This is a genomic window from Streptomyces sp. NPDC004542, assembly GCF_040610035.1.
Classification (GTDB): Bacteria; Actinomycetota; Actinomycetes; order Streptomycetales; family Streptomycetaceae; genus Streptomyces.
The window spans coordinates 1-52,835 of record NZ_JBEXLP010000049.1; the positions used below are offsets into that span (position 1 = coordinate 1).

Below are 52,835 nucleotides of genomic sequence, written 5' to 3' on the forward strand. Positions count from 1 at the left end.
TCTCCTTCTTCAACGCCGCGTTCTCCGCCGTCAGCCGGGCGATCAGCGCGTCCTGGTCCTCAGGCGTGGCCTTCTCCGCCCGCTTCGCCCGCGAGCCCCAGCTCGCCAGGGTCGTCTCGTTGATCCCCAGGTCCTCCGCGTCCTCGGGGACCGGCTTCCCGGTCTCCGGCACGATGCGTACCGCCCCCTCACGAAACTCCGCCGTGAACTTCCGACGCTTCTCCGCCATGACAACCAACATCCCCTGCTGTCACGGACTCCACGCTACGAGGGGAACCTCAGACCGACGCAAGAACTTGCCGACGGAGTCCCTCAAGCACGCGCGTTAGAAGCGCTATCTCCGGTTCCCTGGACTCGACCGCGACCCGGCCATCCTCAAACCAGTGGTCGAGCCGCCGCTGATACTCGATCTCCGACCGCGTGGCCTCGGTTCGGATGTCCCCGAGCACAAGGGCCGCCTCCATGTGCAGCCGGACGAGATCCGCAGGCGTGATGCGCAAGGGCTCGGCGAACGCCGCGGTCTCGGAGCCACCCGTCGAGCACATGGGGCCGAGGATGTTGATTTCCACGCAGGCTTCCGGGCTGGGATCGTCCAGCAACTCGTCAGCGGGCATCAGCCGTAAGAGCACGCAAGGTCTCAGCACTTGGCCGGCGCTTCCAGCTCGGCCCACACGACCTTGCCCCAGCGCTTACGGTCGTATCCCCATCTCCAGCTGAGGGCCTCGACAAGGATCAGGCCGCGCCCCTCCTCGGCAGCGTCGTCGGGGCTGCGCAGCTCGGGTCCTTCCCTGCAAGTGTCGGCGACGCCGATACGCACCACACCGTCAGTCGGGCGCGTGACCAGGACACGGACCTTCCGGCACCGGGTGTGGTCGATGGCGTTGTTGACCAGCTCGGCCACGATCTGCACCCCAACCTCAGCCAGCTCGCCTATGCCCCACGTGCTCAGCGCGGCGGAGACGAGCATGCGAGCCCGGCGAGCGGATTCCGGCTCGCACGGCAGCGTCTCGGTGTAGCCGGGAGCACCGGTCGCAGTAGGTCGGGCTGCGGTCATGGTCACAGGAACATCCCTCCGGGGTGGACGCCCGCCCCCGCGACGGGGTGGCGCCGAGGCGGGCTCTCCTCCAAGCCGTCGAGGAAGGGGGAATCAGGACCTCGACGGGCTGATACCGAGTCAACGGCTCGTGGCCCGTGAGGAACAGGAAATGTCATGCCTGCGCTGGTCATCCCGACCCGGAAGACTTTGCGTTCCCGTGACCTGGGGTCTGGTTCGGTCGGTAACCGCCGGTCTACGGTCGGTGGCATGGCAGCGAACGCCGTCCTCAAGAGCCGGATGAAGGAACTCGGGCTCACCCAGGACGAATTGGCTGGTCGGATGAACACTGCGTTGGCAGAGATCACCGGCAGACCCGGCGACGTCTCCGCCCGCACCGTCCGCAACCTGCTCAACGGAACGTCCCGCCGCCCCATCGGCCGTACATGCGCGGCGCTGGAGCGGGTGTTCGGCTGCCCCGTTGAGGACTTAGGGTTCAGCGCACCACGCATCATGCACCACCCGCAGGAGGACCCTGTGCGGCGTCGCACCTTCATCACCTCGGCCACCGGGACCGCAGCCGCCGCGGCTCCCCTGATCGCCCAGCGCCGCGCGGTCGGCATGTCAGATGTGGCTCGGGCCGCCGCCGGGATGAACGCCCTCGTCGAAACCGACGACCGCCAAGGTGGTCACGCCGAGTTGGAGAGGGCGGCGGTTAAGGGCCGCGAAGACGTACTGGAGTTGCAGCAGCGCAACGCCGGCGAACGCGTCCGCCGAGCCCTGTATGCGCTGGCCGCCGAGTACTCCACCATCGCGGCCTGGTCCTGCATCGACGCCCGCAACCTCGACCAAGCGCAACGGCACCTGAACGAATCCGCGACGTACGCCGGCCTCTCCCAGGACGGCCCCACCGAAATGCGGGTGTGGGTCAACCTGTCCATGCTCGCCTACCAGCGCCAGAACTGGCCGGAAGCGCTCGCGGCAGCTCAGGCCGCACAAGCCTCCCCGGCAGCTCGACGTGACCCGTTCTTCGACTCCCTGGGTCGTGTCCGCGCCGCCCTCGCCTACGCGGCACTTGGTGATGGCCGCATCGCTGTGCGTTCCCTCGCATCAGCCCAGGACGCCTTCACTAAGACTCCGGACCGCGAGCGCCCGCGCTGGACGGCCTTCTACGGGCAGGCCGAACTCGATCACCTCGCCGCCATCGTCCACTACAACAGCGGACACTACGCCCACGCCGAAGCCATGGCTTACCGGGCCCTTGCCAAGATCCCGACGGTCTTCCGGCGCAACAGGGCGCTCGCGACGGCCCAACTCGCCCTCGCGCAAATGCAACAGTGCGAAGCCGAACAGGCCGCGGTGACAGCCGCCGACGTCTTCACGATCATGGGCGGCGATCCCCTGCCCGGCCGTATGCGCACACTCATCGGCGACTTCCACCGTGGCCTGTTCGCCCTGTCCCCCTCCACCTCCTACGCACGAGACTGGGCAGACCGAATGCGAACTGAATGGAGTCGAGCGTGACCGACCTACGTCACTTCCAGCGCGGAAGCCTCCCCGACAGCTTCCGGCAGATGCTCATCGACGTACACGCCGACGCCTACGCCGATCAGATGGACGACCCTTTCCACCAGCGCTTCGCTTGGTTCGTCGACCACTGGACCGGCATGGAGGGCTTCTCCTGTGTCGTGGCCTACGACGACGAGGAACCCACCGGCTTCGCCTACGGCGCCCCGCTTGCCCCCGGCCGGGAGTGGTGGCGCTCCACGGGCTACGAACCGAACAACGGCTACACCTCAACCTACGCCGTGTCCGAGGTGATGGTGCGCCCCAGCTGGCGCAAGCAGGGCCTCTCCGAGCGGTTGCACGAGGCGCTACTCAAGGAACGTACGGAGGACCTCGCCGTGCTCCTGGTCGACGTCACCCACCCCAAGGTGCAGGAACTCTATGAGTCGTGGGGGTACGCCAAAGTCGGCGAGCAGCAACCGTTCGCCGACTCACCCGTGTACGCGGTGATGGTCCAAGACCTTCGGGACTGAATCGCCATCAGAGAGCGGCGATTCGGCTGTCGAAACGAGCATGCACAAGTCGCTCGTATGCGTCATACACATCTGTCGGTACGTTCTGCTCGACGGCGAAGCCGAGCTTCGGGTACTCGATGACCCGCTGCAAGTCACCGACGAGCATGTCGACGACGAGCTTCTCGTCGCCGATGGACTTGATGTAGTCCTCCAGCTCCAGCGGCTCGGAGGCACACACGATCTCCGCCTCAGGCCAGAGCTTGCGGCACGTCGCGTACGAGCGGCGCTCCATATACGGCTTGGAGATCAACAGCAACGACTCGACCTCCACACCGGCCTCGGCCAACAACTCGCGGGAGAAGGTGATGTTATCTGTATCAGCAGGTCTCCGCCGCGGGCCCGTGGGGCGATCCGCTCGCGGGAGAACCGGGGGAGGTCGGCCGCGCCGGGAAGCGAGGCACCGGCCGTGCGCACCAGCTGCGGGCCCACGCCGACGGTCACGGTGAGGTCGCCCGGCGGCAGGCCCAGCAGTCGCGGGTCGGTCCCCGCGGCGAGGGTGCGGATGGCCTGGCCGAGTTCGGCCAGTAACGGGCCTGGAGCCACGTCGGCGTCGAGGTCGGCCACCACGGCCAGCAGGTTGCCCTGGGCCGGCTGGGGGATCGTGATGCCCGCCTGGTGCCGGCCCGTCGCCGCGACCGGCGTCGGCGTGGCCGCCGCGGCAGGGGCGGGCCGGCCGGGCGGAGTCCGGTGTGCACCCGGCGGTCAGACCGACGGCCACCATGGCGCCGGTGGCATCGAGGAAGGCGCGGCGTGACGGACGGTGAACGGCTCGGCGCATGGGGTGCAGAGTGCCATACGCGCATGGCGCGTGCCGGGCAACCTGCGGTTTCTGGCGCGGAATTGGGCGTGCTGGGCTGTAGACCCCGGCGTCGATGGTGTGATCGACGACGCCCGGCCTGTCCGGTGCCGTGACGGGCGCGAAGCCGTTGCACAACTGCCCGGTGGTCGGCGGGGTCACGTGGGAGTCGTGCGCACGGTCGGCACCGGCCCGCGGGAGCGTGAATCTCAGCTCGCTCGCCGGGGGCTGCTCGGGCACCTGGCTGGTGTCCGCGGTGCACACGTCGAACTGCACCGTGTACGTCGCGCCGGGCGTGAGCTGGTACGCGGCGCCGACACCACCGAAGTAGTACTCGCCGGCGGCGTTGGTCCTGGTCGTGGCGACCTGTTTGCCGTCCGCGTCCAGCAGGTTGACCGTCGCCCCCGGCAGCAGCACGTGCCCCGGGTCCTGGATCCCGTTGTGGTCGCCGTCGAACACACGACGTTGCCGATCTGGATCGGCGCGTTCGCCGCCGCGTAGGCGATGTCACCGAGCCCGCCGGCCTTGCCGAACCCGCCTTGTTCCCGGCTGACGAACTGGAACCCGTTGGCGGCCGGGTTGTTGCCCGAGCCCTCACCGGTCGCGACGTCGTGGTAACCGGTTCCCGAGGTCGCGACGTTGACGACCGGGTCGAACTCCGTGCTGACGACCCACTGCTGCTGCGGGATGTAGGCCACCGATCCCAGCGCGGTCTCCCGGTGCGCGTTGGCGTAGAAGTCGCCCGGGAAGTATTCGACGACATCGGCGGGCTGGCCGCCGATGTCGGCGGGGGTGGCGTGGTTGGGGCAGCTTCCCGTGCCTTCCCACTGTGCCGAAGAAGTCGCGCAGTACCTAAAGATTCGGCAGGGCGCCCGACACCGTCCTCCAGCGAGCCGTCCGCGCGGCGGCCCGCAGGCCGTGACGCCGTGGATCAGCCGCGCGTGGTGTCCGGTGGGCCGGTGACGGCGGTGAGGCGGAGCTTGGTCTCGTCTTCGCTGCCGGGCACGGCGGTCATGATGACGATCTTGAGTTCGGAGTCGCCGTCGGTCAGGACGTCGCAGTCCACCGTGACCGGGCCCACCGTCGGGTGGTGGATCGTCTTGTGATCCTCGCGGTGCGCGGCCACCCCTCCGGTCGCCCACAGGTCGGCGAACCTCCTGTTGCCCGCATGCAGTTCGCGGATCAGCGCGGCCAGGCGACTGTCCTGGGGGAAGCGGCCGGCGGCGCGGCGCAGGTCGGAGACGACGGCGGCGTCGGTGGCGGCGCGGTCCGCCTCGGTCACCGGCCACTGCACGAGGCGGGCGGGGCCGGCGTCCACCGGGAACCTGTCGCGGGCGAAGTTGCGCAGCCGCGGCGGTGCAGCGGAGGGGTCGCCCAGCAGGGCGGCCCACCCGCGGTTCCACCACACCAGCCGCCAGTCCGCCGCGAAGACGGCAACCGCCACGTCCCCGAGCCGGGCGAGCACCCGCTGCATGCCGGGCGGGATGTGGTCGGATATCGCGCCGTCCGCCGGCGGCACGAGCCGGGCCAGCCGGTACAGGTGGTCCCGCTCGGCGGTGGACAGTTGCAGGGCGCGTGCCAGGGACGCCACCACCGACGCCGAGGGTGTCGTGGCCCGACCCTGCTCCAGGCGCACGATGTAGTCGACCGACACCCCGGCCAGGTCGGCCAGTTCCTCGCGCCGCAGTCCGGCCGCGCGGCGCCCCCGGGACACCGGCAGCCCGGCGGCCGACGGGGGCAGCCGGTCCCGCCAGGTGCGGATCATCGCGTCCAGTCCGGTTCCGGGTGTCGTCGGCACGGGCTCCATACTCCTGCACCCGGGGTCGTGGGTGCGGCCGCGAAGGTGGTACGGGTCTTCCTACCGTTGAAGCGTCCCTGGTCCGTCTCCTGCGTGCGGACCAGCATCGAAGGCATGACGATCACCTTGATCACCGGAGCCAACAAGGGTCTCGGCCGCGAGACCGCCCGCCGCCTGATCGCGTGCGGCCACACCGTGCTCCTCGGAGCCCGCGACCCCGAGCGGGGCGAGGAGGCCGCCGCCGCGCTCGGCGCACGCCACGTGACCATCGACGTGACCGACGACGCGTCCGTGGCCGCCGCGGCCGCGGACGTCGCCGGGCACGAGGGCAGGATCGACGTCCTGATCAACAACGCCGGTGTTCACGGCCCCGTCGGCGATCCCTGCGCCCTCACCGCCGCCGACGCCCTGGCCGTCCTCGACGTCAACGTCGTCGGCGTCGTCCGCACCACCACCGCGTTCCTGCCGTTGCTGCGCCGCTCGGAGGACCCTGTGATCATCAACGTCAGCAGCGGCATGGGCTCCCTCGCCCTCACCCACGACCCCGCCCGGCCCGAGTCGCACGTCGTTGCGCCGCTGTACACCTCCTCGAAGGCGGCGCTGACGATGTTGACCACGCAGTACGCCAAGGGGCTCGAGGGCATCCGCGTCAACGCCGCCGACCCCGGCTACACCGCGACCGACCTCAACGGCCACAGCGGCCCGCAGACCGTCACCGAGGGCACGGACGCGATCGTCGCCCTCGCCACCGAGGAGCCCGGCGCCGGCACCGGGCGCTTCGTCTCCCGCCACGGCGAGATCGGCTGGTCGTGAAACCGGCCGGCCGGACCGGACGCCGGCGGCCTGCGGGGATCACGCGTCCAGCAGGTCCATCAGCGTCTCCCGGGCGCGGGCCACACGGGAGCGGACCGTGCCGATCGGGCAGTGGCTGATCTCGGCCGCCTCGGCGTAGGGCAGGCCGAGCAGCTGGGTGAGGACGAACGCCTCCCGGCGCTCGTCGGGCAGGGCGGCCAGCAGGTCCCGCAGGGCGATGCCGTCGTCGAAGCCGGGCAGGCCGTGCGGCTGGGCCCGTTCGACGGCCAGCTGCCAGTCCGGTGCGGGGGACAGGCGGGGCCGGGCGGCGGCGTACCGGTAGCTGTCGATGACCGCGCGGCGGGCGATGGACAGCAGCCACGCGCGCGCCGAGGAACGGCCCTCGAAGTGGTGGAGGCTGCCGAGCGCGCGCAGGAAGGTGTCCTGCGCGAGGTCGTCCACGGCTTGGGGGTCGCCGCACAGGTGGGCGACGTAACGCCGCACGTCGCGGTGGAGGGCGCGGACGAAGTGCTCGACCGCGTCCGGGTCACCGCCCCGGGCGGCGAGCGCCCAGGCGGTTGTCGAGTCGTCGGTCGAGTCGTCGGTCGAGTCGTCGTTCGAGTCGTCGTTCGACACCTGCGCGTCGAGCAGGGCAGAGGTGATCACCTGGTGTCCTTCGCGGAAGCCGTGATCCGGGCCGGGGCGCGCGAGCGCAAGGGCGGGCGCGGGCGGTCCGGGGAATGGGGGTCGGCCCTACGACGCGGAGGCACGGAGGTGCTGTGACGCTGTGATGCTGTGACGCTGTGGCACGGAGACGTCACGGCGCTTGCGCGGGCGTACGGCCGAGGCCCGGGGCGCGCACGGGCAGCCCCGGGGAACCAGCTGTCGTCAGAGGACAGCCGTCCCCACCGGTGGCCCCCGGGAGGTGATCGCGTGGACGAGGAGGAGGAGACCCGGCGCCCGGTCCGAGCGGGGGCGCCGAGGGCGGGCGGGAGGGCGGCACGGCGTGACGGGCACGGCGAGCAGCAGCCGCAGCGGCGCCGCCAGCCGTCCGGCGACGGCCCGCAGGATGCGGAACGCGGCCTTCTCCCCGTACGCCAGCCACAAGCCGGCCAGGAGCGCGGCGAGCAGGTGGGCGGCGAGCATTCCGGACGACGGACCGACACCGCCGCCATCGGACATCGACTGCCCCAGGCCCCCCACTCGGCTCGTGGCCATGTACCCCATGTGCTCCATGCCCATGGAGTCCATCCGCATCGAGCCCATGTCCATGGCGGCCGGTCCGGTCGGCGTGGCGTACGTGGCGTGCGCGAGGGAGAACGCCGCGTGCAGCACCGTCTGGACGGCGACCACGGCCGCCACGATCAGGGGCAGACCCCGTTCCCGGCCCGCCAGGCACCAGCCGACGACACCGGTCCCGGCCACCCCGGCGGCCAGTGCCCACGCGGGCACGTGGTCGCCGGACATCAGTACGTGCCCCAGGGCGGCGAGCAGCACACAGACGGCCGCGAACACCGCGGCCCGTACCGTGCGGGCACCCCACCCTGCCGTCATGGCGCCTCATCCTCGCATCAGGACATGGATCGTCACGCTCAGGTACGTACATCCACAGGTGATCCCACTCAATCCACAGCGTGTGAATTCCGGCAGGAATCGAGAAGCGCCGGTCCCGCGGCCGCCTCTAGGGTGCTTGTCGTGGCCGTCGCCCCTGCACACACGGCACACGGCACACGGCCGCCACGGAAGTGGAACCCGACGTACTGCTGGACTGCTGGACGGAGACACGAAGAGCATGGCCACGAGGACGGACCCGCAAACGCCCGCGCAGCACGCCGCCGACAGCCACGATCTGATCCGCGTGCACGGTGCGCGCGAGAACAACCTCAAGGACGTCAGCATCGAGATCCCGAAGCGCAGGCTGACGGTGTTCACCGGGGTCTCCGGCTCGGGCAAGAGCTCGCTGGTGTTCGACACCATCGCCGCCGAGTCGCAGCGGCTGATCAACGAGACGTACAGCGCCTTCGTCCAGGGCTTCATGCCGAACCTGTCGCGGCCCGAGGTCGACGTCCTCGACGGTCTGACCACCGCCATCACCGTCGACCAGCAGCGGATGGGCGCCGACCCCCGATCCACGGTAGGCACCGCCACCGACGCCAACGCGATGCTGCGGATCCTGTTCAGCCGGCTCGGCAAGCCCTACGTCGGTCCGCCCGGAGCGTTCGCCTTCAACGTGCCCTCGGTCTCGGCGTCCGGGGCGATCACGGTGGAGCGCGGCGCCAAGAAGGCGGAGAAGGTCACCTTCAACAAGGTCGGCGGCATGTGCCCGCGCTGCGAGGGCCGCGGCGCGGTCTCCGATCTCGACCTGACCCAGCTCTACGACGACGGCAAGTCGATCAACGAGGGCGCCTTCACCATCCCCGGCTACACCGGCGGCGGCTGGAACTCCCGGCTGTACGCGGAGTCGGGCTTCTTCGACCCGGACAAGCCGATCCGCGCGTTCACGAAGAAGGAACTGCACGACCTCCTGCACCGCGAGCCGACCCGGATGAAGATCGCGGGCATCAACATGACCTACGAGGGTCTGATCCCGCGCATCCAGAAGTCGATGCTGTCCAAGGACAGGGAGGCGATGCAGCCGCACATCCGGGCGTTCGTGGAACGTGCGGTCACCTTCGCCACCTGCCCCGACTGCGACGGCACCCGGCTCGCCGAGCACGCCCGCTCCTCGAAGATCGAGGGGATCTCCATCGCGGACGCCTGCCGGATGGAGATCAGGGACCTGGCCGGCTGGGTGCGCACCCTCGACGAGCCGTCGGTGGCGCCGCTGCTCACCGCGCTGCAGCAGAGCCTCGACTCGTTCGTGGAGATCGGCCTCGGCTACCTCTCGCTGGACCGGCCCGCGGGGACGCTGTCGGGCGGTGAGGCGCAGCGCGTCAAGATGATCCGCCACCTCGGCTCGTCGCTCACCGACGTCACGTACGTCTTCGACGAGCCGACCGCGGGCCTGCACCCGCACGACATCCAGCGGATGAACGGCCTGCTGCTGCGGCTGCGGGACAAGGGCAACACGGTGCTCGTCGTGGAGCACAAGCCGGAGGTCATCGAGATCGCCGACCATGTCGTGGACCTCGGCCCCGGTGCCGGTACGGCGGGCGGCACCGTCTGCTTCGAGGGCACCGTCGAGAAGCTGCGCGACAGCGACACCGTCACCGGACGCCACCTCGACGACCGTGCCTCGCTCAAGGACGAGGTGCGCGGGCCCACCGGAGTCCTGGAGATCCGCGGTGCCTCGGCGAACAACCTCCGGGACGTGGACGTGGACGTCCCGCTCGGCGTGCTCACCGTGATCACCGGTGTCGCGGGGTCCGGCAAGAGCTCGCTCGTGCACCGGTCGGTCCCCGGGGAGCTCGGGGTGGTCTCGGTCGACCAGAGCCCGATCCGGGGTTCGCGGCGCAGCAACCCGGCGACGTACACCGGTCTGCTCGAGCCGATCCGCAAGGCGTTCGCCAAGGCCAACGGCGTCAAGCCCGCGCTGTTCAGCGCCAACTCCGAAGGCGCGTGCCCCACCTGCAACGGCGCCGGCGTCATCTACACCGACCTGGCGATGATGGCCGGGGTCGCCAGCACCTGCGAGGACTGCGAGGGCAAGCGGTTCGACGCGTCGGTCCTCGACTACCGCCTCGGCGGCCGGGACATCTCCGAGGTGCTCGCGATGCCGGTGTCGGAAGCCCTGGAGTTCTTCGCCGGGGGCGAGGCGCGTACCCCGGCCGCGCACAAGGTCCTCGAGCGCCTCGCGGACGTCGGGCTCGGCTATCTCACCCTCGGCCAGCCGCTCACCACGCTCTCCGGCGGTGAGCGGCAGCGCCTGAAGCTGGCCACGCACATGGCGGAGAAGGGCGGCGTCTACGTCCTCGACGAGCCGACCACCGGTCTCCACCTCGCCGATGTCGAGCAACTCCTCGGCCTGCTCGACCGGTTGGTCGACTCCGGCAAGTCCGTGATCGTCATCGAGCACCACCAGGCGGTCATGGCGCACGCCGACTGGATCATCGACCTCGGCCCCGGCGCCGGCCACGACGGCGGCCGGATCGTCTTCGAGGGCACCCCCGCCGACCTCGTCGCCGCCCGCTCCACCCTCACCGGCGAACACCTGGCGGCCTACGTCGGCGCCTGACCCGACGCCGGCCGTCAGGCGCACGAGGGGGACGCAGCAGTCCGCCCGGTCTCGCGGGCCCGCGCACAAAGGCCCCGGGACGACGCGGCGGCGGTGCGGCAGGAGGGCCGCGCCGCCGCCCGGTGGGTGCTGGTCCCTACGCGGAGGGGACCGCGTCGCGGGTCCGGCCGAGCCGTTCGCGGACCAGGGCGACGGCGACCACGCCGATGGCCACGAGGGTGGACAGGACCACCTGGTCGCGGCCGCCGCCCTCGGCGGTGTCGGTGAGCATGTAGCCGAGCACGAAGGTGATCAGGGCGATGGTGGCCCAGGTCAGGTAGGGGTACAGCCACATCCTGACGACCAGCTTCTCGGGCGCCTCCCGCTGGATGATCTTGCGCATGCGCAGCTGCGAGAAGCAGATGACCAGCCAGACGAAGAGGGCGATGGCGCCGGAGGAGTTCAGCAGGAACTGGAAGACGGTGTCCGGCCACAGGTAGTTGAAGGCGACGGCGACGAAGCCGAAGACCACCGAGGCGAGGATGGCGGTACGGGGGACGCCCCGGTTCGTGGTGCGGCCGAAGGAGGCCGGCGCGTCGCTGCGGCCGCCGAGGGAGAACGCCATGCGGGAGGCGGTGTACAGGCCCGAGTTGAGGCAGGACAGCACGGAGGTCAGCACGATGGCGTTCATGATCTGGGCGGCGTGCGGGATGCCGATGGAGCTGAGGGCGGCGACGTACGAGCCGTCCTTGAGGATCGCCGGGTCGTCCCAGCGCAGCAGCGACACCACGATGAGGATCGAGCCCAGGTAGAAGACCGCGATCCGCCAGATCACGCTGTTGGTGGCCTTGGTGACCGCGCCGCGCGGGTCCGCGGACTCGCCGGCGGCCAGGGTGACGATCTCGCTGCCCATGAAGGAGAAGACCACCATCAGGACGCCGGTGAGGATGGCCCCCGGCCCGTGCGGCAGGAACCCGCCGTCCGCGGTGAGGTGGGAGAAGCCGGACGCCGGGTGGTCCGAGCCGGGCAGCAGGCCGAAGATCGCGAGGGCGCCGAGCACGATGAACGCGGCGATGGCGACGACCTTGATGCCGGCGAACCAGAACTCGAACTCGCCGTAGGAGCTGACCGAGGCCAGGTTGCTGGCGGTGAGGACGAGCATGACGATCAGGGCCCAGCCCCACTGCGGGACGGCCGGGACCCAGCCGGCCAGGATCTTCGCGCCGGCGGTCGCCTCGACGGCGAGCACGACGACCCAGAAGAACCAGTAGAGCCAGCCGATGGTGAACCCGGCCCAGCGGCCGAGCGCGCGGTCGGCGTAGGCGGAGAACGAGCCGGAGGTGGGGTTGGCCGCGGCCATCTCGCCCAGCATGCGCATGACGAGGACGACGAGGGCGCCGACGAGGGCGTAGGAGACGAGGATGCCGGGGCCCGCGGCGGCGATGCCGGATCCGGAGCCGACGAACAGGCCGGCGCCGATGACACCGCCGATCGCGATCATCGACAGGTGGCGGTTCTTCAGTCCGGCCTGAAGGCCTGAGCCGGGGCCGGAGCCGGGGCCTGAGCCGGGGCCGGAGCCGGGGTCCGCCGGGGTGCTCTCGGCGGTGGCGGGCGAGTCTGTGGCGGGGAGCGGGGGACGCGCGGTCATCTCGACATCCAAGGAGGGAGGGGGGACGAGGACATGCGTCCGGAAATTAGTTCAGTACGATCTAAAAAAACAAGAGCTGTCCGCCTTGTTTAAGTGTTCAGTGTGCTCTATTTTTCACGCATCCCCGCTCGGCAGGACGGTTAGGGTGACGCCGTGGCGAATGCAGCGGGCAAGTTCGGACCCTACGGCGGCGCGGACACCCGCCTCCTGCCCGGCAGGGGGCCCACGGGAACGGAGCTGGTCCGGTCCCGGATCGCCCTGCGGGTGCGCCTGAAGGCCGTCTCCCCGGGAGACCGGCTGCCGGACGTCGGCGTCCTCGCCGAGGAACTGGGGATCAGTGAGATCACCGTGCGTCGCGCACTGGAGGCGATGTGCCAGGACGGCCTGCTCGACCGCCGGCGGGGCCGCGCGGGCGGAACCTTCGTCGCGCCGGACTGGGACGCCGTGGTCGCCCTGCTGCACGACCCCGCCGAGGCGGCCGCGCTGGACGGCTTCCACCAGCTGCTCGAGTGCGGCCTGGTCGCCCACGGGGCCGGCGAGGTCCCGGCCGCCGACCTCGACGGGCTGCGCTCGCTGGTCGACGCCATGGACCGGGACTCCGACCCGGCACGGCTGGTCGAACTGGAGACCCGCTTCCACCTCGACCTCGCCGAGGCGCTCGGCGGCACCGGGATCCGCGAGTTCGCCGCCGACCTGCTCGGCCGGCAGTGCTTGCTGCTGCCCGCCCCGCCCCCCGAGGTGGTACGGGCCCGCAACCGCTGCCACGCCGATCTGCTCGCCGAACTCGGCCGCGGCGCCCTCGGCCCGGCCGTGCGCGCCGTCAAGGCCCACCGGCACGCCCGCCCGGACTGACGCCGCAGTGACCGCACCGCCCCACCGCAGAAGGAGCCGCCGCCATGCCTGACCTCGGAGCCCTGGGCCCGTCGTCGACGCCGGGCCCCGCCGGCGGCACGCCCCAGCGCCTGCGCGGCGGCGTCCTCGGCATGGCGGACATCGCCGCCGCCACCATGGCCAACGTCGGCCCGGCCATGAGCTTCTTCTTCGGCTTCGCCTTCCTCGCCGCCACCGCGGGGATCGCGTCGCCGCTGACCATCGTGACCGCGGGCATCGCCGTCGCACTCCTGGGCAACACACTCGCCGAGTTCTCCCGGGCGCACCCCTCCGCGGGCAGCTTCACCACGTTCGTCGGCAAGACCTTCGGGCCGGTCAGCGCGGTGACCACGGCCCTGCTGGCCGGGCTCGGCTACATCATCGCGATGGCCTCGGTCATCGCGATCTCGGGCGGGTTCGTGCAGATCACCCTGCACTACTACACCGGCGTCGACCTGCCGTGGATCATCTGGACGCTGCTGCTGACCGGGCTGTCGGTGGTGCTGATGCTGCGCGGCGTGGTGGTCTCCACCAAGTGGGCCGGCTACTTCTTCGGCGTGGAGATGCTGGTGCTGGTCGTGGTCTCGGTCGCGGCGCTCGTCGAACACCGCGGCCACCTGTCCGCCGCCCCGTTCCTGCCCGGCCACATCAGTCACGGACTGAAGGGACTGGCCGCGGGCTTCCCGCTGGCGGTGTACCTGTTCATCGGCTGGGAGAACTCCGCGGCGCTGGCCGAGGAGACGGAGAACCCACGGCGCAACGTCGGCCGCGCCGTGTTCTCCTCCGTCGCGATCATGACGGTGAGCTACGTCCTGTTCTCCTACGCCACGGTGACCGGCTTCGGCTACGACATGGCCAGGCTCGGCGAGGCCCGAATCCCCTTCATCGACGTCGCCCACGACACGCTCGGCGGGCTGGCGTTCGTCGCCTACCTCGGCGGCCTGACCTCCACCCTCGGCGTGCTGATCGCCGGCATCAACTCGCAGGCCCGCCTGGTGTTCAACGCCGGACGCGAGGGGCTGCTGCCGTCCTTCTTCGGCTATGTGCACCCCACCCGCCGCACGCCGAACAACGCGATCGTCACCTTCACCGCCATCTCGCTGCTGATCATCGGCGGCTGGGGCCTGGGCCATGTGCTCGGGGCGGACGGCGGGCCGATGAACCCCGTGGTCTTCTTCGCCGAGTCCTCGAGCCTGGGCGCGATCCTGATCCTGCTGGTCTACCTGGCGTCCAACATCGCCCTGCCGCTGTACTACCGCCGCTACCGCCCGCAGGAGTTCCGGACGGTACGGCACCTGGTGCTGCCCGCGATCGGCACCCTGGCCATCCTGGTCCCGCTCTACTACCTCGCCAAGCCCGGCCAGCCCGCGCCGTACAACTGGTTCCCGGTCGCGGCGCTCGCCGCCCTGCTGGCCGCCGTCGGGTACGCCACGCTCCTGGTCCGCCGCGACCCGAGCCTGGCCGAAAGGGTCGGTTCGGTCGTCGCCGACGCGGAGTGAGGGACCCTACGTATTGTAGGTTCCCAACCGTCTCCGGGTGGAGCCGGAGACCGGCAGGCGCTGATCAACGGCACCGGCTCGCACGTGTCAGTGCCAGGCATCTGTTCGACAGTCCGACGGGGGGAGAGACCATGCGGGAGACAGGGGAAGCGGGCCCACCACGGCTGGGCGCGCCGCCGGCCGCGCGGGCGCTGGCGCCGACGGTCGTCGTGCTCGTGGTGAGCCTGACGATCGCCGCCGCCGGGGTGTACGAGCTGTGCGGGTTCGGGCTGCACAGCCTGGACCGGCGGCCGCACCTGTTCGGCGACGGGCTGGCCACGGCCGGGGTGATCGCCGCCGTGGTGGCGGCCGGGGCCGCGGTGGGCAATCTGGCCTGGACGCTGACGACGGACCGACGCCGTACGGAGAACGGGACCGACTAGGGTCTGCCCGGCACCCTGTCCGGACCGGCGCACCGCACGCCGTGCACACCCCCGCGTGCCCACGCGCCCCGATCGGCGTGCCGCGATCGCGGGACGGTGCGCACCCCACCGCGCTACCCTACAAACTGTAGGGTCTGTGGTGGCGCGGCCGCGTGACGAACCCGCGCGGCCGGCCGCCCACCCGTTCCCCGTCCCCCGTCTCTAGGTGACCGGTCACCATGCCCCCACTGCCCGCACAGCAGTCGGCCACACCCTCCTCGCGGCTCCCCGCCCGGCGCCCACCGCGCCCCCTGCCCGGGCTCCCCGGCCCGCGGCTGCGGGCACGGGCGGCCGCTGCCACCGTCTGGTACCTGCGGCTGCTCACCGCGCTGAACATCGCCGCGGTCGTCTCCCTCCCCTTCCGCGAGGAGGTGCACGAGCACAACGCGGGCGAGTACTTCACGCCGTACCTCGCCACCGCCGGCCTGGTCTCGGCCGCGCTGGCCGCCTTCCTCGCGCTGGTGATGCGGCGCCGCAAGCGGGCCGCCTGGGCCTTCAACCTGCTGCTCTCCGGCGCCCTCCTCGGCCTGTACGCCCTCGCGCTCACCCGCGCCCCCTACCGCCAGCACCCGTTCAACTGGCTCTCCACCGTGCTCACCGCCCTGTTCGTGGCCGCGCTGCTGATCGGCCGCCGGGAGTTCGACGCCATCGGCGACCGCTCCAACCCGAAGCTCGCCCTGGCCGTCGGCATCGGCGGCACGCTGGTCAGCGCCGGCCTCGGCACACTGCTCGTGGGCGCGACGAACAAGATGCCCGGCGCCACGCTCCAGGACCGGATCGCGTACACCCTGCTGCGCGGCATCAGCGTCGGCCCGCTCGCCGACCGGGTCGACTCCGTGAGCGCCCCCCGCTGGGTCGACGTGATCATCAACATCCTGGTCGCCGCGACCTTCCTCCTCGTCCTGTACGCCTGCTTCCGCGCCCCGCGCGGCCAGGCCCTCCTCGGCCCGGACGACGAACGGCGGCTACGGGACCTGCTCGACCGGAACGGCGAACGCGACTCCCTCGGCTACTTCGCGCTGCGCCGCGACAAGGCCGTCCTCTTCTCCCCCAGCGGCAAGGCCGCCGTCGCCTACCGCGTCGTCGGCGGCGTCAGCCTCGCCTCCGGCGATCCCATCGGCGACCCCGAGGCCTGGCCCGGCGCCATCGACGCCTGGCTCGCCGAAGCCCGCCGGCACGCCTGGACGCCCGCCGTCATGGGGGCGAGCGAGGAGGCCGGCACGGTCTACGCCCGGCACGGTCTGGACGCCCTCGAACTCGGCGACGAGGCGATCGTCGACCTCGCCGACTTCACCCTCGAGGGCCGCGCGATGCGCGTGGTGCGCCAGGCCCACAACCGGGTGCGCCGGGCCGGTTACACCGTCCGCATCCGCCGTCACGAGGACATCCCCGACGACGAGATGGCCCTGCTCGTCGACCGCGCCGACCACTGGCGCGACGGCGCCACCGAACGCGGCTTCTCCATGGCCCTCGGCCGTCTCGGTGACCCCGCCGACGGCCGCTGCGTGATGCTCGAGTGCCGCGACGCCCAGGGCGAACCGCGCGCCCTGCTGAGCTTCGTGCCGTGGGGCGGACACGGCCTCTCCCTCGACCTGATGCGCCGCGACCGCGACTGCGAGAACGGCCTGATGGAGTACATGGTGGTGGAGCTGCTGCTGCACGCCGAGGAGCTGGGCGTACGCCGGGTGTCGCTGAACTTCGCCATGTTCCGGTCGGTCTTCGAACGTGGCTCCCGGCTCGGCGCCGGGCCGGTGCTCCGCCTGTGGCGGTCGGTCCTCACCTTCTTCTCCCGCTGGTGGCAGATCGAGTCCCTCTACCGCGCCAACGCCAAGTACCGGCCGGTGTGGGAGCCGCGGTTCCTGCTCTTCGCCAAGAGCAGCGACATCCCGCGCATCGGCCTGGCCAGCGCGCGGGCCGAGGGATTCCTCACGGCACCGGCCCTGCCGGGCCTGCCGGGCCGCCGCAGGCACCCGTCCTGAAGCCGCCGCCAGGAACGCCCGGACACGGCCGTCCCCCGTCCCCCGTCCCGCGCCCCCGGTCGCGCGCCGGGGACGGACGGCCGCCCCGGCCCGGCCAGGAAGCCCACGCGTGCACGCCCCCAAACGGTGAGGGCGCATCCGGTGAGGCCAGGCCCCCGCACGCCCCGCCCCCGGCCGACGAACCCAGGGCCCGCGCTCCCACCGGGCCCCGTCCGGCCGGCCCACCGCGGGTGCCGGTCAGGTGCCGTCGCGCGTCCCGCCCGTGACGCCCCCGCCCACAGTGAACCCGATCACCGAGCCGCCGCCCTCGCGCCGGAACGCGAACGGGGAGCCGCCGTGTGCCATGGCCACCTCCCGCACGATGGACAGACCGAGACCGGAGCCGGGCAGGGAACGGGCGTCGGCGGCGCGGTAGAAACGGTCGAAGATGCGGATGAGGTCGCCGTCGACGACGCCCGGACCGCGGTCGAGGACCTCGACGCGGACCGGCCCGGGCCGGGCGGGACCGGCGATGCTGACCTCGATGGGGGCCTTGCCGTCGCGGTCGAACTTGGCGGCGTTCTCGACCAGGTTCGACATGGCGCGCTGGAGCATGCCGGGACGGCCGTCGGTGGTCGTGTCGCCGCTCGCCCGCAGCACGATGTCCCGGCCGGTACGGCGCCGGGCGAGGCCCACCACGTCCTCGGCGATGTCGGCGACGTCCACCCGCTGCGGCGGCTCGGTGTCGGACTGTCCGGCGGCGAGATCGACGAGCTCGTTGACCAGGTCGGTCAGCTCGCGGGCCTCCTGGGTGAGGTCGGCGACGAGGTCCTCACGGGTGGCCGGCGGGAGTTCGTCGATGCGGCGCAGGAGCGAGATGTTCGTACGGAGCGAGGTCAACGGGGTGCGCAGTTCGTGGCCCGCGTCCTGCACCAGGCGGCGCTGGTCCTCCTCGGACTGGGCGAGGCGGCCCAGCATGCGGTCGAAGGCACGGCCGAGGCGGCCCACCTCGTCGTATCCGGCGACGGGCACCTCGATGCCCAGCTGCCGGGTGCGGGCGACGTCCTCGGCGGCCGAGGTGAGGATCACCAGGCGGCGGGTGATACGGCGGGCCAGCCACCAGCCGAACAAGCCGGCGGCGACCACGACCGCGGACATCAGCGCGAGCGTCCGCTGCTGCAACGCCCGCAGCAGGTCCTCGGTATCGCTGAACTCCTGCGCCACCTGCACCGCCCCCCGCCCGTCGCCGAGCGCGACGGTCGCGACGCGGAAGAGGTCCTCGCCGACCCGGACGTCCTTGTGCTCGACCAGCTTCCCGGCCGCCGCCGCACCGGCGGTGGTCCGGTCGCGGGCGGTCACGGGCAGCACCGGGCTGCCGTGGTCGATGATCTGGCCCTCGGCGCCGAGCACCTGGACGTCGGTGCGGGCCGGCCGGACGACGTCGTGGCCGGGGCGCGAGGAGGAGAAGTCGTCCGGCGCCATGTCCTGCTGCCGCACCTCGTCCTGCACGTCCTGCACGACCTCGGTGAACACCGACTGCTGGTCGACGCGGACCAGCCGGGCGGCGGCGCTGTAGGAGAGGATGCCGACGAGGATCGTGACGGCGGCGGTCACGGCCGCGAAGGACACGGCGAAGGTGGTGCGCAGCGACACCAGCTTGGGCCGGCGCCGGGCCGGCAGCCGCCCGAGGCGGCCCACTCAGTCCTCCCGCAGCACGTAACCCACGCCCCGGACGGTGTGGATCAGCTGCGGGGCGCCGGGCTCGTCCAGCTTGCGGCGCAGATAGCCGACGTAGACGGCGAGGTTCTTGGAGCCGGGGCCGAAGTCGTAGCCCCAGATGCGGTCGTAGATGGTGGAGTGGTCGAGGACGATGCCCGCGTTGCGGACGAGCAGCTCCAGCAGCTCGAACTCGGTGCGGGTCAGCTCCAGCTCCCGCCTGCCCCGCCAGGCGCGGCGGGCCTGGAGGTCCATGCGCAGGCCGGCGGCCTCGGTCTGCCGGTCGGAGACCTGCGGGTCGGCCTTGCTCACCTCGGGGGTGCCGCCGTTGCCGCCGCTGCCTCCCGCGGTGCCCGCGGTGACCGGGCTGGTACGGCGGAGCAGGGCGCGCAGGCGGGCGAAGACCTCCTCGACGTCGAACGGCTTGACCACGTAGTCGTCGGCGCCGGCGTCCAGGCCCGCGATGCGGTCGGCGGTCTCCACCAGCGCGGTGAGCATCAGGATCGGCGTCCGGTCGCCCTCGGCGCGCAGCACCCGGCACACCTGGAGGCCGTCGATGCCCGGCATCATCACGTCCAGGACGAGGACGTCCGGCGGGGTCCGGTGCGCCTGCGCGAGCGCCTCGACGCCGTCGGCGACCGCCGTGACCTCGTAGCCCTCCAGGCTCAGGGCACGCTCCAGGGCATGGCGGATGGCACGGTCGTCTTCGGCGAGCAGCACAGTCTGGGGCACCTTCCCAGTCTGCCAAGGCCTCCGGCGGTTCGGCCGGGGCGAGTGGGCCTACGATCACCCTTTTTACCTGGCTCTCACCGTGCGCGGGGCAACCGCGCCCCGGCCCGGGGGCTGCCGCCCCCGGGCTCCCGCTCCGGCGGACTCCGGGTCACCCTCTCAGCGCCGCCAGCTGCTGCTCGAACGGCACCACCGCGAGACCGCCGTCGTCCTCGGCGCCGTCCTGGGGCCCGTCCTCGGCCTCGGCCGGCCGGGTCCCCGACAGCCCCGCCATCAGCGCGGCCAGCTCCCCGGCGGCCCGCTCGATCCGTTCCGCCAGGCCCTGCGCGCCCCAGTCCTCCGAGGCCGCGTAGACGGCGGTCGGCACGACCACGGCCCGCAGGTAGGCGAACAGCGGACGCAGCGCGTGCTCCAGGACGAGCGAGTGCCGGGCCGTCCCGCCCGTCGCCGCGATCAGCACCGGCTTGCCGGCCAGCGCGTCCTGGTCGAGCACGTCGAAGAAGGACTTGAACAGCCCGCTGTAGGAGGCGGTGAACACCGGGCTGACGACGATCACGCCGTCGGCCGCGGCCACCGCGTCCAGCGCGTCCGCCAGCGCCCGGCCGGGGAACCCGTTGGTGAAGTTGTGCGCGATCTCCACCGCGAGGTCCCGCAGTTCGATCACCCGTACCTCCGCCGCGGTCCGCTCGGCGGTGGTCTTCGCCAGCCGGTCGGCCAGCAGCCGGGTGGAGGACGGGACGCTCAGCCCCGCCGAGACGACGACGAGCTTCATGCGACGGTCACCTCCTGGGAAGCGGCGGCGAGCAGGGACTGGTGGGTGGGGGCCTCCGGCACGCCGGCCGGGCGGCCGGCGGCGAATTCCTTGCGCAGCACCGGCACGACCTCTTCGCCGAGCATGTCGAGCTGTTCCAGCACGGTCTTCAGGGGCAGGCCGGCGTGGTCCATCAGGAACAGCTGACGCTGGTAGTCACCGGCGTACTCGCGGAAGGACAGCGTCTTCTCGATCACCTGCTGCGGGGAGCCGACCGTCAGGGGCGTCTGCTCGGTGAAGTCCTCCAGCGAAGGGCCGTGCCCGTACACGGGGGCGTTGTCGAAGTACGGGCGGAACTCGCGCACCGCGTCCTGCGAGTTCTTCCGCATGAACACCTGGCCGCCGAGGCCGACGATCGCCTGCTCGGGCGTGCCGTGGCCGTAGTGCGCGAACCGCTTCCGGTAGAACTCGACCATCCGCTTGGTGTGGTCGGCCGGCCAGAAGATGTTGTTGTGGAAGAAGCCGTCGCCGTAGTACGCGGCCTGCTCGGCGATCTCCGGGGAGCGGATGGAGCCGTGCCAGACGAACGGCGGCACGTCGTCCATCGGCCGCGGTGTGGACGTGAAGCCCTGCAGCGGCGTGCGGAACTTGCCCTCCCAGTCGACGACGTCCTCGCGCCACAGCCGGCGCAGCAGGGCGTAGTTCTCGACGGCGAGGTTGATGCCCTCCCGGATGTCCTTGCCGAACCAGGGGTAGACCGGGCCGGTGTTGCCGCGGCCCATCATCAGGTCCATCCGGCCGTCGGCCAGGTGCTGGAGCATCGCGAAGTCCTCGGCGATCTTCACCGGGTCGTTGGTGGTGATGAGGGTCGTGGAGGTGGAGAGGATCAGCTTCTCCGTACGCGCCGCTATGTAGCCGAGCATCGTGGTCGGGGACGAGGGCACGAACGGCGGGTTGTGGTGCTCACCGGTCGCGAAGACGTCCAGGCCGACCTCCTCGGCCTTCAGCGCGATGGCGACCATGGCCTTGATGCGCTCGCGCTCGGTCGGCGTACGGCCCGTGGTCGGGTCCGGTGTGACATCACCGACGCTGAAGATCCCGAACTGCATGGTCGCTCAACCTCCAAGTTGTTGACCGTTAAACTATATCCCTCCGAACGAGTCCCCTCGGCCGTATATTCCGCCCACCCCGTCAGCCGTCGCCCGCACCCCGTGCCCGCCCACCGACGTGGGCCGGGCCCGCGGCACGGCATCGACGCACCCACCCCGCCCCCCGACCGCCCCCGTGGGGCCTCGCCCGGCCCCGAGCAGTCCCCCGGGTCAGACCCGGCCCTCCCGGAGCCGGGCGATCCGCTCCCCGCTCAGCTCCACCGTCCGCCTCATGTGCCGGACGACGAGCGCCGGTTCGGCGTCGTCCAGGTCGTCGAAGAGCGTCCCCCGGGTGCCGCCGAGGCGGTCCCACATCCGCCCCAACTCGGCGGCCTTCTCCGGCACGGTCGCCACCAGCACCCGCCGCCGGTCCACCGCGTCCCGCTCCCGGACGACGTACCCCGCCCTCTGCCGGTCCACCAGCCGTGTCGCCGGCCCCGTGGTCAGCCCGGTCGGCTCCGCGACACGGCCGGCGGTGACCGGCGCCTCCTGAAGCGTGAGCGGATTCAGGCACTGCAGGTCGGTGGGGTGCAGGCCGAGACGGTCGGCGACGGCCTGGTGGAACAGGGCGTACGACGCCAGGTACCGGCGGGAGACCGTGGACAGCTCCGCCAGCAGACCCGACCGGCCGTCCCCCGCAGCGTCCCCGGACCTGACCGCCCCTTCCGTCCGCGTCGCGCGGAGAGCGTCCGGCACAGCGGACTCGCCGGCCCGCCCCCGCTCAGAACGCGTACGGGTCCCCCGTGGCCAGCACCAGCACCCGCTCCGCCTCGTGCGTCTTGCCGGGCTCGGCGGCGCCACCGGTCCACGCCGTCTCCACCTCCATCGTCACCTCCGGCGGCCGCCCCTCCAGCCGCACCGAGAGGGCGATCTGCTCACCCAGCCCGTGCGCGGCCAGCGCCCCGGTACGGCACACCACCGCCCGCTCCTCCGTGCGCGCGCACCCCGCCGGGAGCTGCTGCACGTCCGCGAGCGCCGCCGACCAGCGCAGCCGTACGCTCGCGTCCGGGACGGCGGCCGGTCCGTCGTTGCGCGGGGTCAGCCACACGTCCACCTGGCCGCCGGCCAGCATCGCGGAACCGTGATACGCCAGGCCGGCCGAGGGATCACCGGCCCAGGCGGCCCCGGCGCCCGCGAGCGCGGACAGCCCGGCCAGCCCGGACACGGCCAGGCTCCGCAGGCCCTGACGACCTCGTGACCCTCGCAGACCCCGCAGCCCTCGCATGACACCACTCCTCACCTGCACGTACCGGACATGTACGCATCTACAGGATGTATGCCACGGGGAGCGGACCGCAGGCGCCCTCCATCAGGTGACGCGCCCGTGCGAAGCTGCCGCCATGCTCGTCCTCCGCTCCGCCGCCCTCTTCGTCGTCGCCGCCCTCTTCGAGATCGGCGGCGCCTGGCTCGTCTGGCAGGGCGTGCGCGAGCACCGGGGATGGCTCTGGGCGGCCGGCGGCGTGATCGCACTCGGCGCCTACGGATTCGTCGCCACCTTCCAGCCCGACGCCCACTTCGGCCGCGTCCTCGCCGCCTACGGCGGGATCTTCATCGCCGGTTCCCTGCTGTGGGGCGTGATCGCCGACGGCTACCGCCCCGACCGCTGGGACGTCACCGGCGCGGTCGTCTGCCTGGCCGGAATGGCCGTCCTCATGTGGGCGCCCCGCAGCGGGGGCTAGGCCCCTGACCGTTCGCGGGCCGAACGGCCCTGCCACCGGCCCGCCGCGGTCGCCTACCCTTGGCCCCGACCGACCACCGCACGCCCGAGGAGCCGCCCCCATGGCCACCGCAGCCCCGTCCGCCGCCTCCCGCATCGCCGTCGTCACCGGTGCGAGCAGCGGAATCGGCGCCGCCACGGCCCGGCAGCTCGCCGCGGCCGGATACCGCGTCGTCCTCACCGCCCGCCGCGAGGACCGCATCGAGGCACTCGCGGCGGAACTGACGGCGGCCGGTCACTCGGCGACCGCGTACCAGCTCGACGTCACCGACCGCGCGGCCGTCGACGAGTTCGCCACCGCCTTCGGGACCATCGGCGTCCTCGTCAACAACGCCGGCGGCGCACTCGGCGCCGACCCCGTCGCCACCGGCGACCCCGCGGACTGGCGCACGATGTACGAGACGAACGTCATCGGCACGCTCAACCTCACCCAGGCCCTCCTCCCCAAGCTCGTCGCGAGCGGCGACGGCACGGTCGTGGTGGTCTCCTCCACCGCCGGCCACGGCACCTACGAGGGAGGCGCGGGCTACGTCGCCGCCAAGCACGGCGAACACGTCCTCGCCGAGACCCTGCGCCTGGAGATCGTCGGGCAGCCGGTCCGCGTCATCGAGATCGCGCCCGGCATGGTCCGCACCGACGAGTTCGCCCTCACCCGCTTCGGCGGCGACCAGGAGAAGGCGGCCAAGGTGTACGAGGGCGTCGCCGAACCCCTCACCGCCGAGGACGTCGCCGACACCATCACCTGGGCGGTGACCCGCCCCAGCCACGTCAACGTCGACCTCTTGGTCCTGCGCCCCCGCGCCCAGGCCTCCAACACCAAGGTCCACCGGGAGCTGTGATGCCCGACCACGACAGGACGCTGGAGAAGCGCCGCCTGGAGCAGGAGACCAAGGACGAGCGCAAGGTCTGGTACTTCCTCGCCTACTTCCTCTTCGGCATCCACATCGTGGCCTTCGTCATGATCTACGCGGTACGCCACGGCCACTGAACGCAGCGCACCGGCCCGTCCGCCGAGGCGTCCGGGCCCGCGGTCGTCTCAGCCCTTCACACACACGACCTGCTTCAGCTTCGCGACGACTTCCACCAGGTCCCGCTGCTGGTCGATGACCTGCTCGATCGGCTTGTAGGCGCCGGGGATCTCGTCGACGACGCCGGAGTCCTTGCGGCACTCCACGCCCTGCGTCTGCTCCTCGAGGTCCCTGGTCGAGAAACGGCGCTTGGCCGCGTTGCGGCTCATGCGCCGGCCGGCGCCGTGCGAGGCGGAGTTGAAGGACTTCTCGTTGCCGAGGCCCTTCACGATGTACGAACCCGTGCCCATCGAGCCGGGGATGATTCCGTACTCGCCGGACCCGGCCCGGATCGCGCCCTTGCGGGTGACGAGCAGGTCCATGCCCTCGTAGCGCTCCTCGCTCACGTAGTTGTGGTGGCAGGAGATCTCCGGCTCGAAGGCCGGCTTCGCCTTCTTGAACTCCTTGCGGATCACGTCCTTCAGGAGCGCCATCATGATCGTGCGGTTGTGCCTGGCGTACTCCTGCGCCCAGAACAGGTCGTTGCGGTACGCCGCCATCTGCGGGGTGTCCGCGACGAAGACGGCGAGGTCGCGGTCGATCAGGCCCTGGTTGTGCGGGAGCTTCTGGGCCACGCCGATGTGGTGCTCGGCGAGTTCCTTGCCGATGTTCCGGGAACCGGAGTGGAGCATCAGCCAGACGGAACCGGTCGAATCCGTGCAGACTTCGATGAAGTGATTCCCGGATCCAAGCGTCCCCATCTGCTTTTCCGCCCGCTCGTGACGGAACTTGACCGCTTCCGCGATCCCGTCGAACCGCCCCCAGAAGTCGTCCCACCCGGAAGTGGCGAGCCCGTGGAACCGCCCCGGCTCGACAGGGCTGTCATGCATCCCGCGCCCCACCGGAATCGCCTGCTCGATCCGCGACCGCAGTCGTGACAGATCCCCCGGCAGGTCGTTCGCCGTCAGCGACGTCCTCACCGCCGACATCCCACAGCCGATGTCCACCCCGACCGCCGCGGGGCACACGGCCCCCCGCATGGCGATGACCGAGCCGACCGTCGCGCCCTTGCCGTAGTGGACGTCCGGCATGACCGCCAGGCCCTTGATCCACGGGAGGGTGGCGACGTTGCGGAGCTGCTGCAGGGCCACGTCCTCGACCGTCGCGGGGTCGGTCCACATGCGGATCGCGACCTTCGCGCCGGGCATTTCCACGTACGACATGTCTTCCTCGTCCCCCTGGGGTGCAACAAAAATGTATGAAAAGCGGCAAAACGCAAAAGCAGCGCGAAGGTTGGCGGAAAGGGACAGCGAACCGGCGTCCACAGCAGTGCGTGCGATACACATTGTCCTCAGGGGACGCCCCGCTGCGGCAAGCGAATTACCAGCGGGGACACTGGATGACCGATCGCCCGGGACACTGTCGAGAGGAGCCTGACCGTGCAGCGGAAGGCGTACGTAACCGGCACCGCCGCCCTCCTCGCGGCGCTGCTGGCCGGCTGCACGAGCGGCTCGGGCGACACGGGTTCGACGGACGACGCGAACCCGGGCGACGCCGGCACGGCGACGGCCGTGGCGCAGCCCGGCAAGTACCGCACGCTCCCCGAAGCCTGCGGCGCGGTCGGTCACGACACCCTCGACTCGCTCCTGCCGGGCATCCGGCAGATCGCCGACCAGGACCAGCGGGACAAGGCGTACCAGGGCGAGGCGACGCTCACGTACGACACGGACCGCACGGTCGGTTGCCGCTGGAAGGCCGATTCCGCGGAGGCGACCGACCACCTCGTGGTCGACTTCGAGCGGGTGGTGTCGTACGACAACTCGGTGAGCGACGACAGTCAGGCGGAGAAGCTGTTCGCGGACCGGCAGACCGCGGCCGACCTTCCCGAGCCGCAGGTCTCGGCGTCGGGGCCCGCGTCGGGTTCCGCCTCCGGGTCTCCTTCCGCGTCCTCGTCCGCCTCGGCCGCGGGCGGGGAGCCGACGTCCACGGTGGCACCCTCGGCCGGTGCCTCCTCGAGCGCCTCGCCGTCAGGTTCCTCCGGCGGTTCCCCGGGTACCGACGCGGCCGATCTCCAGCCTCGTACGCTGGACGACCTGGGCGACGAGGCGTTCCTCGACGACCAGCTGACGGACTCCGGTTCGACGGCGGAACAGCGGACGGTGACTGTGGTGTTCCGCACGTCCAACGTGATCGTGACCATCGAGTACGCGGAACAGCCGATGACGGTCGGGGTCGTCCCGGACAGCAAGGAAATGCAGGACAGGGCGCGTGATCTGGCGGCCAAGCTGGACGACGCGCTGGGCGGTTAGAGGTGCCGCGGGGCCCTCAGGGGGCCGTGCGCGAACGCCGCGAAGACAAGCCGCACAGCTCGCTCACCGCGTACCGTGACCCATCGGACCCGATCCGACCGCAGGAAACACGAGCGTCATGAGTGAAGGAACCATGCAGCGAGCAGCCCAGCGAGACGACCAGCGTGCCCAGCGAGTCCAGCTCCTCCCCCGCCTTCTTGTCTGTGCGGCGGCGGTCCCCGTGATGCTGGTGGCGGCCGGCTGTTCGTCGGACTCCGGATCCGACGAGGGTGCGACGGGCTCGCAGCAGACCGCCGCGACCGGCGAGGGCGGGGGCAGCGCCTCCGCGAGTGCCTCTGCGACGGTGCAGGCGGCCGCGTACGCGAAGTTGCCGGAGCCGTGTGCGGTGCTGTCGAAGAAGACCCTGGGTGACATGGTGCCCAAGGGTGCGAAGTCGGGCAAGGAGGGTACGTCGAGCGACACTTCGTCCCGGGCCAGCTGCTCCTGGAGCAGCCTCGACAACAACGGGGTGAAGGGCTCGCAGTTCCGCTGGCTCAACGTCTCGCTCATCCGCTTCGACTCGGACGCCAACCGCGGTTCGGGGGACAAGCAGGCGCAGGTGTACTACGCCGACCAGGTCAAGGCGGCGCAGTCGGTGTCGGGCGCGAAGAACGCCCAGACGGAGCCGGTCGCCGGTACGGGTGACGAGGCGTCGGCGGTGCACTACGACCTGAAGAAGAAGGAAGGCAGCTTCAAACAGCAGACCGTGGTCGCGCGGGTGGAGAACGTCGTCGTCACCCTCGATTACAACGGTGCCGGTCTGGCGGGTGAGAAGACACCGGCCGCGGACGGTCTGACGAAGGCGGCCAAGGAAGCGGCCAAGGAAGCGGTGGCCGCGGTGGCCAAGGCCAACGGCCAGGATGCGGGCGGCAGTTCGGACACGGGCTCCGGTGCGGGTTCGGGCGGGGCGAGTTCCTCGCCGTCGAAGCCGGCCTCCGGGTCGGCGTCCGCGTCGCCGTCGGCGCCGGCTTCCGGGAAGCCGTCCGCGAGCGCGTCCCCGTCGAAGTCGGCGGCTTCGAAGGGCTGACCGGCACCACGTTCGCCGTACAGGTGTGCCACCCTGTTCCGCGCAAGAACACGCAAGGGGAGGGGAGTGTCGAGTGGCCGCGCCACTGCAGCTGACTCGGATGCACCGCGTTCTCATCGGCGTGGTCGTGACCGGCGCCCTGATCATCGCCGGCATCGGCTTCGCCGGTTCGTACGCGGCCGTCCGTGAGCTGGCCATCAAGAAGGGCTTCGGGAACTTCGCCTACGTGTTCCCGATCGGCATCGACGCCGGCATCTGTGTCCTGTTGGCCCTGGATCTGCTGCTGACCTGGATCCGCATCCCCTTCCCGTTGCTGCGTCAGACGGCCTGGCTGCTGACGATCGCGACGATCGCCTTCAACGGTGCGGCGGCCTGGCCGGACCCGCTGGGTGTGGGCATGCACGCGGTGATCCCGGTGCTGTTCGTGGTCTCGGTCGAGGCGGCCCGGCACGCGATCGGGCGGATCGCCGACATCACGGCGGACAAGCACATGGAGGGCGTCCGGCTCACCCGCTGGCTGCTCTCCCCGGTGCCGACCTTCCTGTTGTGGCGCCGCATGAAGCTGTGGGAGCTGCGCTCCTACGACCAGGTGATCAAGCTGGAGCAGGAACGTCTCGTCTACCAGGCCCGGTTGCGTTCCCGGTTCGGCCGGGCCTGGCGGCGCAAGGCTCCGGTGGAGTCGTTGATGCCGCTGCGTCTCGCGCGGTACGGGGTGCCGCTGGCGGAGACGGCTCCGGAGGGTCTGGCCGCGGCGGGCATCGAGCCGCCGGTGCTGCCCGCCGCGCGCCAGGTGGAGGCCTACGCCGCTCCGCGGGCCGTCGAGGCCGCGCCGGCCGTGCCGCGGCAGGCGCCGCCGGTCGAGGAGCAGCGGCGGTACGAGCCCGAGCCGCCGGAGGAGCAGAGTCCCTGGTTCAACGTGCCCCAGCAGGTCGAGTACCAGGGCGACTACGACCCCACGTACGACCCGGAGCAGTACGCCCAGTGGTACGCGGAGCAGCGGCAGGCCAAGCAGTACCAGGAGCAGCAGTCGCAGTACGACGAGCCCTCCCCGGAGGAGACCGGCAGCTTTCCCATCCCGGTGAGCCCCGGCCGTACCCGTGAGCTGGGCGGGGGCGGCGGCGCGCCGGAGCCGGACGAGGACGCGTACTACCAGGTGTTCAAGCAGTCGATCAACGGCAGCTACCCGACGCCGCGTGAGTTCGGCGAGAACGTCGAGGCCGAGTTCAGCATCGGTCTGCCCCCGGAAGAGGCCAAGCGCATGGTCAACCGCTTCACGAACCGCTACAACGCGGAGCTGGAAGAGGACCACATCGCCTAGCGCGGGCAAGCGGAAGGCGCCCGGTGCGGGAGAGCACCGGGCGCCTTCTGCTTGGTCTCGGCCTTACTCGCGTCTCACTCCCCGAGCAGGGCCCGCACCCGCTCCTGGCCCACCGCGAGCAGCAGCGTAGGCAGCCGCGGGCCGGTGTCACGGCCGACGAGCAGGTGGTAGAGCAGGGCGAAGAACGACCGCTGGGCGGTCTTGATCTCCGGCGGCAGCTCCTTGGGCGTGGCGTCGGCGGAGAACCCGGCCTGGACCTTGGGCACGCCGTAGACGAGGTGGGTGAGTCCGTCGAGCGACCAGTGGTCGGCGAGCCCGTCGAGCAGCAGCCGCAGGGACTGCTGGGAGGGCTCGTCGAGGGACTTGAGCAGCTCGGCGTCGGGTTCGTCGCGAACGATGGTGCGCTGGTCGGCCGGGACGTGGGTGTTGATCCAGGCCTCGGCCCTGTCGTAGCGCGGCCGGACCTCGTCCAGGGAGCCGAGCGGGTCGGCCGGGTCGAGCTCGGACAGGATGCGCAGGGCCTGGTCCTGGTGGCCGGCGGTGATGTCGGCGACGGAGGCGAGGGTGCGGTAGGGCAGCGGGCGCGGTGTCCTCGGCAGCTCACCGGCGGCGGTGCCCACGGCCCGGGTGTACGCGGCGACGTCGCCGGGCAGCGCGGAGCTGTCGGCGACCTTGGCCGCCAGCTTGTCCCACTCGTCGTACAGCCGCTGGATCTCCTGGTCGAAGGCGATCTTGAACGATTGGTTGGGCCGGCGGCGGGCGTACAGCCACCGCAGCAGCTGCGGTTCCATGATCTGCAGCGCGTCGGCGGGCGTGGGCACGCCACCGCGCGAGGACGACATCTTCGCCATGCCGCTGATGCCGACGAAGGCGTACATCGGGCCGATGGGCTGCTTCCCGCCGAAGATCCCGACGATCTGCCCGCCGACCTGGAAGGAGGAGCCCGGCGACGAGTGGTCGACACCGCTCGGCTCGAAGACGACCCCCTCGTACGCCCAGCGCATCGGCCAGTCGACCTTCCACACGAGCTTGCCGCGGTGGAACTCGCTCAGCCGGACGGTCTCGGAGAAGCCGCAGGCGTCGCAGGTGTAGGCCAGTTCGGTGGTGTCGTCGTCGTAGGAGGTGACCGTGGTGAGGTCCTTCTCGCAGTCGCCGCAGTACGGCTTGTACGGGAAGTACCCGGCGGCGCCGGAGCTGCCGTCGTCCTCGGCGGCCGCGCCGGAACCCTCCTCGGCCTCCAGTTCGGCCTCGTCGACGGGCTTCTGCTGCTTCTTGGCGGCGGGCTTGGGCTTGGTGCGGTACTGGGCGAGGATCGCGTCGATGTCGCCGCGGTGCTGCATGGCGTGCAGGATCTGGTCGCGGTACACGCCGGAGGTGTACTGCGCGGTCTGGCTGATCCCGTCGAACTCGACGCCCAGCTCGGCCAGCGACTCGGTCATCGCGGCCTTGAAGTGCTCGGCCCAGTTCGGGTACGCCGACCCGGGCGGGGCGGGCACGGAGGTCAGGGGCTTGCCGATGTGCTCCTGGTAGGTGTCCTCCTCGACCCCGGGGATGCCCTTGGGCACCTTCCGGTAGCGGTCGTAGTCGTCCCAGGAGATCAGGTGCCGGACCTGGCGGCCGCGGCGGCGGATCTCGTCGGCGACGAGGTGCGGGGTCATCACCTCGCGGAGGTTGCCCAGGTGGATGGGGCCCGAAGGGGAGAGCCCGGACGCGACGACGACCGGTTTGCCAGGGGCCCGGCGCTCCGACTCCTCGATGACCTCATCCGCGAAACGGGAGACCCAGTCGGTGGTCTCGGTGCTCTGAGCCACGATCGGCACGTCCTTCTTTCTGAACGGGGTGACACCCCATTCTCACAGACCGGCTCGCGCCCGGGAAAACGGCTTTACCCACCATGGGATACTGACTGGGTCTATCCATCCCCACGAGGAGAACGGCACCCCTTCCTATGGCCTCGGTCACGTCCCTCAGCGACTCCGTCCAGCAGCACCTCGCGTCCGCCCTCTCGGCCACCCTGCCGGAGGCCGCCGGCGCGGACCCGCTGCTGCGACGAAGCGACCGGGCCGACTTCCAGGCCAACGGGATCCTGGCGCTCGCCAAGAAGGCGAAGGCGAACCCGCGGGAGCTGGCGGCCCAGGTGGTCGCGCGGGTGGAGTCCGGTGACGTGATCAAGGACATCGGGGTCTCCGGTCCCGGCTTCCTGAACATCACCATCGCCGACCGGGCGATCACGGAGAACCTGGCCGCGCGCTACGCGGACGAGTCGGGCCGGCTCGGCGTGCCCCAGGCCGCGAACCCGGGCACCACGGTGATCGACTACGCCCAGCCGAACGTGGCGAAGGAGATGCACGTCGGCCACCTGCGCTCGGCGGTGATCGGCGACGCGGTGGTCCAGCTCCTGGAGTTCACCGGCGAGAACGTGGTCCGTCGCCACCACATCGGCGACTGGGGCACCCAGTTCGGCATGCTCATCCAGTACCTGGACGAGCACCCGCACGAGCTGGACCACAAGCAGGACCAGGTCAGCGGTGAGGAGGCGATGTCGAACCTCGACCGCCTCTACAAGGCGGCGCGGAAGCTGTTCGACTCGGACGAGGAGTTCAAGACGCGGGCCCGGCGCCGGGTCGTGGACCTCCAGGCCGGGGAGCCGCACACCCTCGCCATGTGGCAGAGGTTCGTGGACGAGTCGAAGATCTACTTCTTCTCCGTCTTCGAGAAGCTGGACATGGAGATCCGGGACCCCGACATCGTCGGCGAGTCGGGTTACAACGACATGCTCGCCGAGACCTGCCGCCTGCTGGAGGAGTCCGGCGTCGCCGTCCGCTCCGAGGGCGCCCTCTGCGTCTTCTTCGAGGACATCAAGGGCCCGGACGGCAACCCGGTCCCGCTGATCGTGCAGAAGTCCGACGGCGGCTACGGCTACGCGGCGACGGACCTCTCCGCGATCCGTGACCGCGTCTTCCACCTGAAGGCGGACACCCTGCTGTACGTGGTGGACGCGCGGCAGTCCCTGCACTTCCGGATGGTCTTCGAGACCGCGCGCCGGGCGGGCTGGCTGGGCGAGGACGTCAAGGCGCACCAACTGGCCTTCGGCACGGTCCTCGGCAAGGACGGCAAGCCGTTCAAGACACGTGAGGGCGAGACGGTCCGGCTGGTGGACCTGCTCGACGAGGCGATCGAGCGGGCCTCGGCCGTCGTGCGCGAGAAGGCGCAGGACCTGTCCGAGGCGGAGATCGCCGAGCGGGGTGCCCAGGTGGGCATCGGCGCGGTGAAGTACGCGGACCTGTCGACGTCGGCGAACCGGGACTACAAGTTCGACCTGGACCAGATGGTCTCGCTGAACGGCGACACCAGCGTGTACCTGCAGTACGCGTACGCGCGTATCCAGTCGATCCTGCGGAAGGCCGGGGACGTACGCCCCTGCGCGCACCCGGAGTCGGAGCTGCACCCGGCGGAGCGGGCACTCGGCCTGCACGTCGACGCCTTCGCGGAGACCGTCGCCGAGGCGGCCACGGAGTACGCCCCGCACAAGCTGGCGGGGTACCTCTACCAGCTGGCGTCGCTGTACACGTCGTTCTACGACAAGTGCCCGGTCCTCAAGGCGGAGACGCCGGCGCAGGTGGAGAACCGCCTGTTCCTGTGCGACGTGACGGCCCGCACGCTGCACCGGGGCATGGACCTGCTGGGCATCAGGACGCCTGGGCGTCTGTGAACCGGACCTGACGGGGCGGGCGCTGTCAGTGCCCGCCCCTAGAGTCGGCGGCATGGCGACTCTTCCCAACCCCCTGCCCAGACTGGCGTCCGACCCGAGCGGGCGTTCCCTGGGGCTCCAGCTCCCGCCCGGGAGGCTGGTCGACGCGACGATCGACGGGCCGTGGCCGGAGCCGCTGCTGTGGCACGCCGACAAGCAGGCGTCGCCCGGCAGCTGGGCGGCGCTCGGCCTGCCCGCCGCCCGGGCGGGTCTGCTGCCCGTGCTGGTCGAGACGGCCGGCTCCCAGGGCGGCCCGGACCGGTGGGAGCTGAGCCCCGAGTACGCCTCCTACCCCGGGGACCACGACGCCGAGGAGGTGCTCGCGGGGTACTGGGAGGACGACGAGGAGTACCCGCCCGACGAGGAACTCGGCGAGCTGCGGGCGCCGTTCGGACCCCGCTGGCCCGGTCTCGCGCCCGCGGGTGCGCTGACCGTCGACCCCGGCACCCGCGCGGCCCGGCTCGCCGACACGCTGACCGACGGCTCCCACTCCTGGTTCAAGGATCCGCGGCTCGCCCTCGTCCCGGCCCGGCGGTCCGCCGACATTCCGGCCGCGATCGGCTGGTGCGGCCCGGTGAACCACGACAACGACGTGGCGCGGCTCTGCGCGGTCCTGCGTTCCTGGGAGGACCGCTTCGGCGTACGGGTCGTCGGCCTCGGCTTCGACACCCTGGTCGTCTCCGTGGCCGCCCCGCCCACCACCCTCGCCGACACGGAGGCGCTGGCCGCGGAGCACTACGCGTTCTGCCCGGACAACGTCACGCAGAGCGGAATGGGCACGGTGGGCGCCTACGCCGAGGAACTGGCCGGCGAGTCCGTCTGGCACTTCTGGTGGGACTGAGCCGTACCGGCGGCCCTCACCCGAGGAGGGTAGATCCCCACCCCCTTCGCCAGCCTGCGCAGGCCCTCCGTGATCTCCTGTGGTGTCTGGGTCACGAAGCAGAGGCGGAGGGTCGCGCGGTCGGCTTCGCCGGTGTGGAAGGGGGCGCCGGGGACGTAGGCCACGTCGTGCCGTACGACGTCGGGGAGCAGGGGGGGGAGACGTGATGATTCCCGCGACGGCTTCGGGTGATAACGGTGATCACCAGTCGCCCCGGCCCAGCTTCTGGGCCGCCTCGACCGCCCAGTAGGTGAGGATGTTCCGCGCACCGGCCCGCTTGATCCCGGTCAGCGTCTCCGGGATCGCCCGGTCGCGCTCGATCCAGCCCTTCTCGGCGGCGGCCTCGATCATCGCGTACTCGCCGGAGATCTGGTACGCGGAGACGGGCACGTCCACGGCGTCCGCGACGCGGGCGAGGACGTCGAGGTAGGGACCGGCCGGCTTGACCATCACCATGTCGGCGCCCTCCTGGAGGTCCAGCTCCAGCTCACGCAGGGACTCGCGCCAGTTGGCGGGGTCCTGCTGGTAGGTCTTGCGGTCGCCCTTGAGGGAGGAGGCGACGGCCTCGCGGAAGGGGCCGTAGAAGGCGGAGGAGTACTTGGCGGTGTAGGCGAGGATCGCGACGTCCTCGCGGCCGATCTGGTCCAGCGCGTCGCGGATGACGCCGATCTGCCCGTCCATCATCCCGCTCGGCCCGACCACGTGGGCGCCCGCGTCGGCCTGCACCTGGGCCATCTCCGCGTAGCGCTCCAGGGTGGCGTCGTTGTCGACCCTGCCCTCGGCGTCCAGTACCCCGCAGTGGCCGTGGTCGGTCGTCTCGTCGAGGCACAGGTCGGACATCACCAGCAGGTCGTCACCGACCTCGGCGCGGACGTCACGGAGGGCGACCTGGAGGATGCCGTCCGGGTCGGTCCCCGCCGTCCCCAGGGCGTCCTTCTTGCTGTCCTCGGGCACGCCGAACAGCATGATCCCGGAGATCCCGGCCTCCACCGCCTCCAACGCGGCCTTCTTCAGGCTGTCGCGGGTGTGCTGCACGACACCGGGCATGGCGGCGATCGGCACGGGCTCGCCCACGCCTTCCCGGATGAACGCCGGGAGGATGAAGTCGGCGGGGTGCAGCCGCGTCTCGGCGACCATCCGCCGCATGACGGGCGAGGTCCGCAGCCGCCGGGGACGCGTACCGGGGAAAGATCCGTACTTCGTCATACCTTCTACGCTACGCCCGCCCGTCCCCCACCTTTGCCGACGCCCTGTCGGCCCTGAGGGGACGCGGCGGAACCGCTGTACGAGGCCTGCCCGCTCAGTCTCCTCGGAGGTCCGCGAGGAGATCACGACGAAGGCGATTCGGTCGCAGGGCGGGGCGGCGGTGGATGGACCAGGAAGTCGGCGTAGCGGGCGGACATCCCGACGACGGTTGCCACGCTGGGCCGCCGGTCAGGTCCAGGTGAGCTCGCCCGTGGTGGGGACGAGTGAGCCGAGGTGGCGGAGGACGTCCTGCGGACCGTCGATGACGGTCGTGTGGGGCCTGCCCGCGTACTCCCGCGCCCATGCGTGGGTCATCACAGAGCGCATGAGGAACACCCGACGACCGTGCTCCCACGCGAGTCGGGCCTGCGTCCGGGCGCCGCTGCGGTAGGCGGCCTTCCTGCCGTACGCCTCCGCCCGCTGACGGACCCGCCGCACGGCCGTCCGTCTCCTTCGGACGGCAAGTGGCAGACATGGGCCGGCCTTCGAGTCCGTCACCTGTGGTTTCAGGGCATCCACCTGGCCCATTTCTTCCACTTGCGCGCCGCGCCCCGAGCGGAAGTGCACGAGGGCGGGACGTGCCCCCCGGCACATCCCGCCACCCGTTCACGCTCGCGGCGTCACCGTGTCACCGCGTCACGTCGTCGACCGACGCCTCCGCGCCCCCGGCCTCCGCTCGCTCGGGCGCGTCACCGGATCCCCGGCCTCCAGTGCGGCCAGGCGGCGCTTCCTGCCGAAGTCGGCCAGGGCCTCCGCGAGCCTGAGGGCGGAGGGTTCGGGGGCCATGACGTCGACGCGGAGGCCGTGTTCCTCGGCCGTCTTGGCGGTGGCCGGGCCGATGCAGGCGATCACCGTCACGTTGTGCGGCTTGCCGGCGATGCCGACCAGGTTCCGGACGGTCGAGGACGAGGTGAAGAGCACCGCGTCGAAGCCGCCGCCCTTGATCGCCTCGCGGGTCTCCGCCGGGGGCGGCGAGGCGCGGACCGTGCGGTAGGCGGTGACGTCGTCGACCTCCCAGCCGAGTTCGATCAGACCGGCCACCAGGGTCTCGGTGGCGATGTCGGCGCGCGGCAGGAAGACACGGTCGATCGGGTCGAAGACCGGGTCGTAGGGGGGCCAGTCCTCCAGGAGGCCTGCGGCCGACTGTTCACCGCTCGGGACCAGGTCGGGCTTCACGCCGAAGGCGACCAGGGCCTTCGCCGTCTGCTCGCCCACCGCGGCGACCTTGATGCCCGCGAAGGCGCGCGCGTCGAGGCCGTACTCCTCGAACTTCTCCCGGACCGCCTTGACGGCGTTGACCGAGGTGAAGGCGATCCACTCGTAGCGGCCCGTCACCAGGCCCTTGACCGCCCGCTCCATCTGCTGGGGCGTGCGCGGCGGCTCCACGGCGATCGTCGGCACCTCGTGCGGGACGGCACCGTAGGACCGCAGCTGGTCGGAGAGAGACGCCGCCTGCTCCTTGGTGCGCGGCACGAGGACCCGCCAGCCGAACAGCGGCTTGGACTCGAACCACGACAGCTGGTCGCGCTGGGCGGCGGCGGAACGCTCACCGACCACGGCTATCACCGGCCGGCCGCCCTCGGGGGACGGCAGCACCTTGCCCTGCTTCAGCGTCTGCGCGATCGTGCCGAGGGTCGCGGTCCAGGTGCGCTGGCGCGTCGTCGTACCGGCGACGGTGACCGTCAGCGGGGTGTCCGGCTTGCGGCCGGCCGCGACGAGCTCGCCCGCGGCGGCGGCGACGGAGTCCAGCGTCGTCGAGACGACGACCGTGCCGTCGGAGGCGCCGACCTCGGTCCAGCAGCGGTCGGAGGCGGTACGGGCGTCCACGAACCGGACGTCCGCGCCCTGCGCGTCCCGCAGCGGCACACCGGCGTACGCGGGCACGCCGACGGCGCTCGCGATGCCGGGGACGACTTCGAAGGGCACCCCGGCGGCGGCGCAGGCGAGCATTTCCTCGGCCGCGTACGTATCGAGTCCCGGGTCCCCGGTCACCGCACGGACGACCCGCCTGCCGCCCCGCGCGGCCTCCATGACAAGATGAGCGGCATCCCGCGCGGGCGGGACGGCTGCGGTGGTTGACGTGCCGTCAACGACCGTCAGCTGAGGCGTGCCTGTGCCCGGATACGCGTCCGAGGAAGGATCCGTGTCCGTACGCACGACGGAGACGCCTTGCCTGGCGTGTCCGCGGATCACGTCGAGCACGTCGTGCTCGGCGACGAGGACGTCCGCGTTCGCCAGCGCCTCTACGGCGCGCAGAGTCAGCAGTCCCGGATCCCCGGGTCCGGCTCCCAGGAAGGTGACGTGCCCGTGTTCGAGGCCGGTGGGAAGGGTGGTGGGGCTCAATGTGCTCGCTCCCCCATCAGACCGGCCGCGCCCTGGGCGAGCATCTCGGTGGCGAGTTCGCGACCGAGTGCCATCGCCTGTTCGTGTGACTGGGGCACGGGACCGGTGGTGGACAGCTGCACCATGCGTGTGCCGTCGGTCGTGCCGACGACGCCGCGCAGGTGCATTTCGTTGACATTCTGTTCGTCGGCGTGGGGGTCCCCCCGCTCGAGCGGAGCCGAGAGTGGGGAAAGGTCGGCCAGCGCGCCCACAGGGGCGCTGCAACCGGCCTCCAGGGCGGCGAGCAGTGACCGTTCGGCGGTCACGGCGGCCCGGGTGAACGGGTCGTCGAGTTCGCCGAGAGCGGCGATCAGCTCCGCGTTGTCCGCGGCACATTCGATCGCCAGTGCCCCCTGGCCGGGGGCCGGCAGAACCGTGTCGACCGACAGGAAGTCGGTCACCTCGTCGATCCGGCCTATTCGGCTCAGGCCGGCGGCGGCGAGGACGACGGCGTCGAGTTCGCCGTCGTGGACGTACCGGATCCTCGTGTCCACGTTGCCGCGGATCGGGACGGTCTCGATGTCCAGCCCGTGGGTGCGCGCGTACGCGTTCAGCTGCGCCATGCGGCGCGGCGAACCCGTGCCGATCCGGGCGCCCCGGGGCAAGTCGGTGAACTTCAGCGCGTCCCGGGCGACGATCACGTCGCGGGGGTCCTCGCGGACGGGGACGGCGGCCAGCGCCAGTTCCCCGGGCTGCGTGGTCGGCAGGTCCTTCAGCGAGTGCACCGCGAAGTCGACCTCGCCCCGCAGCAGCGCGTCACGCAGCGCGGTGACGAAGACGCCGGTGCCGCCGATCTGCGCGAGGTGCTCGCGGGAGACGTCGCCGTACGTGGTGATCTCGACGAGTTCGACCGGCCGTCCGGTCAGTCGGCGCACGGCGTCCGCCACCTGCCCGGACTGGGCCATGGCGAGCTTGCTCCGCCTGGTCCCCAGCCTCAGCGCTCTCGTCTCCTTGTGTGGCGTACTCATGCCGGCCCTCGGTTCCTGGCCTCGTTCTCGGTGCTGTCCCCGGCCCGGGAGACGGCGGCCACCGTCTCGGGGTCGAGGTCGAAAAGGGTGCGCAGCGCGTCCGCGTACCCGGCGCCGCCGGGCTCGGCCGCGAGCTGCTTGACCCGGACGGTCGGCGCGTGCAGCAACTTGTCGACGACACGGTGCACGGCCTGGCGGATCTCGCCGCGCTGGCGGTCGTCCAGGCCGGGCAGCCGCCCGTCGAGCCGGGCGATCTCGCTCGCGACGACGTCGGCGGCCATGGTGCGCAGGGCGACCACGGTCGGCGTGATGTGGGCGGCCCGCTGGGCGGCGCCGAAGGCGGCGACCTCGTCGCCGACGATCCGGCGGACCTGGTCGACGTCGGCGGCCATCGGCGCGTCCGCGGAGGCCTCGGCCAGCGACTCGATGTCGACCAGCCGCACCCCGGCCAGGCGGTGCACGGCCGCGTCGATGTCGCGGGGCATGGCGAGGTCGAGGAGGAAGAGGACGGGGGCCGGGCGCGATGTGCCGGTCACCGGCTCGGGTCTGCGGCGCTCGGGGATGCGGCCGGCGGTGGCGGCGGTCGCGGCGAGCGCGGTGATCAGCTCGGCGTCGGCCTCGGGGGTGCGGCGCGCGGCGTCACGGCGGTCGACGGTGCCGTTGTCCACCCAGGCGCCGTGCTGTTCGAGGGTCGCCGCGTCGATGCCGGCCACGGCGGCCTCCCCCATCACGGAGAAGCCGGTGGCGCCCTGGACCGCGGACACCTCGAGCGGACAGCCGTCGTCGGTGCCGATGCTGGTGGGCGGCAGCGGGGCGGGGCGTACGCCGGTGCCGGCGGTACGGCCGTCGCCGTCGGCGGCCGTGGGCTCGCCGGTGCGGCCCTCGACCGCGCCCGCGATCGCGGCGGCCGTCAGGACCAGGCCCGTCGCGCCGGTACAGGAGACGGCGATGTCGGCACGTGTCAGCTCCAGCGCGACGGCGTCCATCGGCACCGCGCGGGCCCGCACGTCGGTGTCGGCCGCCTCGCTGAGTATCTGTGCCAGGCGCTCGGCGCGGTCCTGGGTGCGGTTGGCGACGACGACCTCGGCGACACCGGCACGCGCGAGCGTCGCCGCGGCCAGGGAGGACATCGAGCCGGCGCCGATGACCAGCGCCTTCCTGCCCTTGGCCCAGGCCTGCACGTCCGTGCCCGCGGCCAGCTGCTCCAGGCCGAAGGTGACCAGGGACTGGCCGGCCCGGTCGATGCCGGTCTCGGAGTGGGCGCGCTTGCCGACCCTCAGGGCCTGCTGGAACAGGTCGTTGAGCAGGCGTCCAGCGGTGTGCAGCTCCTGCGCCCTGGCCAGGGAGTCCTTGATCTGGCCGAGGATCTGGCCCTCGCCGACGACCATCGAGTCCAGTCCGCAGGCCACCGAGAAGAGGTGGTGGACGGCCCGGTCCTCGTAGTGCACGTAGAGGTAGGGGGTGAGCTCCTCCAGGCCGACGCCGCTGTGCTGGGCGACCAGCGTGGACAGCTCGGCGACACCGGCGTGGAACTTGTCCACGTCGGCGTACAGCTCGATGCGGTTGCAGGTGGCGAGCACCGCCGCCTCGGTGGCCGGTTCGGCGGCGACCGTGTCCTGCACCAGCTTGGCCTGGGCGTCCGCGGCGAGCGCGGCGCGTTCCAGGACGCTGACCGGGGCGCTGCGGTGGCTCAGCCCGACGACGAGGAGACTCATGCCGGCATCACGGCGGGTACGTCCCCGTCTGGCCCCTGGTCGGCGGAGTTCTCGCGGGTGACGGCGGGCAGCGCGCCGTCGCCGGCGGCGGTCTCCTCGCCGGCCTTGCGCTGCTCGTGGAAGGCGAGGATCTGCAGCTCGATGGAGAGGTCGACCTTGCGCACGTCGACGCCGTCCGGGACGGACAGGACGGTCGGCGCGAAGTTCAGGATGGAGGTGACACCGGCGGCGACCAGGCGGTCGCAGACCTGCTGGGCCGCGCCCGCGGGAGTGGCGATCACGCCGATGGAGACGCCGTTGTCCTCGATGATCTTCTCGAGCTCGTCGGTGTGCTGCACCGGGATGCCGGCGACGGGCTTCCCGGCCATCGCCGGGTCGGCGTCGATGAGCGCGGCGACGCGGAAGCCGCGGGAGGCGAACCCGCCGTAGTTGGCGAGGGCGGCGCCGAGGTTGCCGATGCCGACGATGACGACCGGCCAGTCCTGGGTCAGGCCGAGCTCGCGGGAGATCTGGTAGACGAGGTACTCGACGTCGTAGCCGACACCGCGCGTTCCGTAGGAGCCCAGGTAGGAGAAGTCCTTGCGCAGCTTCGCGGAGTTCACTCCCGCGGCGGCGGCCAGCTCCTCGGAGGAGACCGTGGGCACCGAGCGCTCCGACAGCGCGGTCAGGGCTCGGAGGTACAGCGGAAGCCTGGCGACGGTGGCCTCGGGAATCCCTCGGCTGCGGGTCGCCGGTCGGTGAGTTCGGCCAGTTGCCACGGTGCTCCTGCGGGTAGAGCGGGGCTGTGGGCGGTCACACGTTCCCAGACCGCCCCGTCGAATGCAGGCTATGTCTTTGTGAACGCGTGCACAAAGATGGTGTCCGATTTGCCCGCCCAACGTGACCGGGCTCACGCGCCTCACCGGCGGAGCCACCGGTGCGGGTACTGGTGGGGGCAAAACCGACACACTCCTCAAGAATCCCGCCCCCGAGACCGACTCGCCGTCGATCCTAAGCCAGGTTCGGCATGACTTGGACTACTCGGTCAGTTCCTTGCGCAGACGACCCTCGTCCACCCGCCAGAACGTGTGCTGCCTGCCGTCGACGAGGACGACGGGGATCTGCTCCCAGTACGCGTCGTGCAGCCGCCGGTCCTCGGTGATGTCCTTCGACTCCCAGGGCACGCCGAGGTCGCCGCAGACTTTCTCGACGACCGCCTGAGCGTCGTCACACAGATGGCAGCCCGGCTTGCGGATGAGTGTGACGAGCCGGTCACGCGGGTCGGCCTTACGCCGGAAGAGGGGACTCATGCGGGCCATTCTCGCGCTTCTTTAACGGGAGGGTCGCGGAGAGTTCACAGCCTTCAAACCTCATGACTCCGGAACCACCGAACAGAATGGCTATGCTCACGCCATGGCCGCTCTCGGATGGCTCACCCCCCGTAGGCGCTCCGCCACGGCGCGGAGCGTGTTGGCAGGCGAGGCCTCGGCGGAGGCCGCGCGCAAGTCCTCGCAGGACACCCAGGGCGTCACGGAACGGGAACCGGAGTTCCCGGTGCTCGGCGACGACCGGGCCGCCGCGTTCTTCGACCTGGACAACACCGTGATGCAGGGTGCCGCGCTGTTCCACTTCGGGCGCGGCCTGTACAAGCGGAAGTTCTTCGAGACCCGCGACCTGGCGAAGTTCGCCTGGCAGCAGGCCTGGTTCCGGCTGGCCGGGGTCGAGGACCCCGAGCACATGCAGGACGCGCGCGACTCGGCGCTGTCCATCGTCAAGGGCCACCGGGTCGCCGAGCTGGAGTCGATCGGCGAGGAGATCTACGACGAGTACATGGCCGACCGCATCTGGCCGGGCACCCGGGCGCTGGCCCAGGCCCACCTGGACGCCGGCCAGAAGGTCTGGCTGGTCACGGCGGCCCCGGTGGAGATCGCGCAGGTCATCGCGCGACGGCTGGGCCTGACCGGCGCGCTGGGCACGGTGGCGGAGTCGGTCGACGGGGTCTACACCGGCAAGCTGGTCGGCGAGCCCCTGCACGGCCCCGCCAAGGCGGAGGCGGTGCGCGCGCTGGCCGCGGCGGAGGGCCTGGACCTCTCCCGCTGCGCCGCCTACAGCGACTCGCACAACGACATCCCGATGCTCTCCCTCGTCGGCCACCCGTACGCCATCAACCCCGACGCCAAGCTCCGCAAGCACGCCCGGGAGAAGGACTGGCGCCTGCGGGACTACCGCACCGGCCGCAAGGCGGCCAAGGTCGGCATCCCGGCGGCGGCGGGCGTGGGCGCCGTGGCGGGCGGCACCGCGGCGGCGATCGCCCTGCACCGGCGCCGCCGGTAGTCACGTACCGCGCACGGATCGAACACGGGTCGGAGGCGACTACCCGACCCGCACCCAACACGCCCGCAGTTCGCCGCAACACGCACTTTTCCGATCAAAAAGCGATCACATTGCGGCACTTGAACAGGCGTCAAACGATTACGGAAGCAACGTAATCGATGTTTTGAGCAACTGGGTGTAGCAGTGCCTGCACGAAGCGTTATTCTCCTGGGACGCAAACCGGCACCCTGCCGTCGCTACGACGGGTGAAAGGTCCGGCACTGCACGTGATGGAAGCTCTGCCTCTGGGAGTCCCGTGTACCCACACATCGGGGTTGACGCCTCGGGCCTGGCTGCGCTCCGCGCGACGGTCGCGACGGTCAAAGCGACGATGCGCGGCTTCGTCCCCACCGCGTACGCCGTCCCCGCCTTCGCCACGGCCGCGCCCGCGGGCCCGTGCTACGCACTCGCCGAGGGCAGCGCCGCGGTCGGCAGACGAGGGCGCGCGACCGGCTCGGCCGGCGCGCGGCGCCCGGCCGCGGACAGCGACAGCGCCCGGATGATGGATCTCGTGGAGCGGGCCCAGGCCGGCGAGGCCGAGGCCTTCGGCCGGCTCTACGACCAGTACAGCGACACGGTCTACCGGTACATCTACTACCGGGTGGGCGGCCGGGCGACCGCCGAGGACCTCACCAGCGAGACCTTTCTGCGCGCCCTGCGCCGGATCGGCACCTTCACCTGGCAGGGCCGCGACTTCGGCGCGTGGCTCGTCACCATCGCCCGCAACCTCGTCGCCGACCACTTCAAGTCCAGCCGCTTCCGCCTCGAGGTCACCACCGGCGAGATGCTCGACGCCAACGAGGTCGAGCGCTCCCCGGAGGACTCCGTCCTGGAGTGCCTCTCCAACGCCGCCCTGCTGGACGCCGTGCGGCGGCTCAACCCGCAGCAGCAGGAGTGCGTGACCCTGCGTTTCCTCCAGGGCCTCTCCGTCGCCGAGACCGCCCGCGTCATGGGCAAGAACGAGGGCGCCATCAAGACCCTCCAGTACCGGGCCGTGCGCACGCTCGCCCGGCTCCTGCCGGACGACGCGCGCTGAGGACGCGCGCTGCCGACACGCGCTGCCGACGGCCGCCGCGCGGGCACCCTGGGCGACGTTCAACTCACGCGCCGTAAAAGCTTGTTGACTTTCCGATCCGACGGCCTGCCGTCCGTAACCCAAGTGCCGCGCCAGTCGTTGTGCGGGATACAGGCTCCCTGTGGTCACGTCCCGGTCGACCCTGATCACACGATCGTGTGGATCGGTCGAGGACGTGCAACCCTCAGGACCCCCTGGGGAGTCGACCGTCATGACGAGAGGAGGTGCCGCCAGTGATCGCGAACGTATCGGCGCACCGGCGGGCGAACGCCTTCGCCCAGGCCCTGGAGGAGCAGTCCGACCGGGACACGGTGGCCGAACAGACCCAAGGACCGGCGCGGCCGGGCCCGGCCGCCGCGGAACAGACCGAGCAGGGCCGGCTGATGGCCCTCGCAGAAGGTCTCGGCGCACTGCCCAAGCCGCAGCTCGACCCCGACGTCAAGGTCGTCCAGCGGGCTCAGCTGGTGGCCGCGATGGAGGCCATGCTGCGGGAAGGCACCGCGGGCGAGGCGGCCGGCCCTTCGGTTCCCGGGCAGCGTTCCGAGCGGGGCCGTGGTGCCCACCGGGCGAGCCCGCTGGGGAAACTGCGACCGCGTTCACGGCTGACCAAGGGACTCGCCGCCGGCGGGCTCAGCGTCGGTGTGGCCGCCGGGGCGTTCGGCGGAGTGGCCGCCGCGAGTTCCGACGCCCTGCCCGGAGACTCGCTCTACGGCCTCAAGCGCGGCATCGAGGACTTCAAGCTGGACTACCTGGCCGACGGGGACAACGAGCGCGGCCAGGGCTACCTCGACCAGGCCTCGACCCGGCTGAGCGAAGCGCGGCGGCTGATGGAGCGCGGCCGCGGCGGCCACCTCGACCACGAGTCGATCGGCGAGATCCGCCGCACCCTGTCCGGCATGCGGCACGACGTCTCGGAAGGCCACCGGCTGCTGCACGGGGTGTACGAGCGCGACCCCGACTCGCTGGGCCCCATCCAGGCCCTCTCCGCCTTCTCGCGGTCCCACCGCGAGGCCTGGGGCGCGCTCCGCGACAAGCTGCCCCTCCAGCTCGGGGACGTCAGTGAACAGGTCTCGTCGGTGTTCGACGCCATAGACGAAGAGGTCGCCCCGCTGCAGTCCCTGCTGCCGCAGCCCGCCAAGCCCGGCGACGGCAGGCGGCAGAGCTCCGGCTCGACGCCCAGCGACTCCTCCGGCACGCACCGGTCGGCCACGCCCGGCACCGGCGACGGCTCCGCCTCCGGCAGTCGGCCGAGCAGCGGCAGCCCCAGCGGCTCCGCCTCCGGCAGCACCGGCGACGGCCTGCTCGGCGGCAGCACGGGCGGCCTGCTCGACCCGCCGAAGAGCAGCGGCAGCGCCTCCCCGTCCACCGGCAGGACCCCCACCGCCACGCCGGACATCACCGTCCCGCCCCTCCTGCCGGGCCTCCTCCCCGGCCTGGGCATCGACGGCGAGGACAACAACGGCTAGCGGCCGAGCGCGACCACGTCAGCGGGGGCGCCGCTCCCAGGAGGAGCGCCCCCGCTGACGTACACAGCCCCTGCCCCACCCCCGACAACCTCAGAAGAACACCGACCGCCGCTGTACCAGCAGCTTGTACAGCGTGTGCTGGATCTGCTCCCTGACCTGGTCGGTCAGGTTGAACATCAGCATCGGGTCCTCGGCGGCCTCCGGCGGATAGCCGTCCGTGGGGATCGGCTCGCCGAACTGGATCGTCCACTTGGTGGGCAGCGGGATCGCCCCCAGCGGGCCCAGCCAGGGGAAGGTGGGCGTGAGCGGGAAGTACGGGAAGCCGAGGAGGCGGGCGAGGGTCTTGGCGTTGCCGAGCATCGGGTAGATCTCCTCCGCCCCGACGATCGAGCAGGGGATGATCGGGGCGCCCTTGCGCAGGGCCGTGGAGACGAAACCACCCCGGCCGAACCGCTGGAGCTTGTAGCGCTCGCTGAAGGGCTTCCCGATGCCTTTGAAGCCCTCCGGCATCACTCCGACCAGCTCGCCCTGTCCGAGCAGCGCCTCCGCGTCCTCGGTGCACGCCAGGGTGTGGCCCAGCTTGCGGGCGAGCTCGTTGACCACCGGCAGCACGAAGACCAGGTCGGCGGCGAGGAGGCGCAGGTGCCGGCCGGCCGGGTGGTGGTCGTGGACGGCCACCTGCATCATCAGGCCGTCCAGCGGGAGCGTGCCCGAGTGGTTGGCGACGATCAGCGCACCGCCCTCGGCCGGGATGTTCTCGACGCCCTTCACCTCGACGCGGAAGTACTTCTCGTACACCGGGCGCAGCAGGGACATCAGGACCTGGTCGGTGAGCTCCTCGTCGTAGCCGAAGTCGTCGACCTCGTAGTCCCCGGTGAGCCGGCGGCGCAGGAAGGCCAGCCCACTGGCGATCCGCCGCTCCAGACTGCCCTCGTCGCCCCGGGCCGCCGGACGGTCGAGCGGCGTCTTCTCGCTGGTCACGGGAACATCATCCGGCACGGGCGCCCGCCCGGGCAGGGACTGCACCTCGCCGACCGGGCCCCCCTCCCCGTTCTTGAGCCTGCTCCCCGCGCTCCGGCGCCGCGACGGCCGCTGCGCGGCGCCCCCGCGGGACCGGTCGTCGTCGAACGGAATGACCTTGGCGTCCGCCATCGTTGCTGCGCTCCTCAGTTGGCGCTCTGCGTCGGGAGGTGGCCGCTGCCCCGCAGGGTCAGCGCGGCGATCCGGTCGACGGCCCCGGCGAGGGCCTCCGGCGGCAGCAGCCCGGGGCCGCGGCTGCGGGCGAAGTCCGCAAACGTTTCCGCAGTCGTGTACGTGGGCTGGAAACCGAGCGTCTCGCGCATCTGGTCGGTCGCCACCACCCGCCCGTGGGTGAGCAGCCGGATCTGCTCGGGCGAGAAGTCCGTCATTCCCAGCGTACGCACCATGGAGCCGGCCCACGTGACGGCGGGCAGCAGCAGCGGCACCGTGGGGCGGCCCAGCCTCCTGGAGCACTGCGAGAGCAGCAGGACGCCGTCGCCGGCGATGTTGAACGTGCCACTGTTGAGCGTGCCGCGGCGCGGCTCGTGCGAGGCGATCCGCAGCACCTCGGTCACGTCGTCCTCGTGCACGAACTGCAACCGGGGGTCGTAGCCGAACACGGTGGGCAGGACCGGCAGCGAGAAGTACGAGGCGAGCGGGGTGTCCGCGGTCGGCCCCAGGATGTTGGCGAACCTCAGCACGCACACGGCGACGTCCGGCCGCCGGCGCGCGAAGCCCCGTACGTACCCCTCGACCTCGACCGTGTCCTTCGCGAACCCACCACTGGGCAGCGACTTCGCCGGGGTCGTCTCGGTGAACACCGCCGGATCGCGGGGCGCCGACCCGTACACGTTCGTACTGGACTTCACCACCAGCCGCTTGACCGTCGGGGACTTCTGACAGGCGCCGAGCAGCTGCATGGTGCCGATGACGTTGGTCTCCTTGACCGTGGTCCGGCTGCTGGTGCCCAGCGCCGTGCCGGTCACGTCCATGTGGACGACCGTGTCGGCGCCCGTCTCGGCGAGCACGCGGGCGATGGTGGGCTGCCGGATGTCGGCCTGGATGAAGTCGGCACCGCCCAGGTGGTGCTCGGGTTGTACCGCGTCCACGGCCACGACACGGTCCACTTCCGGGTCACGCTGGATCCGTCGTACGAAACGGCCCCCCAGTTGACGGGCCACTCCGGTCACGAGCACGACCTTTCCCAAGATCAGCGCCTTCCTTCCAGCCCTCGTCCCAGCTTCGCCCAGCCCGCGTTCCCCGTGTGCGGCCAACTTAGCGGGTCGATGTTGCACTGTGATGACCGCCCGACGCGGGAGGCGACGGAAATTCCCCCTTCGGAATATGACTGTGGCCCCCCACGGGTTTCCCCGTGGAGGGCCACAAAGCCACGCTCTCGCGCGTCTCTCGCGCGTCGCCTACTTCTTGTTGCGACGCTGAACGCGCGTGCGCTTGAGCAGCTTGCGGTGCTTCTTCTTGGCCATCCGCTTGCGCCGCTTCTTGATAACAGAGCCCACGACTACCCTCGCTCACTTCTCATCACTCGGTGCTGGGCGCCATGGGCCCATACGACCTACGAGGGGCTAGCCTACCCCTCCCGGGCGACGACCTTGTAATCGAGGGGTTCCGGAGGGTTCTCCGGCGGTTGCCGTCAGGCGGTTTCCACCCCCACATAGCTCTCTCGGAGGTACTCGTGGACCGCTTGCTCCGGGACGCGGAACGACCTCCCGACCCGGATCGCGGGCAGATGACCGCTGTGCACCAGCCGGTACACGGTCATCTTCGACACTCGCATCACCGAGGCGACTTCCGCCACGGTAAGGAACTGAACCTCGTTCAGAGGCCTCTCGCCAGCTGCAGCCATGACACACCTGAACCTTCCGCACTCGACGGCCACCGGCTTCCCCTTCCGGTGACTCTTCGTCGTTGCGTGCTCACTCCCCAATGTAGGGGCGGGTGATGCGAGTGGGGAAGAGGTGCACCCATCGGCGGCCTACTGTGACAGACACGCTCGATTGAGTACGTAGCGGGTAAGCGGACGGTAGTAAGGGGACCGCACACCGTCATCAAGTGGAACGGCGACCGCCACCGACCCCTCGGCCTCCCCCACGAACAGCGCCGGGTCGTCCGTATCGGCCAGCCCGATGGCCTCGAACCCCAGCTGACCTGCCCCGCAGACCCAGCCGTGGTCCCCGATCACCAGCTCCGGCAACGGCCCTCCCGCCTCGGCCGCCGCCGCCAGCGCGGTCCGAACCGGGAGCGGTGAGTGCGTGTGTGCGCCGGGCTCACCACCGGGGCGTTCGGCCTCCGGATCTCGTACCAGCCCGACGCCTCGTACGTAGTCGATGGCGTGCGTGCGTAGACCGAACCGGGTCGTTATGTCGACACAGCGACCCTGCGCCGGTGTGAGGACCTCACATCCCGCCGCCGACAGGGCGTCCGCAAGAGCGGCGTAGAAACCGAGCAGTCGATGAGGGTGCCCGGTCCCCAGCAACACCGGCCCCCGACGCCGGGCGACCGCCCCGACCCGCTCCGCGAAGGCATCCAGCGCGGCCAGCGTACGCTCCGGGTCGATCACATCATGCCCTGAAGTGTGCGCGGGATCGGCCGAAACCCCGCACTTGTCCGCCATCAACGCGATCAGGTCCCGCTCCCCCCACGCCCACGCGGGATCCATCCCGATCAACACCCGCGGATCACGGGCGACGAAGAGCCGATAGCTACGCAGACTCACCTCCCTGGAGGTCGCCACGGTCCCGGCCAGCCGGGCGGCCAACAGATGCGCGCGGAGTGCTCCCGTGCTCAACACGGAGCGATGGTGACGGACGGACCACACGAAAACCCGAGAAACACGAAAAGACCCCCCGGCCGGCCCAACACCTCCCCCCTCTCGACGCCGCCCGGCATGACCCAGAGGTGCGGGGCGGATCCCCGCGAGGGTCAGGGGCGCAGCCCCGCAGGGGTCCAGGGGGCGCAGCCCCCTGGCGGGGTCGAAGGGGCGGAGCCCCTGGGATGGGAAGGGTAGGGGCGGCGGGGGCGGAGAACCCTCCGGCGACCGCCCTACGCCAACAGCCCCCGCAACGGAAACGCCGCCCGCCGCGTAGCCAGCACGGCCTGATCCAGGCGATCAGCCGGGTCGTACCCGTCCTCCCACGACGCCCACCCCACCGGCCACCGCCCATCGGTCATCCGCGCCGGCGCCAACTGCCGCGTGCGCGCGAACACCTCCTGCCGCCACCCGTCCGGGATCACCGTCTCCGGCGCGACCTCCCGCCCCGCCGCGATCCCCACCAGGTGCGTCCACGACCGCGGCACGACCTCCACCACCGCGTACCCGCCCCCACCGAGGGCGACCCACTTCCCCCCGGCGTACGCGTGCGCCAGCTCGTGGCACGCCACCTGCACGGCCCGCTGCGCGTCCAGCGACACCGCGAGATGAGCGAGCGGATCCTCGAAGTGCGTGTCAGCCCCGTGCTGCGTCACCAGCACCTGCGGCCGGAAGTCGGCGACCACCTCCGGCACCACCGCGTGGAACGCCCGCAGCCACCCCGCGTCCCCGGTCCCCGCCGGCAGGGCCACGTTGACGGCCGAACCCTCCGCCGCCCCCGCCGCCCCGGTCTCCTGCGGCCACCCCGTCTGCGGGAACAAGGTACGGGGATGCTCATGCAGCGAGATCGTCAGAACCCGCGGATCCTCCCAGAACGCAGCCTGCACCCCGTCCCCGTGATGTACGTCGACGTCCACGTACGCGACCCGCTCAGCGCCCAGCTCCAGCAGCCGCGCGATCGCCAGCGCCGCGTCGTTGTAGACGCAGAATCCCGAGGCGCCCCCGGGCATGGCATGGTGCAGCCCGCCCGCGAAGTTCACGGCGTGGTCCGCGTCCCCCCGCCACACGGCCTCCGCCGCCCCCACCGACTGCCCAGCGATCAGCGCGGACACCTCGTGCATGCCGGCGAAGGCGGGATCGTCCACCGTCCCCAGCCCGTACGCTCCGTCCGCCGCCCCCGGATCCGCCGAGGCGGCCTTCACCGCCTCGATGTAGTCCTCCCGGTGGACCAGCCGCAGCGTCGACTCCCCGGCGGGTTTCGCCGCGACGACCTCCACCTCCCGGTCGAGCCCGAAGGCACCCACCAGGCGCCGGGTCAGCTCCAGCCGGACCGGATCCATCGGATGGTCCGGGCCGAAGTCATAGCCCGTTACTGCCTCGTCCCACATCAGCTGTGCGCGGCCGCTCATGCCCGCCACCGTATCGGTCCGGTTGAGCGGCGAACGACTTGGCGTACACCAACGTCACCAGCACCAACGCCATCGGAACCAGCATCGCCCCGCGATAGCTCCAGGCGTCCCCCAACGCTCCCACCAACGGCGAACCGACCAGGAATCCGACGTAGTTGAAGATGTTCAGCCGCGCGATGGCCGCGTCCGACGCGCCCGCGAACAACCGTCCCGCCGCCGCGAAGGTCTGCGGCACCAGCACACACAGTCCCAGCCCCAGCAGAGTGAACCCGAGCATCCCGACCCACGCCCCCGGCGCGCCCGCCACCACCAGGAACCCGAGCGCCGCCACCAGGGTCCCCAGCCGCACCACCGTCACGGCCCCGAACCGCCGCACCCCGAAGTCCCCGATGGTCCGGCCCAGCAGCGTGGTCACCATGTACACGTTGTACGGAACGGTCGCCAGCTGCTCCGAACTGCCCAGCGTGTCCTGGAGGTACTTCGCACTCCAGTTGGAGACGGTCGAGTCCCCGATGTACGCGAACGCCATCACCATGCACAGCGGCAGCAGCAACGTGAAGACGACACCCCCGCCGTCCTCCCGCGCCCCCTGACCATCCACGGAACCGTCCACGGAACCGGCGACGGAAACATCCGCAGAGCCGTCCGCAGAGCCGTCCACGCAACCGGCCACAGCCGCCGGTTCACCGTCGACGTACCACCGGCTGCCCACGAGAGCCGCCGGCAGCAGCACCGCCACCACCGGCAGGTACGACACCCACAACGCCAGGTGCCAGTGCGCCCCCGCCCAGGCGAGCGAGGCCCCGACGATCCCGCCCAGGCTGTACGCCGCGTGGAAGCTCAGCATGATGCTGCGCCCGTACGTCCGCTGCAGGCTCACCCCGAGCATGTTCATCGAGGCGTCCAGCGCACCGACCGCGAGTCCGAACACGGCCAGCGCCGCCCCCAGCTCGGCCATCTCGCCGCCCGCTCCGACGCCCAGCAGCGCCAGCAGCACCACGGGCTGGGACCAGCGCAGCAGCCGGCTGGGCCGTATGCGCTTCACCAGTTGCTCGGTGGTCACGCTGCCGACTCCGGCGAGGATCGGCACGGCGGCCAGGAAGACGGGCAGCAGCCCGTCGGAGACGCCGTACCGGTCCTGGATGGCGGGGATGCGCGTCACCAGCAGCGCGAACGTGGCGCCTTGGGCGAAGAAGCTGAACGCCAGCGAGGCCCTGCCGCGCCGCAGCACATCTGTCATGGCGGCGAGCGTAGGGCCCCGGCGTACCGGTGGGTAGATCAAGCCAAAGGTGAATTTCGCTCAGCTTCCCCACGTGGCGATCAGCTGCTCAGCCGGCGAGCGCGACCTCGCGCTTCTCGGCCGCCTTCGCCGCCTCGGCGCGCACCAGGCTCTCCATGGGCCCGCCGCCGAGCGCGCCGCTGACGACGAAGCCGAGGAGGACCGTGACGGCCATGATGACGCCGCCCAGCCAGACCATGGTCTCGACGGGCAGGGTGTAGGCACCCACCAGCCGCACGAGGCACTCGGCCAGCAGTGCCACACCCCAGACGACGGAGAAGGCCCGCTCCTTGCGGAGGAAGACCGCCGAGCCGGCCGCGGCGCCCGAGGCCAGCCGCTGCCATGCGGCCTCCTTGGCGGCGTCGTCCTTCACGAGGAACGGCTTCAGCGCCGCGGTCATCATGGGCTTGCCGAGCACCACGGAGACCAGGATGCCGATCGCGACCGTGCTGCTGACCCCGCTGTCCTTGACGAGCATCAGCCGCGGGTCACCGGAGACGAAGCTGAGCAGGAGGGAGACGACGTTCACGACGAGGATGAGCCCGGCCAGGCCGTTGGTCCTGCGCTCCTTGACCACACTCCACGTGGTCCGCGCGGCCGGCACCACGCTGCTCCATGCGAGGGCCGCGAACGTGCTCGTCCCGAAGGCGTCCTTGAAGAGGTAGTACGACCCGAGCGGCACCGCCACGTCCATGATCAGCGGGGCGAAGGGGTTCGTCTTCTTGCTCGTCTTCGTCGTCATGCCCTCAGCTTCGCGGAGAGGGCCGGTACCGCAGTAGAAACGATCGTCCAGGACCTGGCGTGACATTTGTCAGGCCAGCAGGGCTGCCAACTGTCCCATGTCGGAGAAGAGCCGCCCGGCGCCGGCGAGCCTCGCCGGAGGCGTCATCGCGGTGAACCCGTACACCTCCATCCCGGCCGCCCTGGCCGCCTGGACGCCCAGCGGACTGTCCTCCACGACCACACACCGCCCCGGCGCGACACCCATCCGCTCGGCCGCGTGCAGGAACAGATCCGGCGCCGGCTTGCCCCGCCCCACGTCCTGGGAACTGAAGATCCGCGCATCCTCGAACCACCGGTCGAGCCCGGTCGTCCGATGCCCCACCCGGATCCGCTCATGGCTCCCGGACGAGGCCACGCAGTACGGCACCCCGTCGGCGGCCAGCTTCGCGAGTACGTCGTCCACTCCCGCCACCGGCTTCAACTCCCGGGCGAACGCGGCGAAGACGCGGCTGTGGAAGACGTCGTCGAAGTCGTCCGGCAGCCGCTGTCCGGTGCGCTCCAGGACCAGGTCGTGGATCCGGTGCATCGCGGATCCCATGTAGTCGCGAATGGAGTCCTCGTAGGTCGTCGGGTGCCCGAGTTCGGTCAGATAGGCGGCCAGCAGCCGGTTGGAGATCGGCTCGCTGTCGACGAGGACGCCGTCGTTGTCGAAGATGATCAGGTCATAGCGCATGCCGTCGAGCCTAAACGGCCGGAAACGCAGAAAACCCCCGCACCGTGAAGTGCGGGGGTTTTCCCAAGAATTGTTCGGCGGTGTCCTACTCTCCCACAGGGTCCCCCCTGCAGTACCATCGGCGCTGTGAGGCTTAGCTTCCGGGTTCGGAATGTAACCG

50 protein-coding genes, 1 rRNA gene and 4 pseudogenes are annotated in these 52,835 nt (G+C 71.3%); 19 read left to right on the forward strand and 36 right to left on the reverse strand.

Features of this window, described 5'->3' with window-relative positions; all coding sequences use genetic code 11:
- The 3 genes from ABZX30_RS24425 to ABZX30_RS24435 form a co-directional block, all read right to left on the reverse strand.
- The coding region (locus tag ABZX30_RS24425) for a transposase (RefSeq protein ID WP_355936861.1) at positions 1-229 on the reverse strand (229 nt) is incomplete at its 3' end.
- A 49-nt stretch (positions 230-278) separates the two neighbouring features.
- The gene (locus ABZX30_RS24430) at positions 279-614 is read right to left on the reverse strand and encodes a hypothetical protein (protein ID WP_355936863.1); all 336 of its coding nucleotides are present in this window, start codon (positions 612-614) and stop codon (positions 279-281) included.
- Positions 615-637: 23 nt separating this feature from the next.
- The gene (locus ABZX30_RS24435; protein ID WP_355936974.1) at positions 638-1,054 is read right to left on the reverse strand and encodes an ATP-binding protein; all 417 of its coding nucleotides are present in this window, start codon (positions 1,052-1,054) and stop codon (positions 638-640) included.
- A gap of 249 nt (positions 1,055-1,303) precedes the next feature.
- Between ABZX30_RS24435 and ABZX30_RS24440 the strand changes: the two genes are divergently transcribed.
- Together ABZX30_RS24440 and ABZX30_RS24445 are read left to right on the forward strand one after the other, a co-directional pair.
- Positions 1,304-2,557, forward strand: a complete 1,254-nt coding sequence (locus tag ABZX30_RS24440) for a helix-turn-helix transcriptional regulator (RefSeq protein WP_355936866.1) — start codon at positions 1,304-1,306, stop codon at positions 2,555-2,557.
- Positions 2,542-3,072 (forward strand): GNAT family N-acetyltransferase, encoded by a 531-nt coding sequence (locus ABZX30_RS24445; RefSeq protein ID WP_355936868.1) that lies wholly within the window; start codon positions 2,542-2,544, stop codon positions 3,070-3,072. The genes ABZX30_RS24440 and ABZX30_RS24445 overlap by 16 nt, the downstream gene beginning before the upstream one ends.
- Positions 3,073-3,079: 7 nt before the next feature.
- Here the strand turns inward: ABZX30_RS24445 and ABZX30_RS24450 are convergent.
- The 4 genes and pseudogenes from ABZX30_RS24450 to ABZX30_RS24465 form a co-directional block, all read right to left on the reverse strand.
- Positions 3,080-3,427: pseudogene (locus ABZX30_RS24450) on the reverse strand (YdcF family protein); the annotation flags it as partial.
- Positions 3,424-3,892, reverse strand: a pseudogene (locus ABZX30_RS24455) (Dyp-type peroxidase domain-containing protein); the annotation flags it as partial. The pseudogenes ABZX30_RS24455 and ABZX30_RS24450, both read right to left, overlap by 4 nt.
- Before the next feature lie 78 nt (positions 3,893-3,970).
- A pseudogene (locus tag ABZX30_RS24460) lies at positions 3,971-4,740 on the reverse strand (SdrD B-like domain-containing protein); the annotation flags it as partial.
- 101 nt (positions 4,741-4,841) lie between these two features.
- Positions 4,842-5,717 (reverse strand): helix-turn-helix transcriptional regulator, encoded by an 876-nt coding sequence (locus ABZX30_RS24465; RefSeq protein ID WP_355936870.1) that lies wholly within the window; start codon positions 5,715-5,717, stop codon positions 4,842-4,844.
- 105 nt (positions 5,718-5,822) lie between these two features.
- Between ABZX30_RS24465 and ABZX30_RS24470 the strand changes: the two genes are divergently transcribed.
- Positions 5,823-6,521: an SDR family NAD(P)-dependent oxidoreductase gene (locus ABZX30_RS24470; protein ID WP_355936873.1), complete on the forward strand. Its 699-nt coding sequence runs from the start codon at positions 5,823-5,825 to the stop codon at positions 6,519-6,521.
- A 39-nt stretch (positions 6,522-6,560) separates the two neighbouring features.
- Here the strand turns inward: ABZX30_RS24470 and ABZX30_RS24475 are convergent, their stop codons facing one another.
- Together ABZX30_RS24475 and ABZX30_RS24480 are read right to left on the reverse strand one after the other, a co-directional pair.
- On the reverse strand, positions 6,561-7,136 hold the full coding sequence (locus ABZX30_RS24475; protein WP_355936977.1) for a sigma-70 family RNA polymerase sigma factor: 576 nt from the start codon (positions 7,134-7,136) through the stop codon (positions 6,561-6,563).
- A gap of 252 nt (positions 7,137-7,388) precedes the next feature.
- Positions 7,389-8,054, reverse strand: coding sequence for a hypothetical protein (locus ABZX30_RS24480; protein ID WP_355936874.1), 666 nt, complete (start codon positions 8,052-8,054; stop codon positions 7,389-7,391).
- A gap of 238 nt (positions 8,055-8,292) precedes the next feature.
- Here ABZX30_RS24480 and ABZX30_RS24485 point away from each other — a divergent pair, with 238 nt between their 5' ends.
- Positions 8,293-10,674 (forward strand): excinuclease ABC subunit UvrA, encoded by a 2,382-nt coding sequence (locus ABZX30_RS24485; protein WP_355936876.1) that lies wholly within the window; start codon positions 8,293-8,295, stop codon positions 10,672-10,674.
- A 136-nt stretch (positions 10,675-10,810) separates the two neighbouring features.
- Here the strand turns inward: ABZX30_RS24485 and ABZX30_RS24490 are convergent, their stop codons facing one another.
- The gene (locus ABZX30_RS24490; protein ID WP_355936879.1) at positions 10,811-12,301 is read right to left on the reverse strand and encodes an amino acid permease; all 1,491 of its coding nucleotides are present in this window, start codon (positions 12,299-12,301) and stop codon (positions 10,811-10,813) included.
- Positions 12,302-12,454: 153 nt separating this feature from the next.
- Here ABZX30_RS24490 and ABZX30_RS24495 point away from each other — a divergent pair, with 153 nt between their 5' ends.
- The 4 genes from ABZX30_RS24495 to ABZX30_RS24510 all read left to right on the forward strand — a co-directional run bounded on the left by ABZX30_RS24495 (position 12,455) and on the right by ABZX30_RS24510 (position 17,110).
- Entirely contained in the window at positions 12,455-13,153 is a 699-nt protein-coding gene (locus ABZX30_RS24495) for a GntR family transcriptional regulator (RefSeq protein WP_355936882.1), read from the forward strand.
- Positions 13,154-13,197: 44 nt separating this feature from the next.
- Positions 13,198-14,670: an APC family permease gene (locus tag ABZX30_RS24500; RefSeq protein WP_355936884.1), complete on the forward strand. Its 1,473-nt coding sequence runs from the start codon at positions 13,198-13,200 to the stop codon at positions 14,668-14,670.
- A gap of 131 nt (positions 14,671-14,801) precedes the next feature.
- Entirely contained in the window at positions 14,802-15,092 is a 291-nt protein-coding gene (locus tag ABZX30_RS24505) for a hypothetical protein (protein ID WP_355936887.1), read from the forward strand.
- 218 nt (positions 15,093-15,310) lie between these two features.
- The gene (locus tag ABZX30_RS24510) at positions 15,311-17,110 is read left to right on the forward strand and encodes a phosphatidylglycerol lysyltransferase domain-containing protein (protein ID WP_355936889.1); all 1,800 of its coding nucleotides are present in this window, start codon (positions 15,311-15,313) and stop codon (positions 17,108-17,110) included.
- Between the two features lie 237 nt (positions 17,111-17,347).
- Here ABZX30_RS24510 and ABZX30_RS24515 read toward each other — a convergent pair whose 3' ends face one another.
- The 6 genes from ABZX30_RS24515 to ABZX30_RS24540 form a co-directional block, all read right to left on the reverse strand.
- The gene (locus ABZX30_RS24515; protein WP_355936892.1) at positions 17,348-18,787 is read right to left on the reverse strand and encodes a HAMP domain-containing sensor histidine kinase; all 1,440 of its coding nucleotides are present in this window, start codon (positions 18,785-18,787) and stop codon (positions 17,348-17,350) included.
- Positions 18,788-19,537, reverse strand: coding sequence for a response regulator transcription factor (locus tag ABZX30_RS24520; protein ID WP_355936894.1), 750 nt, complete (start codon positions 19,535-19,537; stop codon positions 18,788-18,790). It abuts the gene before it with no gap.
- A 148-nt stretch (positions 19,538-19,685) separates the two neighbouring features.
- Complete coding sequence (locus ABZX30_RS24525; protein ID WP_355936896.1) at positions 19,686-20,306, reverse strand: CE1759 family FMN reductase; 621 nt, start codon at positions 20,304-20,306, stop codon at positions 19,686-19,688.
- Positions 20,303-21,394, reverse strand: coding sequence for an LLM class flavin-dependent oxidoreductase (locus tag ABZX30_RS24530; protein WP_355936899.1), 1,092 nt, complete (start codon positions 21,392-21,394; stop codon positions 20,303-20,305). The genes ABZX30_RS24525 and ABZX30_RS24530 overlap by 4 nt, the downstream gene beginning before the upstream one ends.
- Before the next feature lie 210 nt (positions 21,395-21,604).
- A complete protein-coding gene (locus tag ABZX30_RS24535; RefSeq protein WP_355936980.1) occupies positions 21,605-22,051 on the reverse strand; it encodes a MarR family winged helix-turn-helix transcriptional regulator in 447 nt (148 codons plus the stop codon).
- 103 nt (positions 22,052-22,154) lie between these two features.
- Positions 22,155-22,658, reverse strand: coding sequence for a hypothetical protein (locus ABZX30_RS24540; protein ID WP_355936902.1), 504 nt, complete (start codon positions 22,656-22,658; stop codon positions 22,155-22,157).
- Positions 22,659-22,773: 115 nt separating this feature from the next.
- Between ABZX30_RS24540 and ABZX30_RS24545 the strand changes: the two genes are divergently transcribed.
- From ABZX30_RS24545 to ABZX30_RS24555, 3 genes are all read left to right on the forward strand, one after another.
- Complete coding sequence (locus ABZX30_RS24545) at positions 22,774-23,112, forward strand: YnfA family protein (protein WP_355936905.1); 339 nt, start codon at positions 22,774-22,776, stop codon at positions 23,110-23,112.
- A 100-nt stretch (positions 23,113-23,212) separates the two neighbouring features.
- Positions 23,213-23,989 (forward strand): SDR family NAD(P)-dependent oxidoreductase, encoded by a 777-nt coding sequence (locus ABZX30_RS24550; protein ID WP_355936907.1) that lies wholly within the window; start codon positions 23,213-23,215, stop codon positions 23,987-23,989.
- The gene (locus ABZX30_RS24555) at positions 23,989-24,138 is read left to right on the forward strand and encodes a hypothetical protein (RefSeq protein WP_355936910.1); all 150 of its coding nucleotides are present in this window, start codon (positions 23,989-23,991) and stop codon (positions 24,136-24,138) included. Before ABZX30_RS24550 ends, ABZX30_RS24555 begins: the two co-directional genes overlap by 1 nt.
- Positions 24,139-24,186: 48 nt before the next feature.
- On the opposite strand, the gene ABZX30_RS24560 is transcribed toward ABZX30_RS24555, so the two are convergent.
- Positions 24,187-25,380, reverse strand: a complete 1,194-nt coding sequence (locus ABZX30_RS24560; protein ID WP_355936913.1) for an RtcB family protein — start codon at positions 25,378-25,380, stop codon at positions 24,187-24,189.
- Positions 25,381-25,596: 216 nt separating this feature from the next.
- On the opposite strand from ABZX30_RS24560, the gene ABZX30_RS24565 reads away from it, so the two are divergent.
- The 3 genes from ABZX30_RS24565 (at position 25,597) to ABZX30_RS24575 (ending at position 28,850) form a co-directional block, all read left to right on the forward strand.
- Positions 25,597-26,466: a DUF3558 domain-containing protein gene (locus tag ABZX30_RS24565; RefSeq protein ID WP_355936916.1), complete on the forward strand. Its 870-nt coding sequence runs from the start codon at positions 25,597-25,599 to the stop codon at positions 26,464-26,466.
- 118 nt (positions 26,467-26,584) lie between these two features.
- Positions 26,585-27,532, forward strand: a complete 948-nt coding sequence (locus ABZX30_RS24570; RefSeq protein WP_355936919.1) for a DUF3558 domain-containing protein — start codon at positions 26,585-26,587, stop codon at positions 27,530-27,532.
- Positions 27,533-27,632: 100 nt separating this feature from the next.
- Complete coding sequence (locus ABZX30_RS24575; RefSeq protein ID WP_355936983.1) at positions 27,633-28,850, forward strand: DUF2637 domain-containing protein; 1,218 nt, start codon at positions 27,633-27,635, stop codon at positions 28,848-28,850.
- Between the two features lie 74 nt (positions 28,851-28,924).
- Here ABZX30_RS24575 and lysS read toward each other — a convergent pair whose 3' ends face one another.
- A complete protein-coding gene (gene lysS, locus ABZX30_RS24580) occupies positions 28,925-30,670 on the reverse strand; it encodes a lysine--tRNA ligase (RefSeq protein ID WP_355936922.1) in 1,746 nt (581 codons plus the stop codon).
- Between the two features lie 128 nt (positions 30,671-30,798).
- On the opposite strand from lysS, the gene argS reads away from it, so the two are divergent.
- Both argS and ABZX30_RS24590 read left to right on the forward strand, forming a co-directional pair.
- Positions 30,799-32,562, forward strand: a complete 1,764-nt coding sequence (gene argS / locus ABZX30_RS24585; protein WP_355936924.1) for an arginine--tRNA ligase — start codon at positions 30,799-30,801, stop codon at positions 32,560-32,562.
- A gap of 52 nt (positions 32,563-32,614) precedes the next feature.
- On the forward strand, positions 32,615-33,442 hold the full coding sequence (locus ABZX30_RS24590; protein ID WP_355936926.1) for a DUF4253 domain-containing protein: 828 nt from the start codon (positions 32,615-32,617) through the stop codon (positions 33,440-33,442).
- Here ABZX30_RS24590 and ABZX30_RS24595 read toward each other — a convergent pair.
- The 8 genes and pseudogenes from ABZX30_RS24595 to ABZX30_RS24630 all read right to left on the reverse strand — a co-directional run.
- Positions 33,391-33,633 (reverse strand): annotated as a pseudogene (locus tag ABZX30_RS24595) (hypothetical protein); the annotation flags it as partial. The gene ABZX30_RS24590 and the pseudogene ABZX30_RS24595 sit on opposite strands and share 52 nt — an antisense overlap.
- 49 nt (positions 33,634-33,682) lie before the next feature.
- Positions 33,683-34,687, reverse strand: coding sequence for a porphobilinogen synthase (hemB, locus tag ABZX30_RS24600; protein ID WP_355936929.1), 1,005 nt, complete (start codon positions 34,685-34,687; stop codon positions 33,683-33,685).
- A 228-nt stretch (positions 34,688-34,915) separates the two neighbouring features.
- A complete protein-coding gene (locus tag ABZX30_RS24605; RefSeq protein ID WP_355936932.1) occupies positions 34,916-35,164 on the reverse strand; it encodes a hypothetical protein in 249 nt (82 codons plus the stop codon).
- A gap of 198 nt (positions 35,165-35,362) precedes the next feature.
- Complete coding sequence (locus ABZX30_RS24610; protein WP_355936935.1) at positions 35,363-37,069, reverse strand: uroporphyrinogen-III synthase; 1,707 nt, start codon at positions 37,067-37,069, stop codon at positions 35,363-35,365.
- Positions 37,066-38,076 carry a hydroxymethylbilane synthase gene (gene hemC, locus ABZX30_RS24615; protein ID WP_355936938.1) on the reverse strand — a complete coding sequence of 337 codons (1,011 nt, stop codon included), beginning with the start codon at positions 38,074-38,076 and terminating at the stop codon, positions 37,066-37,068. Before hemC ends, ABZX30_RS24610 begins: the two co-directional genes overlap by 4 nt.
- Positions 38,073-39,791: a glutamyl-tRNA reductase gene (locus ABZX30_RS24620; protein ID WP_355936941.1), complete on the reverse strand. Its 1,719-nt coding sequence runs from the start codon at positions 39,789-39,791 to the stop codon at positions 38,073-38,075. Before ABZX30_RS24620 ends, hemC begins: the two co-directional genes overlap by 4 nt.
- Positions 39,788-40,549: a redox-sensing transcriptional repressor Rex gene (locus ABZX30_RS24625; protein ID WP_355936943.1), complete on the reverse strand. Its 762-nt coding sequence runs from the start codon at positions 40,547-40,549 to the stop codon at positions 39,788-39,790. The genes ABZX30_RS24620 and ABZX30_RS24625 overlap by 4 nt, the downstream gene beginning before the upstream one ends.
- A gap of 258 nt (positions 40,550-40,807) precedes the next feature.
- Entirely contained in the window at positions 40,808-41,089 is a 282-nt protein-coding gene (locus tag ABZX30_RS24630; protein ID WP_355936945.1) for a glutaredoxin family protein, read from the reverse strand.
- Between the two features lie 94 nt (positions 41,090-41,183).
- Here ABZX30_RS24630 and ABZX30_RS24635 point away from each other — a divergent pair, with 94 nt between their 5' ends.
- The 3 genes from ABZX30_RS24635 (at position 41,184) to ABZX30_RS24645 (ending at position 44,684) form a co-directional block, all read left to right on the forward strand.
- The gene (locus ABZX30_RS24635) at positions 41,184-42,104 is read left to right on the forward strand and encodes an HAD-IB family hydrolase (RefSeq protein WP_355936948.1); all 921 of its coding nucleotides are present in this window, start codon (positions 41,184-41,186) and stop codon (positions 42,102-42,104) included.
- A 295-nt stretch (positions 42,105-42,399) separates the two neighbouring features.
- Positions 42,400-43,179: an ECF subfamily RNA polymerase sigma factor, BldN family gene (locus ABZX30_RS24640; RefSeq protein ID WP_355936951.1), complete on the forward strand. Its 780-nt coding sequence runs from the start codon at positions 42,400-42,402 to the stop codon at positions 43,177-43,179.
- 272 nt (positions 43,180-43,451) lie between these two features.
- Positions 43,452-44,684: a DUF5667 domain-containing protein gene (locus tag ABZX30_RS24645; RefSeq protein WP_355936952.1), complete on the forward strand. Its 1,233-nt coding sequence runs from the start codon at positions 43,452-43,454 to the stop codon at positions 44,682-44,684.
- Positions 44,685-44,774: 90 nt separating this feature from the next.
- On the opposite strand, the gene ABZX30_RS24650 is transcribed toward ABZX30_RS24645, so the two are convergent.
- The 10 genes from ABZX30_RS24650 to rrf form a co-directional block, all read right to left on the reverse strand.
- Positions 44,775-45,836 carry a lysophospholipid acyltransferase family protein gene (locus ABZX30_RS24650; RefSeq protein ID WP_355936955.1) on the reverse strand — a complete coding sequence of 354 codons (1,062 nt, stop codon included), beginning with the start codon at positions 45,834-45,836 and terminating at the stop codon, positions 44,775-44,777.
- A 14-nt stretch (positions 45,837-45,850) separates the two neighbouring features.
- On the reverse strand, positions 45,851-46,912 hold the full coding sequence (locus tag ABZX30_RS24655; protein ID WP_355936958.1) for an NAD-dependent epimerase/dehydratase family protein: 1,062 nt from the start codon (positions 46,910-46,912) through the stop codon (positions 45,851-45,853).
- 210 nt (positions 46,913-47,122) lie between these two features.
- Positions 47,123-47,221, reverse strand: a complete 99-nt coding sequence (locus ABZX30_RS24660) for an AURKAIP1/COX24 domain-containing protein (RefSeq protein WP_003948845.1) — start codon at positions 47,219-47,221, stop codon at positions 47,123-47,125.
- A 134-nt stretch (positions 47,222-47,355) separates the two neighbouring features.
- Positions 47,356-47,568, reverse strand: coding sequence for a helix-turn-helix domain-containing protein (locus tag ABZX30_RS24665; RefSeq protein ID WP_004984898.1), 213 nt, complete (start codon positions 47,566-47,568; stop codon positions 47,356-47,358).
- A gap of 129 nt (positions 47,569-47,697) precedes the next feature.
- Positions 47,698-48,513: a phosphatase gene (locus ABZX30_RS24670; RefSeq protein WP_355936961.1), complete on the reverse strand. Its 816-nt coding sequence runs from the start codon at positions 48,511-48,513 to the stop codon at positions 47,698-47,700.
- Positions 48,514-48,764: 251 nt separating this feature from the next.
- Complete coding sequence (locus tag ABZX30_RS24675) at positions 48,765-49,940, reverse strand: acetoin utilization protein AcuC (RefSeq protein ID WP_355936963.1); 1,176 nt, start codon at positions 49,938-49,940, stop codon at positions 48,765-48,767.
- Positions 49,891-51,180, reverse strand: coding sequence for an MFS transporter (locus ABZX30_RS24680; protein WP_355936966.1), 1,290 nt, complete (start codon positions 51,178-51,180; stop codon positions 49,891-49,893). The genes ABZX30_RS24675 and ABZX30_RS24680 overlap by 50 nt, the downstream gene beginning before the upstream one ends.
- A gap of 88 nt (positions 51,181-51,268) precedes the next feature.
- Positions 51,269-51,961, reverse strand: a complete 693-nt coding sequence (locus tag ABZX30_RS24685) for a VC0807 family protein (protein ID WP_355936969.1) — start codon at positions 51,959-51,961, stop codon at positions 51,269-51,271.
- A gap of 69 nt (positions 51,962-52,030) precedes the next feature.
- Positions 52,031-52,675 carry an HAD family hydrolase gene (locus tag ABZX30_RS24690; protein ID WP_355936971.1) on the reverse strand — a complete coding sequence of 215 codons (645 nt, stop codon included), beginning with the start codon at positions 52,673-52,675 and terminating at the stop codon, positions 52,031-52,033.
- A gap of 72 nt (positions 52,676-52,747) precedes the next feature.
- Positions 52,748-52,835: ribosomal RNA gene (gene rrf, locus ABZX30_RS24695) — 5S ribosomal RNA — on the reverse strand; the annotation flags it as partial.

Excerpts from the sequence above, each read along its gene's own strand:
- ABZX30_RS24430 (WP_355936863.1), bottom strand. The coding sequence starts at position 614 with ATGCCCGCTGACGAGTTGCTGGACGATCCCAGCCCGGAAGCCTGCGTG.
- argS (WP_355936924.1), top strand. The coding sequence starts at position 30,799 with ATGGCCTCGGTCACGTCCCTCAGCGACTCCGTCCAGCAGCACCTCGCG.
- ABZX30_RS24575 (WP_355936983.1), top strand. The coding sequence starts at position 27,633 with ATGCACCGCGTTCTCATCGGCGTGGTCGTGACCGGCGCCCTGATCATC.
- ABZX30_RS24680 (WP_355936966.1), bottom strand. The coding sequence starts at position 51,180 with ATGACAGATGTGCTGCGGCGCGGCAGGGCCTCGCTGGCGTTCAGCTTC.
- ABZX30_RS24445 (WP_355936868.1), top strand. The coding sequence starts at position 2,542 with ATGGAGTCGAGCGTGACCGACCTACGTCACTTCCAGCGCGGAAGCCTC.
- ABZX30_RS24630 (WP_355936945.1), bottom strand. The coding sequence starts at position 41,089 with ATGGCCCGCATGAGTCCCCTCTTCCGGCGTAAGGCCGACCCGCGTGAC.
- ABZX30_RS24650 (WP_355936955.1), bottom strand. The coding sequence starts at position 45,836 with ATGGCGGACGCCAAGGTCATTCCGTTCGACGACGACCGGTCCCGCGGG.
- ABZX30_RS24690 (WP_355936971.1), bottom strand. The coding sequence starts at position 52,675 with ATGCGCTATGACCTGATCATCTTCGACAACGACGGCGTCCTCGTCGAC.
- hemB (WP_355936929.1), bottom strand. The coding sequence starts at position 34,687 with ATGACGAAGTACGGATCTTTCCCCGGTACGCGTCCCCGGCGGCTGCGG.
- ABZX30_RS24555 (WP_355936910.1), top strand. The coding sequence starts at position 23,989 with ATGCCCGACCACGACAGGACGCTGGAGAAGCGCCGCCTGGAGCAGGAG.
- ABZX30_RS24665 (WP_004984898.1), bottom strand. The coding sequence starts at position 47,568 with ATGGCTGCAGCTGGCGAGAGGCCTCTGAACGAGGTTCAGTTCCTTACC.
- ABZX30_RS24675 (WP_355936963.1), bottom strand. The coding sequence starts at position 49,940 with ATGAGCGGCCGCGCACAGCTGATGTGGGACGAGGCAGTAACGGGCTAT.
- ABZX30_RS24490 (WP_355936879.1), bottom strand. The coding sequence starts at position 12,301 with ATGACCGCGCGTCCCCCGCTCCCCGCCACAGACTCGCCCGCCACCGCC.
- ABZX30_RS24485 (WP_355936876.1), top strand. The coding sequence starts at position 8,293 with ATGGCCACGAGGACGGACCCGCAAACGCCCGCGCAGCACGCCGCCGAC.
- ABZX30_RS24530 (WP_355936899.1), bottom strand. The coding sequence starts at position 21,394 with ATGCAGTTCGGGATCTTCAGCGTCGGTGATGTCACACCGGACCCGACC.
- ABZX30_RS24510 (WP_355936889.1), top strand. The coding sequence starts at position 15,311 with ATGCCCCCACTGCCCGCACAGCAGTCGGCCACACCCTCCTCGCGGCTC.
- ABZX30_RS24570 (WP_355936919.1), top strand. The coding sequence starts at position 26,585 with ATGAGTGAAGGAACCATGCAGCGAGCAGCCCAGCGAGACGACCAGCGT.
- ABZX30_RS24525 (WP_355936896.1), bottom strand. The coding sequence starts at position 20,306 with ATGAAGCTCGTCGTCGTCTCGGCGGGGCTGAGCGTCCCGTCCTCCACC.
- ABZX30_RS24435 (WP_355936974.1), bottom strand. The coding sequence starts at position 1,054 with ATGACCGCAGCCCGACCTACTGCGACCGGTGCTCCCGGCTACACCGAG.
- ABZX30_RS24590 (WP_355936926.1), top strand. The coding sequence starts at position 32,615 with ATGGCGACTCTTCCCAACCCCCTGCCCAGACTGGCGTCCGACCCGAGC.
- ABZX30_RS24500 (WP_355936884.1), top strand. The coding sequence starts at position 13,198 with ATGCCTGACCTCGGAGCCCTGGGCCCGTCGTCGACGCCGGGCCCCGCC.
- hemC (WP_355936938.1), bottom strand. The coding sequence starts at position 38,076 with ATGAGTACGCCACACAAGGAGACGAGAGCGCTGAGGCTGGGGACCAGG.
- ABZX30_RS24540 (WP_355936902.1), bottom strand. The coding sequence starts at position 22,658 with ATGCGAGGGCTGCGGGGTCTGCGAGGGTCACGAGGTCGTCAGGGCCTG.
- ABZX30_RS24470 (WP_355936873.1), top strand. The coding sequence starts at position 5,823 with ATGACGATCACCTTGATCACCGGAGCCAACAAGGGTCTCGGCCGCGAG.
- ABZX30_RS24550 (WP_355936907.1), top strand. The coding sequence starts at position 23,213 with ATGGCCACCGCAGCCCCGTCCGCCGCCTCCCGCATCGCCGTCGTCACC.
- ABZX30_RS24685 (WP_355936969.1), bottom strand. The coding sequence starts at position 51,961 with ATGACGACGAAGACGAGCAAGAAGACGAACCCCTTCGCCCCGCTGATC.
- ABZX30_RS24465 (WP_355936870.1), bottom strand. The coding sequence starts at position 5,717 with ATGGAGCCCGTGCCGACGACACCCGGAACCGGACTGGACGCGATGATC.
- ABZX30_RS24545 (WP_355936905.1), top strand. The coding sequence starts at position 22,774 with ATGCTCGTCCTCCGCTCCGCCGCCCTCTTCGTCGTCGCCGCCCTCTTC.
- ABZX30_RS24480 (WP_355936874.1), bottom strand. The coding sequence starts at position 8,054 with ATGACGGCAGGGTGGGGTGCCCGCACGGTACGGGCCGCGGTGTTCGCG.
- ABZX30_RS24620 (WP_355936941.1), bottom strand. The coding sequence starts at position 39,791 with ATGAGTCTCCTCGTCGTCGGGCTGAGCCACCGCAGCGCCCCGGTCAGC.
- ABZX30_RS24505 (WP_355936887.1), top strand. The coding sequence starts at position 14,802 with ATGCGGGAGACAGGGGAAGCGGGCCCACCACGGCTGGGCGCGCCGCCG.
- ABZX30_RS24440 (WP_355936866.1), top strand. The coding sequence starts at position 1,304 with ATGGCAGCGAACGCCGTCCTCAAGAGCCGGATGAAGGAACTCGGGCTC.
- ABZX30_RS24635 (WP_355936948.1), top strand. The coding sequence starts at position 41,184 with ATGGCCGCTCTCGGATGGCTCACCCCCCGTAGGCGCTCCGCCACGGCG.
- ABZX30_RS24560 (WP_355936913.1), bottom strand. The coding sequence starts at position 25,380 with ATGTCGTACGTGGAAATGCCCGGCGCGAAGGTCGCGATCCGCATGTGG.